The organism is Ruminococcus flavefaciens 007c, assembly GCF_000571935.1.
Classification (GTDB): domain Bacteria; phylum Bacillota; class Clostridia; order Oscillospirales; family Ruminococcaceae; genus Ruminococcus; species Ruminococcus flavefaciens_F.
In genome coordinates this window covers 57,672-114,095 of the sequence record NZ_ATAX01000026.1, presented here as the reverse complement: position 1 = coordinate 114,095, position 56,424 = coordinate 57,672, and the positions used below count along the sequence as shown (strand labels likewise).

Below are 56,424 nucleotides of genomic sequence, written 5' to 3'. Positions count from 1 at the left end.
CTTTCCCGCAGCTCTTTCGATAGCGTGATCGTCCTTTTTGCTCTTGATACCGAATGCCTTGAGGTTATCTGTTACCATCTTCTCATAGTCGATGTCGCAATCGGCAGTTGCAACGGTGTCAAGACCGCTGAATTTGACTTCAAGGTAATCATTGGGATCAATGGAAGCTCTGCCGCAGCCCACAAGGAGCACAGCAGCAGGAAGCAGCGCCAATGGTTTCATAAATGTTTTTTTCATCATACCACCCCTAAAAAATAATTTATATTAACATTATAGCAACTGCGGATACTTTTTTCAAGTACCTGAATGTTATTTTTTCAGAATATTTCAATCCTTGGAAGAATAACTCCGGAACACGGGTTGACAGCCAAACACAGGGCTGTTATAATAAAACAAAAAGGTGCAGAAGCGCGTAAAAAGCGTATAATGCAGGAAAGGAGCCCTGTATGTCCCTCGGTGCGAGAATATTTATAATGATGTGCAGAAAAAGCGACAAAAAGCGTGATAAAGGACTCACCGTACCTCCCGGGGTAGAGACTCAATGCGGTATTTCCTACGGCAGCTTCGGCAAATGGAGCCTGCTGGACGTTTACCGTCCCAAATCAGTTGAGGGAAAGCTCCCCGTGATAGTCAGTTTCCACGGCGGCGGCTGGGTATACGGTGACAAGGAGGTATACAGGTATTACTGCATGGAGCTTGCAAAGCGGGGCTTTGCCGTAGTGAACTACAATTACCGTCTTGCCCCGAAGTACAGGCATCCCGCTCCCCTCGAGGACACCAACGCAGTATTTTCATGGATAATGAAGAATAAGGACAGCTTCGGCTTTGATACAGATAATATATTCGCTGTGGGAGACTCCGCGGGAGCCACAGGCATAGCCCTCTATGCCTGCATACTCACCTCCCCGTCATACGCCGCGAATTACAGCTTCAAGCCTCCCGCCGGACTTAAAATAAAGGGACTTGCCCTCAACTGCGGAATATACGACAATGAGAAACGGTTCGGGGGTGCAAAAAGGCTGGATTTCGTATCAAAAGAAAGCTTTAAGAAGAGCTTGTCGGAAATGACCGTATGTAAGCATATCACAGAGGACTTCCCTCCCTGCTTTGTGATGACAGCCAACGCCGATGACCTCAGCGCGGAATCTCCGCCCTTTGTGAAGATCCTCGGTGAAAAAGGTGTCCGCCATATCTACAGGGAGTACGGCACCGACGACCACAGGCTCTATCATGTGTTCCACTGTGACGCAAGATCCGAAGACGCTGCAAGGGTAAATGACGACGAATGCAGCTTTTTCAGGGAACTTATGGGATAAAATACAGCCCCGGAGCAGCTTTTCCATCTGCTCCGGGGCTTTTTCACATTTAAAGCTCTGTTATTCTTTTTCTCTGCGCAGTATAAGTGTGAACACCGTACACACAGCCACACCTGCAACGCCCAGAACAGCAAAGAACATAGCTGCTCCCGAGCCTTTTCCGCTGCCGAACAGTACCGTCAGCGCACTTCCGTCGTTCCTGCCCGCCATAAAAGGCTCGAACACACTGTCCACCAGTGCTCCTCCCGCAAGGAACCCCACGGGTATGGTAAAGAACTGCATGGTATTGCGGCAGGCGTATACTCTTCCCTGCATTTCAGCAGGAATGGTGCTTCTCAGTATCACATCGAGATTAGCGCCCATCAGCGGAATGAATATCCAGCCGCAGACAGCTCCCGCACACCACCATGGCACTGAGCCGCCGAAGGCAAGTATGAAGTTTTCCGTGCTCATGGAGAAGAAAAGAGCCATACATATAGCCTTGACGCGGCTTTTCGGCGCAGGCAGCGCAGAAGCGATAATACTTCCGATAAGTGAAGCAGCTCCCACACAGCCGTTGACTATGCCCAGTGCAGTCTCGTTGTTTCCCGTCTTTGAAAGCACCATAGCGGGCAGAGCCGCATTATATGCCGAGGCAACAAGGTTGATTCCCGCAAGGAAGATTATGAGCTTCAGTATCAGCGGATTATGCTTCAGCCAGCCCATGCCCTCACGGACGGACTCCATGAGAGAAGCTTCCCTGCCGCCTTTTTTCGGCGGTTCGGGTATGGGTATAAAAAACATCAGCGTTATGAATGCCGCTGAAAAAGTTACAAGGTCAACTGCGATAACGACGCCCATGCCGCCGAAGGCAAAAAGCGACGCCGCCAGAACAGGCGCTATGATGGAATTCAGTGCCTGCGAGAACGAGCGCAGTCCGCTGGTCTGCTGATAGAACCTTTTGGGTATGAGCTGTGTAGCCGCCACTTCTCCCGCAGGCTGCTGAACAGTGTTCATAAGTCCGTTCAGAGCGTTTATTACGTAGAGATGCCACGGCATAAGAGCATCAGCCTTTATAAGCAGAAAGGCTGCAAAGGTAGTTGCCGCCGCGAATAGATCGCATACGAGCATTGTAGCTTTTTTGTTCCATTTATCGCTGAGAGCTCCCGCAAAAATGCTCATGAGCACATAGGGCGCGTAGGAACATACCGAAAGCATAGCTGTTTTAAGCGCCGAACCGCTTCCGAGGTACATCCACAGCACCAGCGCACAGCTTGTCATACTGCTTCCCAGCGTGGAAAGAGACTGAGTGCTCCATAAGAGCAGCCAGCTCCTGCATTCTTTTATATTCTTGAACATAATGACTTTGCTCCTTTAATAAAAAATATATCATCAAAGCAAAGTCCGAGGGTATCATCTATCCTCCGTACAGTTCCCTCAGACTCTGCACGGAGCAGAAACAATGCATCTTCGCATGAAAAATAATTCCTTTCTCAGAGTGACTTTATCCTGTCTGCCGAGTCGCTTATCTCGGCCCATGAATAATCTATCATATACTCGCCGTGGTAGGAATTCAGTGCTGCGGTATCTCCCGCAAAAAGGTCATACAGGTCGCAGTCCACAGCCTCCTTGTTTATCTGGATCTGGCGGTTCTGCTTGATTATGACGTTATTGTAGCCTGCCAATTCGAGATCCTTTATGAGATCCGAGACATACTGTGAGACCTTTTTTGAAGTCGGCCTGTCGAATTCCTCCACCTCGAGAACGTCTGCCGCAATCTCTCTGCTCGTGACGGGATAGCCGCACTGGTCAATGAGATATGCGAATATTTCCTTGGAAATGGTCCTTGAGAACTTCATTGGTATATCCTCGCTGCCGAACACGCGGAAATTCCCGAAGGTACGCACCTTGAGCTTGTTGCCGCCCTTTTTCTCGGGCTGGGGGACGTATCTGAAGTTTTCAAATTCGTTGCGTATATCCTCCTCTGTATAGGGCTTCATGATATAGCCGCTGGGACGCATTTGTATAGCTGCAAAGGCATACTCCGAATAGCTGGTGACAAAGACTATATTACACTGAGGGGAGTGCTTCTTCAGCTCTATGGCCACCTGTATGCCCGACATTTTTCCTATGCGTATATCGAGGAAGGCTGCATCAAAAGAGCTCTTGTCCTCATATTCAAGGAACTGCGAAGCCCGTCTGAAAGCAACGATCTCTGCTTCGGGTTTTATTTTCGATATAGTTTCAACAAGCATCTGAAGCGCAAATCTTTCATCATCAATTGCCAGAATTTTCATCGCCGTACTCCTTTGGTATAAGTATTATACATTCAGTGCCTTTATCGGGGGCACTGTTTATAATAAGCTCTCCGCTGCACTCGTCCTCAAGTCTTTTGCGGACATTGGCTATGCCTACATGACTTTCATCAAGCTTTGCCAGAGATTCCACATCAAAGCCTGCTCCGTCATCCATGATACTTACCTTATGGTAGTTCTCCATCTCCTCGGTGGATATGACCACCTTGCCGCTGCCGTTCTCGGAATCGTTGATACCGTGCTTCACGGCATTTTCCACCATCGGCTGTATGGTAAGGACGGGCAGCATGAACATCTCGTCCTTTATATCGAATTCAATATCAAGGTCCTCGTCGAACCTGAGCTTTTCCAGGGAGAGGTAGACCTTTGTATGCTCCAGTTCCTCCTTGATGCTGACCAGTCCCTGACGGCTGATGGCATCAACATTTTTTCTCAGGTATTTCGAAAAGTCTATGAGAGCGCTCTTTGCTCTTGAGGTATCCTTATCGCAAAGATAAATTATAGAAGTGAGGGAATTATACATGAAATGGGGCTGTATCTGAGACAGGGTAAGAAGCCTCCTGCTTCGTTCCAGCTCCAGCTCACTGGTCCTGAGCTTGATCTTGGTCTCACTCTGGTATATGGCAACAAGATAGAAGTAGAATATGATAACGTCCAGGGCAACTATCTCGTCCATAAGGTCGACTACTATGTACGCCGCTTCCAGATAACATTCCAGCAGCGTAAGGAAAACGATGAATACAACGGCTATTCCCTTGCTCATCTTCTTTGCCCGCAGGAAGCCGATAGAGTACCTCAGCAGCAGCATAAGGTAGATCATACCTACGAAATACGGCAGCAGGAACAATACTCCGTCATGATATTTCAGGTGATTGTCGTATGTGAATATTATCTTCAGGCCGCAAAGGTTCATGACCTCCGAGACTATTACAATAAATTCGGGTATGAAGAGCACGTATTTCTTCTTGACCGGAGCTATGAGCAGCAGCTCTATATAGGCTATCATGGGGAAAAGAATATGCTCCACGGCAGACCGCAGATACATGAAGCCCATAGCCGAGTCGCCCCGGTAATTCACGTTCTCGTCGAATATTACCTTTTCAAACCATTCTTTTATCTCTGTATTTACAACTATTACCGAAAGGAGCAGCACGATTATTGCGATATGTTCAGTTCCGTAGGGACGCTCCTTGCGGTTTTCGATCAGCATGATGACTATGCCGATTATCATAGCAGCCGAGATGAAATTATATTCCAGGAGATAAGAGACCATCCGAACTGCCGCCCCCCTTAAAAAAAAATATACAATGATATTATATCACATTATGCACTGTTTGTAAATAAAAAAAGACGTTTTTTTGTAAAGAATTCAGCAGGAGCTTTTTCAACACCCGTGCAAACCAACGCTGATAAGGCAATTTACAGCCTTTTTTACTTTTTTTCAAAAAAATGTGAAAAATGCTGCTTTTTTGTTGAACCGTGTGGAACAGGTTATGATATAATAATGGCGGGATATGATATGTATATATCGTGATCGTAGATCTGAGAGGAAGTCGATGCCAGGGCACGGCAGGGGGGTTACAGTCGTGGGCGTTATAGGCATACCGCCAGCTTGGCATGGGCCTCCTCTCTGCTACACCAAATGAAGATCCGCACCTTTCTCCGGCCCTTTCAACGGAAAAAGGATTTAATATTGATAATTTCTTTCAAGGGGTTGTATTTATCTTCATTGTTTATAAATTGTCTGACGCAGTCTTATTACTGCGTTCTTTTTTTATCTTACCGCAAAGGACGGAATACCGCTTAAAGAATTGTTCATTTTTGAGTTCTGCAAAATAGTATTCAGATTATATCCGATAATGTCATAACGCTGAAAATCCATTGACAACGGCATTTTCAAAATGCTAAAATGAAGCCGGAGAATAAAAATGTGGACGTTTCCAAAAATACAAACAGAAAGGAAAATCACAAATGAAAGCATTGAAAAAAACTATTGCAGGACTTTGTTCCCTCTGCATAAGCGTCGGCAGCTCATCCGTTTTAGGCACATCGGACAAGATCGTTAACGCTTCCGCAGCATCAAAGGATATATCTTCAACAATGGAATGGGACACACTGAAGATAGGCGGTGCAGGATTCGTTTCGGGCATAGTAACGGGAAAGAAGGAAATGTATCTCCGTACCGACGTAGGCGGAGCATACAGATATGATTACAGTAAAAAGAGATGGGTACAGCTCTTCGGATTCATCGATGAAGACGACAGAGGCCTTCTCAGCTGCAAGGGCATAGCAATTGATCCCAATGACGATATGACAGCTTACTTCCTCTGCGGCTGTGCATACTTCTCGAACGCAAAGACAGTGATATTCAAGACTACAGACGGCGGTAAGACATTTACCTCTGTTGATGTCACAGACCAGATACAGGTACACGGAAACGGCGACGGACGTGAGTGTATCGAGCCTATCGCAATTGACCCCGACAATACCGACACTATCTACGCAGGCGGCGACGTAACCGGCGGCAAATCAGCACTTATCAAGTCAACTGACGGCGGTAAGAGCTGGAAGCCCGTAGAAGGCTATGACGCTCTCGGTCTTTTCTCCGGCGCCCTCAAGTACCCTTCATGGACAGACCATATGGTAAGAGGCACCGAGCCCAGCAAGCTCTATAACGAGCAGAACGGTATCGGCTGTATCCATATCGAAGGCGGCAAGGTCTATGTAGGCACCTCCGTCAAGGGAGAGGCCAATATCCACGTTGCAAGCGTGAAGGACGACAAGTTCGAAGCAGTAAAGGCTCTTCCAAATACTAACTATCCCCTCTCAATAACCAGCGACCACAACGGAAATCTTTTCTTTACATATATCGGCGGTCTTGCCTTCGCAGGCGGCTCAGGCGGCGCGTACAAGTACAATATCGCGTCGGGAAAGGTTGAAAAGCTCACTGTTTCCGACAATGCCGTCGGCATGATCGAGGTTGACAAAAACGATCCCAACAAGATGTTTGCACGTACCTGCGGCGTATGGTCGGATCAGTGGTGCGGCACAGAATGGATACAGGACGATCCCAACACCCCCGAGAATGAAGGCACCATTGCCTGGGGCGATCACTTCTTCCGTTCGGCAGACGGCGGAAAGACCTGGGAGGACATAACTCCCGGTCAGGGCGAGACGGATTATTCCACAGGAACAGGCGTAAAGAAATTCAAGTCACTTCCCCTTGATACAAACGGCTATGACTGGATATACGGAAAGGCCTGCCACTGGGGAAGCGGCATCCTTATAGATCCGAGAGATCCCGAGGGCGACAGACTTCTCCTCACATCGGGCAACGGCGTTTTTGCCTGTGATAACGCATGGGCAGAAAAGGACATACAGTTCTACTTCCAGCCCGACGGCGTTGAAGAATGTGTAAGCCTTGACTTCGTAAGTACAGCAGACGGTCTTGATCTCTCCGCTATCGGCGACTACGACGGCTTCGTTCATCAGTCCGCCGACAGCATCCCACAGCAGTACAAACCCAACATGGGCTCCACCTCCGCTATCACAGTCTGCCCCCAGAATACCGATGTATGGGCAAGAACAGCCGAGGGCGACGCCAATAACAGTGGAAGCGGCTACTATACTCTCGACCGCGGCAAGACATGGAAGAACTTCAAGCCTGCCTGCACAGGCGGAAAGCTCGCCATCACAGAGCTCTCAAAGGGCAAGTACAGAATCATAAATACAAGTGCCAAGGGCGCAGCTTCCTACTCGGACGACTGGGGCGCAACATGGAAGGTCTGCGACGGAATAAAGGCCACAAAGGGCGTTTATGCTCTTGTTGATCCCGAAAATCCAAAGATAGTCTACGCAACGGGCGCTCAGTACAACGAATACTGGTCATCAGATATGTCCAAGAAGGAGCCTACCTACGACGAAGCTCACTATTCATACTTCGTCAGCGAGGACTACGGCGCAACCTTCTCGGAAACACGTATCTGCCCGTATAACTGGGAGCTTACATGGAAGTTTGAATCTACGGGCGACCTGGCATATGTCGGCAAGGGCACTGTTGCCTTTGCAGGCGCAAATCACGGTATATATCTCATCTCCGACAAGGGCAAGACAGTGGAACATCTGGAAAACGTTGATTACGCAAAGTGCATCGGCTACGGCGCTCCGGAAAAGGCAGGCGGTTCAAATACCCTGTTCATGTACGGAAGGCCCGAAAAGGACGATAAGGAAGGCATCTACCGCTCAACTGACGCAGGAAAGACATGGGTATGTATCAATACAGACCATATCTACGGCGGTACAGGCAACGGCAACTACCTTGTAGGCGATATGGACGAGTTCGGAAAGGTATATATGTCCACAGTAGGCTGCGGTATCGTATACGGAAAGCTCTCGGGCAGCGAAAAGCCTCCCGTAACAAATACCACCACAACTGTGACAAGCACCACAACCACTACTACTTCAAAGACAGCATCTTCTGCTGCAAGTACAACCACAACTTCAAATATCATTATAGAGTACAGATATCCCGGCGACGCAAACTGCGACGGCAAGGTCGATCTTGCAGACGCTATACTCATCCTTCAGGCTCTTGCAAATCCCAATAAATACGGCCTCGGCGGAACAGCTCCCGATCACCTTACTGTTCAGGGAAAGGAAAATGCAGACTGCTCCGGCGGCTCTGACGGAATGACCGCCAACGACGCACTTGCCATACAGAAATATCTCATAAAGCTTATCCCCTCTCTTCCTGAAGAATAATATATCCCCAAAAAGCAGCCATAAAGAAGCAATGTACTTCTTTATGGCTCTTTTTTTACGGCAGAGTCTTCGGGAATTTATCCGTGTACACTCCTATCTCGGTGACTATACCGCCGCTTCCGCCTCTTACCGAGACGGAACCTATACGCTCACCGCTCACGCTGCCGAAGGAGACAATATCCGAAAGATCCTCTCCCTCATAGCCGCTGTAGGAGCAGAATATCCTTTTCTGACCGCGGAAATCGTATTTGTCGCGGTATACCAGAGCTTGCTGAGGCGCGTAAAGAAAGCGCATATCCAGGTCAAAGTACTTGTGACGCACGATATTCAGTGCTGCTGCGTCGGTGTCGATAAGGTCGAATTCTCCGTAGCTGCCGCCCATATTCGCCATATGATAGCCGCTGGCAAGATGCTTGTTCACCAACTCGGTGCCCTCTGTCAGTAGACTTTTGCTGCGCAGGTCAAAGCTCTCGGGAGCTGAAGCAGGACTTATCCTGACAGTATTCGTGCCCTTTATAAAAGGGTATGTGCCGAGAAGCTTGTATGACAGATTCGATACTGCGTCCCACATGGAGGTATTCGGACGGACATAGATATAGCTGCTGTTGTCTGAATTGTCCTCATGGGTGACGTATGGCAGAGTGTAATAGCCGTCCATAAGGTCGTTGAAGGATATATTCATCTTAAATCCGGGCTCTATCTGATTCTGGGTGAGCAGGGATGTAAAGCCTCTGGAGCTCACGTTCATGAACTGCTCCCCGGCTGCCTTTTCCCAGCGTATACTGTCGATAAGGCCGTGATGGACGACCCTTCCGTCGAGGATAAGGCTTGCCTCGGCAGCTCCGCTGTATGAGCTCCTTACCGCCCTTACCTTTGCACTGAGCACGGTATAGGGAGTATACATATCCTTTTTAAAGGAGAAGTGCAGTACCTTACCGTCGACAAGAGTCTCCCCTCCTGCTGTCCTTATACTCACTGATGCCGTCATGGCGTCACCTCCCTGATAACGGGCTCGGCTGTCATCACCGTGACAGTAACGTCTGCCCATTCGCCGCCCTTGTCCTCAAGGGTATAGGACAGCATACGGCAGTCCGAAAAGCTGAGCCCCATATAATTGATCCCGAACCCCGAAGCGGAACGCACAAGGGCGTTGTACCCGAGTATGATGTCCTCGGGATCGTCGGTTATGCACACTCTCCCCGTAAAGGCAAGCCTGCTGCTGCGGAAAGCGCTGTTGGTAAGGACAGTGCCGCCGTCCGCAGTGGACTCCTCCTTCATCACTCTTGCGGCAGAGATACGGAAGCTCTCGCAGTATATGACCGTTCCACCGATATTCACGGGAAGAGCGCTGCGCTCCGTCAGAGCTGTATAGGTACTCATGATACGCTCCTTTCCGCCGAGCTGATACCGCCGGCAGAGAACTTCACTTTAAGCACCAGACGCTGTATATTACTGTCAAATCTTACATCCATACTCTTCAGGCGGCAGGTCATGCTATCCATATCCCTTATAACGGGATCTATTTTCTCATCGTAATAACCTAAGAGCTGCACCATCGAGAACTTCTCCGGAGCGGTTACGTTTATCTCTATCTCCGCACGGAATGGCACAAATACAGTGTACTGCGAGTATATGGGCGCAGTGGACTCGAATGAGCTTATCCCCACTACCGTAAAATAGCTGCTTCCCTTGCGGGCGACTGCTCTTGCATCAAAGGCGCTGTATACATGATCCACCTCCTTGTCCGCAAAAGCCGCCATTATATCGCTGATTATATCCCTTAACATCAGATCTCCTCCTCTCTGCCCGAAAAGCTGCTGAAAACAAAGTTCTTTGCAGTGAGCAGGTCGCTGCATATCTGCATATAGTCCCTGAGAAGCTCCTTTGAATACTCATAGGCTGTATTCATGGACTCCTTAAGCACCTTTCCGCCGTAGGTAACGGCTGCACGCTCTCTTGCGGCCAATATCTGCTGGAGCCTGTAATAGGCTATGGCAGCAGCAAGATAACTGAGCCTGAAATCAGTGCGGTCAGCTCCCTGACGGAGCATTATGCCTGTTTCGTACATTGCAAGGTTTATGATGCTGAAGTACTCCTCACCGTTGTGCTCTCCAGTAAAGAGCTCGAAAATATCGGTTATTTCCTGTATATCCATATCCTTCCTCCTATCTCATGGAAAAGACATCGGCGGCCTCTGCTTTTTCCTCCGCGGGAGCAAGCTGCACCTCTGTCCTGCCCTTTCCGCACTGAGCCTCAAAGGACTTGCGGAGAGCAATGAGCTGCTGAGTACCGAGAGTCTGTGCGGACAATGAGGCTATATCAGCAGCAGCCCTGCCTCCTGCAAAATAGGCAAGTCTGCGTATATCGCGGCGCAGCTCCTCATCTGCTGCTTCTGTATCCGCATCCCGCGGCTTTGAGATATCCCCCTCGCTGTATCTCTTTGTAACTCCCGCGTTGACCTGCGCGGGAACTGCCACAAAGCTCCATTCATAGGTGTCCGTGATATCGTCGAGGACGTTGTGGCAGAGCTGACCGCCGTACTTCCTGCCCTTTATGTGGGCGCAGGAAAGGGTGTTCTTATCAGCTCCGCAGACCGAACAGATACGCTTTGCCGCCGAGCAGGATATGCTGACCTCCTTTTTTATGCCGCCGTCTATCTCGGCGATGAGGTTCCTGTTATCCTCTGTGCGGACCATATATGCCATAGCCTTCAGGTACTTATAGGGAGCTCCGTATTTTGTGGTGCGTGAGCTGTCCGTGACCAGCTCGGTATCGAATATACGTGCATTCTGGTTCACAGCGGCGGCATTGTGGTCGAATATGCCGGTTTTGCCCACGAAGCTGTCCTTGAGAGCCTCAAGGGCTTTGTCGGAAAAGCGTTCGCAGTCGCGGTCGATGTCGTTATCACAGAGTATCACCGAAAAGACGTATACCTCGTCCCCGGTGAGTTTTCTTCGCGTGAACCTGTTTATCTTATCAAGAGTTATTTTATCCATGATTTCTCCTTTCGGATTATTTGCAGGGGCGTTGTTCCGCCGCCCCTACAGGATTTTAGGCGTTTTCCGCCGTAATTGTCAGAACCTTGACGGCGTCGGAGGTTATCCTTCTGAAGCCGCAGGTAATGGATACGGTCATCTGATCCAGCTGACGGTCTATGAGCTTGTCCGTCTCCATTACAAGATCTGTGCTGGTGATGAATTCCAGTGCAAAATCACGGTCTATGCCAATGATAGTGTCCTCATCGGCTGCGGAGGTCTTGACAAGCTCTGCACCGAAGGGCAGTATGAGCCTGCCGTCGGGAGTTGCCGCGCAGTCCTTCAGCTGCTCCATGGCAGCTATCTTGGAAGCAAGGGCAGGTGAAGCTATCACCGTTGTCATGTCAAAGCAGTCAAACTGTCCGTAGAGCTCAGCAAGCTCGTCATAGGTAAGAGCTGCGGCGGTTATGGGCTCGATACCATCAGCAAGGACTTCAACAGCCTTCTTTACCACTGACACTGCAAGTCTTACGCCCACGCTCCTGAGCATTACGCTGAATACGTCAAGTCTCTGCTTTCTTACAGCCTCATAGGAAGCGCTGATGAGTCTGCCGAACTTTTCGAGGACGGTAGCAGTCGTGCCCTCCCTTACAGTAGCTTCGGGAAGCTCTTCCGCCTCATCTGTGGCAGCATAGGCTGCCGAATCATCAAGGACGCAGCCAAGATACTGACTGCCGGAGCATACTGTCTTTGCCGCGCATACCGATCTGAGGACAGTCTCGTCAAAGCCCTTTCTGATGCAGCGTGTGACGAATTCGGGGAAGAGCACCGCTGTTTCCGTAGTGGAGAAGAACTTCTCCACGCAGTCGCATTCCTGACCGTTTATCCTGATATTGAAGCGCTTCAGCTGCCTCTCAAAGGCATCGAGCCTTTCAAGGGGAGTTCCCGAATATGCCGAGGAGGGATCAAGCTCCTCGAGGGCTGCTGTGAATGATTTTCCGCTGAGATTATAAAGGTTCTTTTCAAGTCTTATCTCGTTATACATAATATGTACCTCCGTATTATTCATTTTTTTCAAGGCGAAGCTCTATTTCCCTCGCCTGTGCGTTTTTGAGCCTTGCCTCTGCAAGGGCTGTTTCATCCTGTAAATTAATGTTGTCCCACTCTACCGAGCAGGAAGCCTCCGATCCTACGGAAGCAATATAGGCGTTTCCCACGTCGCATATCACAGGCGTGAGAAGTCTGCGGTAATACTCAAGCTCAGAAGTGAGTATATCCGCCTGCTGAGAGGACATTCTCTCTGTTGAGCTCCATGAAAGTCCCAGCAAAAAGGGCGGTATGGAAAGCTTTGCGATGAGCTGCTCAAGTATCTGCCTTACGGGCACATTGGTATCAAAAAGCTTGTTTTCGGCTCCGATGACCTTTATATCAACGTCTCCCACCGCTACAAAGTCCTTTACCTGTCCGTATTTTGCCGAGTTCATGCCGTCTGCCCATTCACGGGCTATCTGCTGTGCTCTCTCACGGGAATACATCATATCCCCTGCTTCTCCCGAAGGTCTGTACGTCACTGCATAGCGGACATTTCCCGCACGGTCGTAGTTCTGACCGATGCACTCGTATATCCTCATCAGTATCCCGCTGAGTGACGGAAGCCCCCGCAGCAGGGAGTTTCCTCCCGTGAGCTCTGCGTAGACTATACGCTCGGGATGCGCTATCCTGCGGCTGCTGCCGTCGGGAGCCGTTACCGTATAGCTCCTGCTGAAGGGATCAGCTCCGCTGACAACGCGCACCCTTGATATATCGCCGTTCCACAGTCCCGCTATACGCTGCTGACTGCTGTCGGCGGCTATCTCACCCACAGCACTGCCGTAGGTGAGAAGGCTGTCCAGGAAGTTATCCGCAAAACAGCCTACAGACCGCCCCGTAAGTCCTACGGGGACATTTTCCAGAAAGCTGTCCAGCTCCTGCTGAAGGCTCTCGTCGGAGCACCTTACCTTAAAGCCGCCTGTAAGTCTTATTATCTTCATTATGGCGGCATCTATGATGGGTACTGCGCTGCGGAGCCTGTCGTAAAGTGCCTTCTCACAAGGCGCTACCGAAGGGGGCAGTCCGAAGCTCATGTCACATTCACGCTGTGCGCCTATGAGCTCCGAAACAGCTTTCCGCGGTTTCTTTTTCTGAAAAAGCTTCATATATCCTCCTTTTCATTTTTTCCGAACGGTGATCGTCGTTCTTTACCTTGACACCGACAGGGCTATTACTCCGCCGGCGTCTCCGGAACAGACCATATCCGCCACAAAATAGCGCATATCGTCCATTGCGTGATCGTTTTCCTTTACGGGAGCATCTCCTCCCGACCTTTCATTCCACACATACATGGAAAACTCGCGTATTATATCCCTGCACGATTCGTGGAAACGGAGCCTGCCCTGCTTCAGAGCAGTGCTCACCCTGCGGATTCCCGATATTACATCGTTATCCGCCCTGACTACGCGGAATTTCCCGTGACGTCTTATACATTCGATAAAGCTTGCCGCCGAAGGATCAGCTATGACCTTTTCTATCCTCCTGCCGCCTGCAAGCCTTTCAAGAGCCTCATAGTGCTCCTCGTCCGTGCGTGAAACGCCCTCCCTCCGTGAATCATAGTAGTACTCGCAGAGCCTGTACCAGACTCCGCCGCTGTATCCCCATAGCCCGAAGGACGAAGGATTTACCGTGCCGTAGTCACAGGAGATGACAAAGCGCTCGCACTGAACATCGCCGCTGTATACGTGTTCCTTTTCGTTGAACATGGGATATACAGCACCCTGTGAGGCTGTCCATTTTCCCAGTATGAAGCGGTCATAAAAGGTGCCTGAATACATACGCTCATAGCGCTCCCTGACCTCCCGTGAGAGCGAGGGATTGTCCTCCATGCTGAAATGAAGATACAGTGCGTTTTTCTGCTTCAGCTTCTTTATCCATTCATTGTAAAACCAATGGGAAGGATTGTCGGGGTTGCAGTTGAACCACATTTTCGAGCCCTTTACCGAGCATCGCGCCAGAGCCTGCTCCACGAAGGAACGGGGCATAAGCGCCACCTCGTCGAACATCACACCCGATAAGGTCATACCCTGTATGAGCGCCGCAGAGCTCTCGTCCCTGCCGCCGAAAAGGTATACCCTGTTGGTGCTGCCGAGAAATGTCATATCAAAATAGTTCCTGCTGACCTTCTCTTCGATGATAAAGCCGTATTCCCTCAGAACGGGCAGCATCGGCGTTATCACGTTCCTGCGCAGGGAGGTTATGGTTTTGCCGCACATGGCAAAGGCTCCTCCCCTGAAGCATTTTCCCGCCCAGAATATAAATCCCAGCGACATAGCCAGTGTCTTTCCGCTTCGTACCGCTCCGTCGCATATTATAGCGTCACGGTCGCCGTAGCTCTGCATATTCCACCATTTCATGGCCAGAAGCTGCTTTGGTGAGAACTCAGTTATCGTCAAGGCTCTCACTCTCCCCGTCAGCTCCCAGTGCTTTTATGAGGCTTTCCGCTTTATCGCGGCCTGCGTATGCGTTTTCCAGCTCAAAGAGCTTCTCCAGCGCCTTCAGCCTGTCAAAAAGCTTTATTTCAACGCCTCCGCCCTTTATTCGTTTTATCTCGGAGACATTGAAGAGATCCAATCCCTCTATCACCTCCGCAGGCGGAAGCTCGTCTGCAAATACCAGATATACCGCATCTGTACAGCTGCCGAACGCCAGCCGCTTCAATCCTGCGGCTACGCTGCCGCTGTCTGACAGAAGCTCCCTGAGCTCCGCTATAAGGCTGCGGCATTCCTCATTCTTCAGAAGCTCTATCCCTCCGGCAAGGGCGGTCTCGCGAGGAAAACCTGCTCTTACGGCAGCCTCCTCCACGCTGCCTGATATAATATAGCTGCAGCAAAAGGAATTGAGCTTTGATCTTGGATATCTTTTCAAAAAAAGAATCCCTCCTTTCAGTCTGAACGTGATCACCGTTCATAAGTGGGCTGAAATGAGGGAAATTTCAACGGAAAACCATTGAATTTCAAAAAATATTATTTTCACTTTGTAGGAATGCACAATTTTGAACATATGTTCTTGTGGATAAAATACAAAGAGGACTGCATATGCAGTCCTCTTTGTATTTTATATAAGGATTATCGGTCAGGCTGTTTCAATATGGCTCTCGAATGTCGCCTCATCGCCTATGGCGGAAAGTGACGCCGAGATCTCAAGTATGAAATCACTGTCTATCTTGCGTACATATATAACATGGATGGGAGTATTCTTATCCTCGCCGTATACCCTTACCTTCTGGAAGATGGTGCCGCCTAAGGTCACACTCTCAGGGGTGGAAAAGGTCTGGCCAAGCAAATCGGCATACGCCATAACGTAGCTGTTTATGTAACTGCTCTCCGACATATCGCCCATTTCGGCAAAACGAAGCTTCGTATTGCAGAACTGGAAGCTTACACAGGTGGCAGTATCTGTGTTTATGAGCTCTCCGTCATCAATGAAGCACATTGCCTGCCATCTGTCCTCGGCCGCCATCATTCTCAATGCCTGTCCCCTCTGTGTGTGGATATCGTCAAATGACTTGAACTTAAGGCTGCCGTATGGTCTGAAGCTTATGCCTGCATAGGGCGATGTGTACACATCGTTCTCGATCCTTGAAGCCTTGAAGGCTGTGCCTGTAACGGGATCTACCTCAGTCTCGGGATCACTCTGAGCTGTTTCATCAGTGTAAGCAGACATATCTGCCTGTAATGAAGCATCGGTCTCAATATATACTGCCGACTCGGGAGCGGGAGCCTTATCATCAGCGACTGCCGAAGTGGTCTTGTCTTTCCCGGCTGCTTTCTTTGTTGTGGTAACAGCGCCGTCTGTGCCATTTTCCTCTGTGGTCTCAGTAACGACCGTCTTCGTAGTTTCCTCAGTTCTGATATTATCTGTATCAACTGTCTTTCCGCAGGCTGCCAGCGAGCACACCGAAGCTCCAAGCGCTATGGCGATAATTGCTTTTTTCATGTTTTCTATACTCCTTTATATATCTTTCTTCCGTTCTGTTTATATATATATGAATCAAAAAGTATTTTCAAACATATAAAAGACTGCAAAAGCAGTCTTTTATATGACTTTAGGGGGTCAGCCGATAGCTGTGAACCTTGCTTCAAAATCATCGGCAGCTGTTCCGCAAGCCTCTATCATAACGATAAAATCACTGTCTATCCTTCTTACGTAAACAGCTGAGGGCACTGAGAAGCACTTCCTTGTTACCCTGAGATACTCCTGTCCGCCCAGGGTGACTGCCTCGGGACCGCATATATCTGTGATGCCGCCGTCGGTATTCTCTTCAAAATAGCTCTGTACAAAGCCTTCTGCCGACATATTCGGAGCATCGGGGTATCTGAGCTTTGTATTATAGAACCATACCCGTACAGAGCCCTCGGCGTTGTCATAGGTCACTGAGGCATCATAAATGCCTGTAAGGTAGTACTTCTTCTCCTCGGGAGTCTTGAATCGGCAGGGCATCATATAATCGGTGTACAGACCGTCCCTGTCAAGGAACTGCGTTCCCTCGGGAGCTGTAAACCTAAAGCCTGCATATTCGGAGGTATAAACATTGCCGCTGACTGTGCCCTGTCTGAAGGCTGTGCCTGATGCTGCGTCGGTATTTTCGCCGTTTGCAGATGTGGAAGCGGGCGCAGGTGTCTCTGCCTTTGCTGTTGTGATCCTGACCTCGGCAGGCTTTGCTGCTGTGGTATTTACCGCCGCTTTTTCTGCGGGAGCTGTATTCGCTGCAGCCTTTACCTTTGAAGCTGATGTCTGATATGAAGTATCCGACAGCTTCTCTGTTTTTACTGTCTCTGCTGATGCTTTCTGTTTTGTTGTTGTAATGGCCGCAGATGTTGTCTCTATGCTCTCTGTGGTCAGAACTGTTCCGTAGGTGATGTTTGCAGCGCTTGCTGCGGGCTTTGCGGTCTGTTCTGTCATGAGTTTTCTGCCGCAGGCTGCCGATGCACAAAGCGTTGCTGAAAGTGCTACTATAAGAGCTGTCGTTTTCATTTCTGTTTTCTCCTTTATCTTATTTTCGGCTTTCGTGCCGTTCTATTAGTATATACGATGGCAGAAAGACATTTCAGACAGCTTTTTCCGGTTTTTTATAAAAATATTAAAGACGGATTTATTGTGCGAGGATTCGGGGCGTAAATATGCCGTCCTCCATGATATTCAGGATTTTTGTAAACAGCAAACTCATATGTTGACTACAGAATATATATGTGTTATAATAAGATAAATAATCTTGACAGGAGGCTTTTTTATGATATGCAACCGCTGTGGAAAAGAATTATCTGACGGTACTAATTTCTGTGATGAATGCGGCAATGATCTGCGCTTTTCACGAGATAATAATCAGAGCTACGGTCAAGATAATAATCAAAATTATTATCAGAATTACAACTATAATTATAATACAAATTACCCCAATATGGTTTCTGCCAAATCAAAGGTTGCGGCAGGTCTGTTTGGTATATTCTTAGGAGGCCTCGGTGTACATAATTTCTACCTTGGCTATACAGGAAGGGCCGTAGCCCAGCTGCTCATATCCGTGCTAAGCTGCGGATTCCTTGCAGTTGTAAGTGGTATATGGGGATTGATCGAAGGAATACTTATCCTTACAGGCAGCATCAATGTTGATGCTGATGGAAATCCTCTTCGAGATTAAAAACGGGACTGCCTCGGCAGTCCCTTGATGCTTATTATCTGTTTTTATACAAAAGCACGGCTACTACTATCAGTATTATACCCGTGACCAGAGAGCTCAATGCCAGATTCCTGCTGTTACGCTTGTATCTGTCTATATCCAGTGAGGGAAGAATGAATATCTCCGGCCTTGACGGATCAATAAGCACCTTCAGCACACTGCCTTCCTTGATATTCAGATCAAAGGCAGGTATGGTCAGATAATGCGTGCCTGAATATGCCATATTGTTATAAGTGTATAATGCTTTCGGTATAACAGCTGCACCCATGCGCCCTTCGCCGAATATCTTCAGCTCAGTTATGGTGGCTTCGCATATCCGGTTCATTCCCGCATATCTCTTATACTTTGAAAAGCAGCTGAAAGCATTAAAAAGCAGATATCCCCCTATCAGCACAAATACTGCTATCGTTACCATTACTCTTCACCCCTTTGATAATTAATACAATAAAGGCGGACTTGTTTAAAGTCCGCCTTCTTCTTTTATAAAGCTCAGCCCATTACGATCTCAACTTCGTGTATACCGCCCTCGCATACAGGGATAACGCATCCCTCTACTGCCTTGCCGTCAACTGTCATAGTCTTTACGCCCTTGCATACGTGCTCGGGATTCTTGACTGTAATGTTGAAGGTCGCGCCTCTGAACTTACGAACTGCTGTGAAGCCGTCCCACTCGTGAGGAATGGAAGGATCAACCTTCAGGCCGTCAAATACAGGCTGTACACCCAGAATGTACTGGGAAATAGCTACCATATTCCATGCAGCTGTACCTGTGAGCCATGAGTTCTTGCCCTGACCGAAGTTCTTTGCGTCCTTACCGCCGATCATCTGGCCGTATACATAAGGCTCTGTCTTGTGTATATCAGATGTCTCCTCAGTGAATGCGGGAGCTATCTTGCTGTAGTACTCAAATGCCTTGTCGCCGCGGCCTGCGTAAGCCTCAGCACAGATGATCCATGCATTGTTGTGTGTGAAGATACCTGCATTCTCCTTGTATCCGCCGGGATATGTGGAGATCTCACCGTACTGGATATAGTACTTTGTGAATGCGGGGTTATTGAGAACAAGACCGAACTCACAGTTGAGGTACTTGTCGATGGAGTTCAGTGTCTTGATGTCTGCGCCCTGATCCTTACCGATCTCGGACATAACTGCGAAGCCCTGGGGCTCGATGAAGATCTTGCCTTCCTCGCACTCCTTGGAGCCCATCTTCTCGCCGTTAGCGTCGTAAGCTCTGATGAACCAGTCTCCGTCGAATGCGGATTCCATAACGTTCTTCTTCATCTTGTCGATCTCAGCCTGAGCCTTAGCAGCTTCGTCAGCCTTGCCAAGGTGCTGTAAGATACCTACATATGCAGGACCTGTGTATGTGAAGAGTGCTGCAACGAATGCAGACTCAGCTATCTTGGAGTAGCCGCCCTCTGCCTTGAACTTGGGGTTGGTGTATGTCTGGAAGGACTCACCGGGTGTGTCTGAGAAGCATGAAAGGTTGATACAGTCGTTCCAGTCAGCTCTCATTGCAAGGGGGAGACCGTGAGGTCCGAGGTTGTTTACGATATGATAGAAGGAAACGTTGAGGTGCTCGAGCATTGTGTGCTTACCGTTCGGATCATCATCGAAAGGAACGTTAGCGTCAAGAATGCCCCAGTCGCCTGTCTCCTTGATATAAGCTGCAACAGAAAGGATCATCCAGAGCGGATCGTCCGAGAAGTCGCCGCCGATGTCTGCGTTGCCCTTCTTTGTAAGAGGCTGGTACTGGTGATAGCAGCCGCCGTCAGAAAGCTGTGTGGAGGCGATGTCGATCAGTCTCTCTCTTGCACGCTCGGGGATCTGGTGTACGAAGCCGAGGATATCCTGGTTGGAATCTCTGAAGCCCATACCACGGCCGATACCGCTCTCGAAATATGAAGCGGAACGTGAAAGGTTGAATGTTACCATACACTGATACTGGTTCCAGATATTTACCATACGGTTTACCTTGTCATCAGGTGTATTGACATTGAATATCGAAAGGAGATTCTCCCATGTTTCGCGGAGCTCTGCAAGACCTGCTGCTACCTTCTCGGGAGTGTTGTACTTCTCGATCATTGCATAAGCCTTCTCCTTGTTGAGCACCCATGTCTCTCTTGTAAGGAGGTTTGCAGGCTTTTCAGCAGCGAACTTCTTGTCCTGAGGATTCTCAGCATAGCCGAGGATATAGATAAGTGTCTTGGACTCGCCGGGAGCCAGTGTTACCTTCTTGTAGTGTGAAGCAACAGGTGACCAGCCGTCTGCAAATGAGTTAGAGGGCTTGTCAGCCTTAACTGTTGCAGGGTTGTCCCAGCCGTTATAGATGCTTCCGAGGAAGGAATCACGGTCTGTATCGTAGCCGTCGATAGTATCGTTTACTGTATAGAAAGCGTAGTGATTACGTCTGTCTCTGTACTCTGTTACGTGGTAGATAGTAGAGTCTTCGATCTCAACACGGCCTGTGGAGAAGTTTCTCTGGAAATTTGTGCAGTCGTCCTGAGCGTCCCAGAGACACCATTCAGCAATAGAGAAGATAGAGAAGCTCTTTGCTTCCTTGCTGTCGTTTGTAAGAACTACCTGCTGTACTTCGCCGTCGTAGTTCTGAGGAACAAAGAATGTTACCTCAGCCTTGAGGCCGTTCTTCTTACCTGTGATAACGGTATAGCCCATACCGTGACGGCACTCGTACTCGTCGAGCTCTGTCTTTACAGGTGACCAGCCGGGATTCCAGACAGTACCGTTGTCGTTGATATAGAAATAACGTCCGCCCATATCGATAGGCACGTTGTTATAGCGGTAACGTGTGATACGTCTGAGGCGAGCGTCCTTGTAGAAACAGTAGCCGCCTGCCGTATTGGAAATAAGTGAGAAAAAGCCCTGATTACCGAGGTAGTTTATCCACGGATAGGGAGTTTTCGGGGAATTGATAACATATTCCTTTTTAGCGTCGTCAAAAAATCCGAACTTCATAATTATACTCCTTTATTTTTGGTGACAAAGCGGGGAAAAACCCACATTTGTATTATTATATCACATATTTGATTATAATACAATAGATTATCCCAAAATTGCGGTGTATTTTTTTCTGACCATTTTTTGTGCACTTTGCCTTACGCTCATTCCTCAAATGAGAAAAGTTCCTCAACTGTGGTGTGGAACACTGCCGCTATATCCATTGCAAGCTTCAGCGAAGGATTATAAAGTCCCTTTTCAAGGCGTATTATGGTCTCGCGGCGGACTCCCACCAGCTCAGCCAGCTCCCCCTGCTTCATATCATGCTTTGCGCGGTATTCTTTCAGTTTTGTTTTCAGCTCGGGCATTATTCTTCCTCCGTATCCTTGGCGGTCGGAGCATCAAATAACATGAACAGCAGGCTCCTCAGTGCTATTGCTCCCATGACCGTTATCCAGCAGAAGTCAGAACATATGAGACCTTTGAACAGATAGTCGTTTACAAAAACTGCTCCGAAAAGCACAGTCAGCACGATAAACAGGGTTATTCTGTTGGCTTTTGCAAGATTGTACTGCACCATTTCGTCCTTTTTCTCCAGTCTGAAGAAGCGTGCCTGAAAGAAAAGCTGCAGCACAGCAAATATCGCCATGCCTATGAGAATTGAAAGCTTGTCGCCGTATGCCTTGCCCTGTATTGCGCGGAACACATATATTATTACAGGTACAGAGGCTGTGACGAATATCAGCGTATGAAAATTGCTGTATGAAAACTTTTTCTTTGTCTTTTCCATTATTCTTCCTCCCCAGCATCGGTGCGGTCAAGCAGCACGAAGAAAAGGCTCCTCAGACCTGCTGCCAGCAGGCATACTCCGAAGAACAGGACTGCTGCATTCGAGCTGTCAATGATGAAGCTTCCATTAGTACAGGCAAATACCAACTCTATCACACCGCCGATGACAATAAGTGCGCCTGCCGCCATTCTGCCTGCCTTATACAGTATCTGATGTGCAAGCTCGTCCGCCTGCTGTATCGAACTTCCCTTTATCCTGCCGAAAAACCTGACCATAAGTATTACCTCGATAACAGCGGCTGCAATTAAAAACACCAAAAGAGGCACAAAATTCTTTTTGTTTATCATAGCCATGCCCAGAAAGGTGAATGCCGCCATCAGATAGCCTGCGGCTGCAAATTTATGATAGCTGTGGAGCTCCATATCGTGCTTTTTATCTTTGTTGTCTGCCATAAAAAAACTTCTTATACTCATTATTGTTCCTTTCCGTCATTCACTGACGCTTTTTATTGTGTGATGTATTCATCACTTTCTGTGACAATTATATCACCTATGCAAGCTGCTGTCAACAGAAAAAGTGACAAATCTATCACTTTTGTAACAGTGCACAAATCTCAGATCCTGTATCTGTGTACTGTGATGCATTTGTCACATACCTGGACATAAAAAAGGGCGGATATTATCCGCCCTGTGAATCCGTTATTACTCAGTCTCCGTGGGTATAGGTGCCGAGGATATGGCCGTAGGATATGATATTCCCACCGTCGCCGTCAAGCTCTTTCATGAAATCGTACATCTTTTCATTTGAAGCGTCAAAACCTCCCTTTATCCTTTCGGGAGCCTGCTTCATAGCAAACACATATACCTCATAGTTGTGAGTACCGCTTGGCGGATAAGGTCCCTTGTATTCATTTTCGGGAGCCCAGCCTGCGGGAAGCTCCGTTTCGCCTTCACTCACGGATTTCCAGTGGAGCCAGTTGCCTGCGGTGGTATCCACCATGAATATGGCATAACAGCCTGCCCCCTCAACGGGTGCCCATGAGAGCTGAGGAGAGCGATTCGAGCCGTTGGCAGTCTTTGTGATGACTGTATCCCATACTCCGTCGTGCAGATCGGAAGAACTGAGTTCAAATTCCTTGAAATCGCTGAAATCGAATACATAGCTGAATGTGTCGCTGACTGCTGATGAGATACTTTCCTGCTTATCCGCCTGCTGCGAACAGGCTGTCCCAATGTATAGCATAAATGCCGAGCATAACAATGCGGCTGGTCTCTTAATATCCATAGTTCATCTCCTGCCGTAAAAAACGGAGTATCGGTTTTCTTATCAGAGCTTTGTGAAGAATCTTTCGTGTGTCTCGAATACGTCCCCGGGCTTTACCTCGCGGTAGCCTGTAACATCTGCGGGAAGGCTGAGATTTGGTGCATCTATCATAGCCGTCATTGGCTCGGGACAGAAGTAGTGATTGAAGCCGCGGTCGTTCCAGATTATCCAGAAGCCGTACTCCTCTGATACCTCGTAGCAGAGCTTCTTGCCGCTGGCGATATCCTCGGCGATGACGCCGTGGAACTTCTCGCCGTCAAGATCGGCATACTCGGCAAAGTACATCTCGTTGTCCACCACCTGCAATACAGGCTTCTTTACACCGTTCTTATACTCCAGATCGTGCATGGTGGGAACTTTGAGATTCTCGGTAGGCAGACAACGCTCGTTGAGCTCGCAGCGCTTGCCTATTGGTACTGTAAGACGTATATCCTCTTCCTTTGCGCCGTCTACGAAAGGCGAATTAATTGTAGTATGTGAAGCCAGCGACATGGGAAGCACCTTCATGCCGTCGGTATTTATAAAGCGTATATTCTGCTCCATGCCCTGCTCAGACAGAGTGAATGTGTACTCTGCCGTGAATCTTACGGGAAGATACTTGAAGAATTCGTCCTTCTCGTCATATACGTAGCGTGTCTTTACCCATGCGCAGTTGTCGTCTGCCTTGTATTCCACTACTTCATGGGCTCTTTTATGGAGAAAACCGTGAATGTGATTGTTATAGGGAGCCTTTTCATTTACGGGAAGCTGATATACCGCGTCAGAGGTCTTCAATATGCCGTCTGCAAAGCGGTTGGGCAGGTAAAGTGTGGGAAGTCCCCATACCTCTGCGGACTGCTTTATTGTATCGGCTGTGTTGTCCTCGCTGAAGCGGAAGAACTCCAGACCGTTGACATTATCGCGGAGACGGATAACGTTGGAGCCTATCTCGTTAGCTACCCATGCCTCATAGCCTCCTGCGCAGAGCTTTACGCAGGTAGTTCCCTTCCATTCAAATAATTCTGCTGTGTTTGCCATTTTGATCACATTCCTTTTTTATGTTTTATCGAAAAGCCGTCAGTACCGGCGGCATATCCACTTTTATCAGTTCTTTTTCCCGCGCAGGGCACGTACTGTCGCCGCTGCCAGACGGAACACCACCGCCCAGACAAAGCCTGCTGTCAATATCATCAGCATGAACGCAAATCCTATGCCGCCCAGGTATACGTCTCTGCTGAAGAATACAGAGGTATCCCCCATATACAGTAAGAAATACAGCAGTACCGTTATCAGGGCATAGGCGGTAAGATATACGGGAGCCGTCCACAGAGGAGGCTTTCCGTCGGAGAACTTCTTTTCTGCTCTGAACATGAATATCGGAAGCAGGAACAGAGCAACTGCCTCTGCCGCCATTACTGCCAGTGCTGCTTTGCTCTCCTGAAAGGCTACGTCCAGAAAGGCACAGACAAGGTATATGGCCAGCGGCCAGAGCGTTCCCATGATAAGCGCATTTTTCAGTATCTTCTTTTTCATGGCAGCATCAGTCCATTCTGTTCTCCATGTCGGTATACTCACGCATGGGCGATATTGCCTTATATGCGGGACGGATTATCTTGTTGGAGTTTATGAGCTCCTCTATCCTGTGTGCCGACCAGCCCGATATTCTCGAGGTGGCGAAAAGCGGAGTGAAAAGCTCGTCGGGTATGCCCAGCATACGGTATACGAAACCGCTGTAAAAGTCAACGTTGGCACATACGCCCTTGTATATACGGCGCTCCTCGGCTATTACCTCGGGGGCAAGGCGCTCTACCAGCGAATACAGTGCAAATTCCTCATGTCTGCCTTTTTCAGAGCTGAGAGACTCAACAAAGCCCTTGAACACCTTTGCTCTGGGATCGGACTGCGAATATACGGCGTGTCCCATACCATAGATGAGGCCTGCCTTGTCAAAGGCCTCCTTGTGAAGGAGCCTGCGGAGGTAGTTCTTTACCTCCTCCTCGTCTGTCCAGTCCTTAACGTTCTGCTTCATATCATCGAACATCATGGCTACCTTGATATTGGCGCCGCCGTGCTTTGGTCCCTTCAGTGAACCTAAAGCGGCCGCTATGGCAGAATAGGTGTCGGTGCCCGAAGAGGATACTACATGGACCGTAAAGGTTGAGTTGTTTCCGCCGCCGTGCTCTGCATGGAGCACCAGTGCAAGATCAAGTATACGCGCCTCAAGCTCGGTATACCTTCCGTCCTCACGAAGCATATAAAGTATATTTTCGGCAATGGACAGATCCGGCTTGGGACTGTGTATGAACAGATCACCACCCAGTCTCGCATAACGGTACGCATGATAAGCGTATACCGACAGAACGGGAAACATGGTTATAAGCTCCACGCTCTGACGAAGTACGTTGGGTATGGATATATCGTTTGCCTTGTCGTCGTATGAATATAACGCAAGAACGCTCTTTGCAAGAGTGTTCATCATATTGTCCGTGGGAGCCTTCATTATAACGTCCCTCATGAAATTCGAGGGTATCTCGCGAAAATCAGCGAGAAGTTTCCTGAAGCTCGTCAGTTCGTGTTCGGAAGGCATTTTTCCGAAAAGAAGAAGGTATACGGTCTCTTCAAAGCCGAATCGCTTTTCCTTTATGAAACCTGCAACGATATCTTCGACATCAATTCCTCTGTAATAAAGCTTCCCGTCGCCGTGATTTGGCATACCGTCGCCTGTTTCCAGCACTTTGATGGTACTTATATTGGTAAGGCCTGCCACTACGCCGTTTCCGTTAATGTCTCTGAGTCCGCGTTTTACGTCATACTGAGTGTACAGTTCGGGATCTATCCTGTATCCTTCAAGAGACATTTCAGCAAGATGTGATATTTCAGGTGTTATTTCAGAAAATTTGTATCTCATATCGTCATCCCTTTCTTTTTACAGTTTGTAGTAATAATTGTGCATATTACAATTATATTGGATTTTACTCATTTTGTCAAGACTTCACAAATAGTTTAGCCTGTGTACTGTTTTTCATTTTAAATTTTTCCCATTTCTCTTGAAAAAAAACATACGATATGGTAATATATATTTATCGGAGAACGGCCTCCGTACATGATATGGAAATTATTCGCCGCGCTATACTGCCCTCACGTTTGCAAGGCACTGCGCAGCGCAAAGGAGTTGATCGTTTGGAATCAGTAGAATACAAATGTCCGAACTGTAACGCAGACCTGAAATTCAGCCCGTCCACACAAAGACTGGACTGCGAATACTGCCTCAGTTCATTTTCAATAGACGAGATAAAGCGCGTCTGCGCTTCCACGGAAAACAGCATCCCTCAGGAGGCTGTGCAGCTCAAGGAGGACTTCGCCAATCACACCCACCTCTATCGCTGCAAAAGCTGCGGCGCAGAGATAATGGCTGACGACCAGCAGACCGCTACATTCTGTTATTACTGCCATAATCCCGTTATCCTTGCGGGAAAGATGGGCGGCGAATTCAAGCCCGACAAGGTCATCGGCTTCAAGCTCACCAGAGAAAACGCCGTTGACTGCTTCAAAAAATGGGTAGGCAAGCGCTGGTTCGTGCCCAAGGACTTCAAGTCACAGCAGCAGATAGAAAAGCTCACGGGACTCTATGTCCCCTTCTGGCTGGCTGACTGCCATCTCGACGTGGATGTCCGCGCCATAGGCAAGAATACCCGCCACTGGACCTCGGGAAATTACAGCTATACCGAGACAAAGGAATACCGCGTCATCAGAAGGGCAAATATGGTCACAAGAGGTATCCCCGCAGACGGCGAGACCAAAATAGAGGATCTGCTCATGGAGTCGATAGAGCCCTATGACTACCGCGAGCTCCAGGACTTCTCCATGTCCTACCTCAGCGGCTTCTTCGCAGACAAGTACGATGTGGACAAATCCGCTGTATTCCCGCGTATCCGCGTCCGCTCCAGTCAGGCCTGCAACGCTCTTGTAAGGTCTACCATAAGCGGATACAGCAGCCTTATACCTTCAAGCGAGACTTATACCGTCACAAATACAGACTGGTGCTATACTCTCCTGCCTGTATGGTTCATGTCCTATAAGTATAAGGACAGGATATACGAATTCGCTATAAACGGTCAGACAGGAAAGCTGGCAGGAACACCGCCTCTCTCCAAGGGAAGGCTCGCTGCCGTATGCGGCTGTATAGGCGCTGCGGTATCGGCTCTGATAATTCTTTTCGGAGGTGTGCTGTTCTGATGAAAAAGTCAAATAACGGACTGAAAATATTTTTCGGTATTATCGTAGGCATATTCCTTCTGGGATTCCTTGATTATTTCATGTCCTTCCACACCTCTGCGCCCAACCGCTATGTTCCCTACGGAGAATCCTCCTCGCAATCGGGCATAATCGACGAAAACGGCCTCTTCGACAACGATCCCCAGGCTCTTTCCGAGCTGGTGAAAAGAGTAAAGCAGTGCTCTGCGAATACTCATATGAATATCCTCATATATCTGCCGTCTTCAAGCAGGAAAAACTATTCCGATGACGATACCAGAGACTTCACCGCCAACAAATACAATGAGATCTTTGGTGAAAATACCGACGGCCTGCTCTACTATATAGATATATCGGGAAAAAGCCCAGCTTATGACGATATCGCCAAGAGCGCAGGTGCAAACCTTATCTATACCGAGGACGTATGCCAGTCCATATTCTACAGCCTCGATCAGTTCCTTCCTCCTTCATACGGACCTGTTTCCACAGAGCATATCATAAATACAGTCAATAATTTCTGCCCGCTGGTCGAGTCCTACTACGATCCCGACAATATGAGCGGCTCATACTACGACAGCACGGCAGATACTCCCGTATATGTGTATTCCAAGGGTGGTAAGACCTATGTCACTACCAGCAAGCCACCTGCCACAAAGCTCTTTATATGTATCATAGCAGAGCTTATTGGCGGACTTATAACCCTTATAATGTACCTTATATCGAAGCACAACTATAAGTTCAAGAGCAAGACAAATCCGGGCATATACCTCTCCGACAGAGATGTAAGATTTATTGAAAAATCCGATACTTTCCTCCGTTCCTACGTTACCAAGCACAGGATACAATCCTCCAGCGGCGGAGGTGGAGGCTACCGCGGAGGCGGCGGAGGCCACTCCCACGGCGGAAGCATCGGACACAGCGGACATCACAGATAACTGTAAAGAGCAGCCTCGGCTGCTCTTTTTGTATAACCGAATATAGACTTGTTCTATACGTTATCTGTCCTATTTTTCGATGTTTCGGGTTCGCGCTTTTTGTGGAAAAAAACTCTTGAATTATTTCCGCAACAATGCTATAATAATAAAAATTTCCAATACATATCTGTTTGGTATATTTTAAAGGAGGATAATTATGACAAGGACAAATAATTCGGCAAAAGTGAAAAAAATAGTACTGACCGGCCTTTTTTCTGCGCTTATATTCGTTTTTACCGCTTATATCCACGTTCCCACGGGAGCAGGCTACACCCACGCAGGCGATGGTCTCATATACCTCTCCGCAAGTCTGCTGCCGATGCCATATGCGATAGCTTCAGCTGTTATCGGCGGAGCCCTTGCAGACGGACTTTCGGGTTTCCCCATATGGATACCCGCCACCGTGGTGATAAAAGCTCTTACGGCAATGTTCTTTTCAAATAAGTCCGACAGGATAGTCACCAAGAGAAATCTTGCCGCTATAATACCTTCAATGGTATTATGTATAGCAGGCTATTCCATGTATGAGGCTTTTGCCATTACAAAGAGCTTCTCCGCAGCAGCTCTCACAGCAGCTCTTGCGCAGACTCCCGCCTATCTGGTACAGATAGCCGCAAGCTCGGCACTCTACATCGCCGCAGGTCTTGCACTGGATAAAACAGGCTTCAAAAAACTCATATAAGATACGCCCGTACATCAGGTACGGGCTTTTTATACTTGTTACAGACCGGACTATTGACTGTATATGCCGTGATATGATATAATAGTAAGGTTATTGGACATAAAAACCCCCTGTACCGGGGGGCTCCTTCGGAGGTATTGATTTGAAACGCGATTTCTTGCGCGGTATGTCCCACGGCATACCCATATGTCTCGGTTACCTTTCAGTCTCCTTCGGCTTCGGCATACTTGCCGTCAGCAAGGCAGGACTGTCTGTTTTCCAGGCTTCGGTCATATCCGCTTCCAACCTGACTTCGGCAGGCCAGAAGGCAGGCATAGACGTTATCGCCGCAGCAGGTACGATCATCGAGATGATACTGCTCCAGCTTACTATAAATATAAGGTATTCCCTCATGGCGCTGTCACTTTCACAGAAGCTGGACAAGCGCTTTACCACTCCACACAGGCTCATGGCTTCCTACGGCATAACCGACGAGATATTCGCAGTATGCTCGGCTCAGAAGAACCCGCTGACGCCTGCTTATATGTACGGAATGATATTAATTGCCGCTGTCGGATGGATCACGGGTACTGCTCTGGGAGCAGCAGCAGGAGAGCTACTCCCCGCTGCGGTCAGCAAGGCAATGGAGATAGTGCTGTACGGTATGTTCATAGCTATAATAATACCGCCTGCAAAGAAGCAGCACAGCGTTCTTTTCGTAATTATCATGGCAGCAGCCTTGAGTGTAATATTCAGATACGCTCTGCCAATGGTAAGCGACGGCTTTGCCATAATCATCTCCGCCATCGCAGCCTCAGCAGCAGCCGCGCTGATATTCCCCGTCAGGGATGAGGAGGCAGAGACATGAGCTTAGCTGTATATATCATCGTTATGGCGGGAGTCACCTATCTTATTCGTATGATACCCTTCACCTTCTTCCGCAAAAAGATAAAGTCCAGGTTTTTCAGGAGCTTCCTGTACTATATCCCTTATGCGGTACTGAGTGCCATGACCATACCTGCCATATTCTACACGACGCATAATATCTGGACAGCCGTCGCGGGAACTGCGGTGGCGGTAGTTCTTGCTTTCCTTGAAATGCCGCTGATAGTGGTAGCTCTGGCAGCTTCGGGCACGGCGTTTCTGGTAGGAATATTCATGTAAAAGCTTTCATACAAAAGAAGATCCCGAAGGCAGTCTGTTCTGCTTCCGGGATCTGTTTTTTATTCTATGCCGCCGACGAAGTCCTCAATGACCTTTTCGACCTCATCAGGCTTCTGCTGGTAGATAAAGTGGCTTCCTGCAATGTTTATCTCCTTGCAGTTGCCCACCTTATTTATGTATTCTGTCCTGTTCCTGTAGTAATCCTGATATTCTGCGGTCTTCTCGTCCTCAAGCCATTGCTGTGCCTTGGCTTCGTCCACCACTCCGTCCATAAACATCAGATAATCCCTAATATCGTCGATGGTCTGATAGTTTGTGGAAATATATATCTTAGGGATATCGTTGGACTTTATGGAAGCCCATGCCGTTCTCATATTACTGTTGTAGTTCAGCATCTCACTGCGCACCGAATTTGAAAACGATGAGGGATTGACGTTGTACATTGCGTCTGCGTACTTCTTGTATTCGTCGCCGTCGCCGCCTGTTATGTCGTAATATGCTCTTAAAACTCCGGCTCTGTCCAGAAATTTGCCAACATTATAATAGATACCTGCTGTACGGTACTTTACTTCTCCATCGGATAACTCCTCCGTAGCTTCATTGACAGAATCAAGGAAGATAACTCCCTTTACCTCCTCGGGATAGGTGCTCTCCCAGTAGGTGCCGTAAATACCGCTGAGTGAATGGGGCATGAGTATGTAAGGAGCTTCCACGCCTGCGTTTTTCAGTGCGGTACGTGTGCTTTCCACGATATATTCTGTTGTTATCTCATGGTCTGTCTCCTCGCAGAGCCCGTATCCGGGACGGGTAACGACTACAAGGCTGATATCATCACTGAGATGCTCCGAAAACTTCTTCATATCAACGGTGAACTCTGCGTGTCCGCTGCCGGGCATTACTACTATCTTGTTACTGCCCTCGCCGTATATATTTATGTTCATATTGTAGTCCCCTGCGGAATAAAGATGACTGTAGCCGCCGCTTTCAAGGAGCTCCCTGTCCTTTTTCTGTGCCGACTTCTGATAAAAGAAGCATACGATAAATGCGATAACTATAAGTATCAGCAGTACAAGCAGTATCCTGCCCAATACCTTGAATATTTTTTTGACAACTCCCATAAATAATCCTCCGTTTTTCTCATATCCTTGCCGTGCCGTTCCGACGGCACAGTGTTCATTATTATAACATATTCCATGGGCAGTGTCAAGAAAAGGGCGGATAATATCCGCCCTTTTTCTTTATCTTCACTTTTCGTCTTTTTCCGGCTTGAACTTCGTTTCAGCACAGTCAAACACCGCAAATGACATTCCGAAGCCTGCCGCTAAAACACCAGCCTTGTCGGAATCAAAGTATATCTGTATCAGTGATATGATGATAAGGGCGACATAGAACACTGCCTTTATCATATTAAAGTATATCTGTATCGTTAGCGAATCCGCAAATACCTTCTTTGAAAGAAGTATATTCAGCGGGATAAAAAGGCATAACAATAAGATCATGACAGGAACCGCCTGCTCGGCATAAAACATATACAAGCAGAAATCAACGATCAGAGCAAGTGCCGCGCCAATGATCCACATTGCAACACAGATATTACGCCATAGATTGAACTTCTCTTTTTCCTTGAATATCAGTAATACTGCTGAAATTGATAATACCACGTTTAATAATGAACAGTATACAGAGACAAATTTTTCCATTATCTTTAATGCCTTCCTAAATAAATATGGCGGCAAAATAATTGCCGCCATAAGGTTTTATGCGTTCATACCGAGCTCGATAGCCTTGAAGTTATTGGGGATAAGTGCTGCCTTCTTAGGCGGTACGACTTTCTCGATAGCCTTCTGCATAGTCTCCAGTGAGCAGATACCTGTCTCCTTGAGGAGCTTGCCAAGAAGTATGATGTTTGAACCGCCCTTGAGGTCGTTGTCGTCAGCCATCTGCTGTGAGGGAATACCGAACAGCTCTATGTCTGTCCTGTCTGTATCAGCCTCTATCATTGAGCTGTCGAAGAATACCTTTCCTCCGGGACGTACACAGCTTACGAACTTGTCGAATGAAGGCTGGTTCATAGCAATGAGGAGGTGGGGTGTGAGTACGAGGGGTGAACCGATAGGATCATCGGAGATAGTAACTGAACAGTTACAGGTACCGCCTCTCATCTCGGGACCGTATGAAGGGAGCCATGAGAGCTCCTTATTGTCCATAAGTCCGCAGTATGCAAGTATCTTTCCTGCGAAAAGGATACCCTGTCCGCCGAAGCCTGCAAGAAGGATCTCTGTAGTTGCCATTACTCATTACCTCCTTCTGTCTTGGGGAATACTCCCTCTTCAACGTCCTTGTATACGCCGAGAGGATAATAAGGGATCATTTCGTCCTGAAGTCTCTTGATAGCGTCAAGAGGAGCAAGGCCCCAGTTTGTGGGACAAGTGGAAAGAACCTCTACGATAGAGAAGCCCTTGCCTGCCTTCTGGTTCTCGAATGCCTTGCGGATAGCCTTCTTGGCAGCCTTGATGTGAGGAACGCTGTCAACTGCAACACGCTCTGCATAAGCAGTACCTGTAAGTGTTGAAAGCATCTCGCATACCTTTACGGGGTAGCCTGCCAGCTCGGGGCTTCGTCCGAAAGGTGTGGTCTGTGTTACCTGACCGGGAAGAGTTGTAGGAGCCATCTGACCGCCTGTCATTCCGTAGATAGTGTTGTTTATGAAGATAACAACGATATTCTCGCCTCTTGTTGCAACGTGAACTGTCTCGGCAGTACCGATAGCAGCGAGGTCGCCGTCGCCCTGATATGTAAATACGAACTTATCGGGGTTTGTGCGCTTAACGCCTGTTGCAACAGCCGGAGCACGGCCGTGTGCAGCCTCGATCATATCACAGTTGAAGTAATCATATGCCATAACAGAGCAGCCAACAGGACATACTCCGATAGTATCGCCCTCGATACCCATTTCGTCGATGACCTCACAGAGTATTCTGTGAACTATACCGTGTGTACAGCCGGGGCAGTAATGTGTAGGAACGTCGATAAGCGACTTTGGTCTTTCAAATACTACAGCCATCAGAGGGCACCTCCCATTCTCTTGATCTCGCCCAGTACCTCTGCAGGTGTGGGGATTACGCCGCCTGTTCTTCCGAAGAACTCAACAGGCTTTGAGCAGTTGATAGCAAGCTTGATATCCTCTATCATCTGTCCCATTGACATTTCTACGCTGAGGAGCTTCTTGGCGCTCTTTGCAGCCTCGTTGATCTCCTTTACAGGGAAAGGCCACAGTGTCTTAGGACGGAAGAGACCAGCCTTGATGCCCTGTGCTCTTGCGTCGTTTACAGCAGACTTTGCAACTCTTGCTGTTGCGCCGAATGCGCATACCAGTACGTCGCAATCCTCTGTGAGGTAGAGCTCAGCTTCTGTCTCTGTTTCCTTGATGATCTCGTATCTCTTGTAACGGTCGAGGATGGAGTTCTCCAGCTCGTCGGGCTTGAGATAGAGGGAGTTGATGATATGGTGCTCTCTCTGCATCTTGTGTCCGTTTGCAGCCCAACCGCTCTTATCGTAAGCATCGGGATTGATCTCGGGGAATGTAACAGGCTCCATCATCTGGCCAAGAAGTCCGTCAGCAAGGATCATTGCGGGCATACGGTACTTGTCAGCGCGGTCAAAAGCCTTTACAACGTAGTCTACCATTTCCTGTACTGAAGCAGGAGCGTATACCAGAAGCTGGAAGTCGCCGTGGCCGAGAGCCTTTGTAGCCTGCCAGTAGTCAGCCTGTGAAGGCTGGATGCCGCCGAGACCGGGGCCGCCTCTCTCTACGTTGATTATTACAGCAGGAAGGTCTGAACCTGCTATGTAGGAAACGCCCTCACTCTTGAGTGAGATTCCGGGAGATGATGAAGATGTCATTGCACGGACGCCTGTTGAAGCAGCGCCCAGTACCATATTGATAGCAGCGATCTCGGACTCTGCCTGTAAGAATACGCCGCCTGCCTTATGCATACGCTTTGCCATATAAGCGGCAAGCTCAGTCTGAGGAGTGATCGGATAACCGAAGAAACATTTACAGCCTGCTCTGATAGCAGCCTCTGCCAGCGCTTCGTTACCCTTCATAAGATTTCTTTCCAAAGCTAAACAGCTCCTTTCGATCAAAATTAATTATTTTTGAATAACGATAGCACAGTCAGGACACATAGTTGCGCACATTGCACAGCTTATGCAGGCCGACTGATCGGTACACTCTGCGTAAAAATATCCCTTCTTGTTACGATGCTCCTTCTGAAGAACAACGATCTTCTTGGGACAGGCAGCTGTACAGAGCCCGCAGCCCTTGCATCGCTCGGTAATAACTGTCATCTTTTCCATACACCTTTCGCTCCTTTCAGATTGTTAATTCTATGGTCTAATCAGGAATTCAGGGTTCGGAATCCGGGATCACGCCATTCCAGACTTGATTCCGCATTCCGCATTCCACATTCCGAATTATCTTATCCCCAGACGGGTTTTACATATATCTTTGCGGGGAATACATCAGGCTTGCCGCTGAGCTTTGCTATCTCCTCCGGGTATACGGTATACACCACGGGAAGCCCGGTTATACGGGAGGTCTCCTCGGCAAAGGGGCGTGACTCCTCGATTATCTCAAGGCTGGTCTCACAGCCGAGGTTGGTATTATTGACTATAGCGGTATGCTTCATGCGGGCAGCCGCCTCTATCTCATACATCAGCTTTGTTACCTCCTCAGCGGTATTCGTGAGATAACGGCGCTGGTTTATGACGTAGTACATTTCTATACTGTCCCTGAACTGCTCCAGCTCTTCAGCATAGCGTCCGAGAGCCACGGCTCCCGCGTCGTCGCCGCCCACGTCGATAATGAGACAGTCCTCATCCATAGCCAGCTCAACCACGTCGAACTGTATGGAAGGTATATCCAGGTTGCTCCTTGCAAAATCGGGAGCAATGAGCCTTATGCCCTTTTCCTCGAAAAGGTCCCTGAAATCGGCTGTCCTGAAATAGGGATTTACTATATCAAGGTCTACGATGGCTGCGGATTTGCCCTCCTCTGCGGCTTTTACCGCCAGATTTACGGAAAAATTCGTCTTACCGCTGCCGTAGTGACCTGTAATTATCTTGATATTTTTCATAATTATCCTCTTGACTCTATTGTGAAAAATCCTACAACTTATATTATATCACGGTAAAGCACTAATTGCAAGTGGAATTTTTTATATCCGTATTTATGTTTTTTGTGAAAGCAGGCAAAAGCCCCGACTAAAAGCCGGGGCCTGGTATTATTTCAGCCGCGTTCATTCTTCGGCTGCTCTGTTGTATAATTCTCCGAAAACACCGGAATCATGCGGTATCCTTGAATCGATACGCCAGTCATTACATTCGGGATCGAGTACAAATTTCACCTCTTCACAGTACATATCGTCGATCTCGACCATTGGTTCATCTGACGAAACGTCATTGTAGTCAAAAACATTAGGAGTTACATGGGGCAAAAATGCTGTAAATGATGTATCTGTTTCATTAGCTATGATAAGCGGGGAATCGCCGAGACCTGACGAAACCGCACATGATTTGACATATGAATTTACATACAGTTTACCTCTGTATTCCAAAAAGATATATGTCTTGTCCGTCATATCGCCTTCATTAAGGTCATCAAATCCTGATCCTGCCCAATCGGTATAATACCTGTTATTGTTGTAGAAATCCTTCAGATTATCCAAATAATTATCGGTATATGAATCTTTCATTTTTGTTCTGAGATCTGCTATACTTTCAGCAGCTTCATCTTTTACGCGGATATAATATATTTTGTCTTTCTCTGATTCACGCATATCGCTGGGAAGAGGACCGTTCCAGTCAAGTGACGGATCTGCAGCAAACTCTATAAAATCGTTATAATCCATAGAAATGAAGCCTTGCTGCATAGTTACCAGATCATCAGCCGCTCTGATCTTTTCATCGACCGTATCTCTCCACCTGGTGCTGATCGTTATATTTTCAACTTCACTGCCGTCTATTACAGTTTTTTCCTCCTCTGTTGCAGCAGCAGTCTCAGGCTCCTCTGTCGTTTCGGAAATCTCTTCTGTGGTGTCTTCTGTTTCAGCCTCGGGAACTGAAGTTCCCGCCCCCGTCATCCATTTATCCTTCCTCAGCATGGCTGTACTTCCTATGACAACGCCTGCGATCAGTACAAAAGAAGCTGCCATCATAACAGGTCTCAGCCATTCGGGTCTTCTTATGCGTTCAACTCCGCGGACAGAGTTATCGCCTTCTGTATTATATCTCTCTTCTGCTCTTTTTATCTCTGCTTTTCTTGTCTTGTAATCCTCCTCGCTCTTAGCGAACAGCTTTTCAAATTTCTCATCGTCGATCTCAGGACAAAGACCTGTAAAATCTTCCATGAGCTCGTCATCTGTGTTTTCGAGCATATCGAATATGTTTTTGTCTTCCACTTCTATTCCTCCCTTAAACTGTTATCCCTGCTTCGGCAAGCTTTCCGCGAAGCTTCTCCATAGCCCTCGTACACCTTGAACGGACAGATGATGCGGTCATGGATACTGTTTTTGCTATCTCCGCCGACTTACGGTTGTAATAGAATTTCTGTATAAGTATGGTGGAATCGGGCTCGCCGAGTTCTTTTATATTCTGAATGAGTATCCTGCGAAGTTCAGAACTTTCAAAGTGATCGTCAACGCGGAAGTCGGAAACCAGTCCGGCCATTTCCTCCTCATCTATATATACACTGTGACTGTTCGCGGCAGAAAGGCTTCTGAAACGGTCGATAGCCTTGTGCTTGGCAACTGTCCCGATATAGGCCTTTATATTGTTTATCATGCTGTCGTCGTACTCGAATTTCAAAAATATCTCCGTAAACACATCGCAGAAGCACTCTTCCACATCTTCCTGTGTACCGCAGCTGCGCAGTTTATTGAAAACGATAGCATAGACATATTTACCGTACTCACGCATCAGCTCTCTGTGACATTCCTCGGGCGATTCATGAAAAAGCTCTTTCAGTTCCGTTCCTGTCATGTTCATCCCTCCTCTTTATGTTCAAGATCGACCTTTCATAAATAACAGTCGGGGCAGTATTGAAAAACGCTGCAAATTTCCAAAAAATTTTCAAAGTATAAAAAATCCCCTGACGTTATGTCAGGGGAGTACACGCATTGAATTATTCAGCGTCTGTATTCTTCTCAATGTAATTAACGATGTCGCCTACTGTCTTGATCTCCTCAACAGCCTCGTCGGGGATAGATATATCAAATTCGTCCTCGATGGTTGTAATGAGGTCAACAACGTCAAGTGAATCAGCACCGAGATCATCCTGAATATTAGAATCCATATTTACTTCGTCTGCCTCCACACTGAGCTGTTCTGCAATAATATCTTTGAGTTTTTCAAAAATCATTATTTGGTCCTCCATTTTTCTTTATTTTTTGTCAAAACCGGATCATTCACTGAAGGCTCCGATTTTTCTAAATTTAGTATAGCGTTCTTTAAGCAAAACGTCAATATCTTTTTTGCATTTTTCAGGAATTTTTTGTGACAAATATTCGTGTATATTTTCTGAAATTTTGTCTAAATCGTTATGTGCTCCGCCGAGAGGCTCTTCGATTATGGCTTCTGCCACACCGAGACGCACCATATCCTCGGCAGTAATCTTCATAAGCTCGCTGGCTTCCTGCTCTCTTGAAGCGTCCTTCCAGAGTATGCTCGCAAAGCCTCTGGGTGAAAGTACGGAATACTCTGCATTTTCGAGCATGGCAAGCTCATCGCACACGCCCAGAGCAAGAGCTCCGCCGCTTCCGCCCTCTCCAAGGACGATGGATATTATAGGTGTGCGCAGAGTCATGAACTCGGCTATATTCTTTGCGATAGCCTCGCCCTGACCGCGCTCCTCCGCAGCAACTCCGCAGAATGCTCCGGGAGTATCTATAAAGCATATGATCGGTCTGTGGAATTTTTCGGCCTGACGTGCGATCCTGAGGGCTTTTCTGTATCCCTCGGGGTGAGGCATGGCAAAATTGCAGGTTTTGTTCTCATTGATGTCCCTGCCCTTTACCTCTGCGATTATGGTCACGGGCTCGCCGTCAAGACGGGCGATACCTCCTATTATAGCTCTGTCGTCGCCGAAAAGACGGTCTCCGTGCATTTCATACCAGTCGGTGAATATCTGTGGGATATAGTCCTTGATAGTAGGCCTGCCCTTGGTGTGTATGAGCTGAAGGCGTTCCCACGCTGTTTTCTTCTCGTCCATGCTCACGCCTCCTTAGAGTCAAATCCGTGGAGCTTCAGAAGGTGCGAGATCACGCTTCTCAGCTTCCTGCGTTCCACTATCATATCCACAAAGCCCTTGTCGTACATGAACTCTGCCAGCTGGAAGTCCTCGGGAAGTCTCTGCTTGATAGTTCCCTCGATGACTCTTCTGCCCGCAAAGCCTATAAGCACCTTGGGCTCGGCGATGATTATATCGCCCAGCGATGCAAAACTGGCCGTAACACCGCCTGTTGTGGGATCGGTCATTACTGCTATATATAGTCCGCCTGCATCGCTGTGGAGCTTTACCGCACCAGAGGTCTTGGCCATCTGCATAAGGGATACTATGCCCTCCTGCATACGCGCTCCGCCCGAAGCCGTGAACATGACCACAGGGAGCTTGTGCTCCGTTGCGTACTCAAACGCTCTTGTTATCTTCTCGCCTACGACGCTTCCCATGGAGCCCATCATAAAACGGGAATCCATAACGCCGATAACCACGGGAGAACCCTTGATGGTAGCCGTTCCCGTGATGACAGCCTCGCTGAGTCCCGTACTTCCGCGGAGCTCTGCCTGCTTTTCCTTGTACTCGGGGAAATCCAGAGGATCTGCTCCCCTCATATTGCCGTTGAACTCCCTGAAGCTCTCCTTGTCAACAGTTATGGCTATACGCTCTGTGGAGGAAAGCCTGCCGTGATAATTGCACTTGGGACATACCCTGTGAAGCTCCTCATACTTGGAAAGAGGACTCGTGCCCTGACAACGGGGACATTTGAACATGGGCGGCTTGTATTCCTCCTCGCCGTCATTGAAACGCTTCTTTACAACGTTAAAAAAATCTTCAAACAATTATGTTCACCACATTCCGCATTATTTCTGTTTTTCTTCCATGAACCTGCCAAGGAAGCCAATGTCATACTTTCCTGCCTTGAAATCGGAATTCCTGATTATCTCAAGCTGGAAATCGATGTTGGTATCAACGCCCTCAACGATGAACTCGGAAAGTGCCCATCTCATCTTATTTATGGCGTCCTCTCTGTCAGAGCCATGGGCGATGAGCTTGCTTATCATTGAATCATAGTAGGGAGTTATGGTGTAGCCCTGATATACTGCGCCGTCTATTCTTATTCCGGGGCCGCCGGGCATATAAAGGGCTGTTATGGTACCCGGTGAGGGACGGAAGCCCTTTTCGGGATTTTCTGCATTGATTCTGCACTCGATAGCGTGGCCGCGCATTATAACATCCTCCTGCTTTACGTCAAGAGTCTTGCCGGAGGCTATCTCTATCTGTGCCTTTACCAGGTCAAATCCCGTTACCTCCTCGGTAATGGGGTGCTCTACCTGTATTCTTGTATTCATCTCCATGAAGTAGAAGTCGCGGTTCTCATCAACGAGAAACTCGATAGTTCCCGCATTGTAATAGCCGCACTCCTTTGCGGCGGTAACTGCTGCCCTGCCCATCTTTGCACGGAGCTTCTCGTCCACGATAGGGCTGGGACATTCCTCCAGCATTTTCTGATTGCGGCGCTGCATGGAGCAGTCGCGCTCACAGAGATGTATATAATTGCCGTGCTTGTCGGCGATTATCTGTATCTCCACATGGTGGGGATTTATAAGGAACTTCTCTATATATACGGCATCGTCACCGAAGAAATTCTTTGCCTCCTGCTGTGCGGCAGTCATCTGCGCCTCCAGCTCCTCGGGACTGTCAACACGGCGTATACCGCGTCCTCCGCCGCCTGCCGAAGCCTTTACAAGCACGGGGTAGCCTGCATTTTCTGCTATTTCGCGGGCTTCCTCAAGCGACTTTACAGCGCCCTTGGAGCCCGGGATAACGGGTACTCCCGCAGCAGCCATGGTCTCCTTTGCAGCAGCCTTATCGCCCAGCATCTCTATGGATTTATATGAGGGACCGATAAAAACTATGCCGTTGGCCTCACAGAGCTTTGCAAACTCGGCATTCTCCGATAAAAAACCGAAGCCCGGATGTATAGCGTCCGCTCCCGTATTCAGTGCCGCCTGTATTATAGCGTTCATATTGAGGTAGCTGTCCTTGGTTGCCGCAGGTCCTATGCATACTGCCTCATCGGCTATCTGTGCATGGAGGGACGTGCGGTCAGCGGTGGAATATACCGCTACACAGCGTATACTGAGCTCTCTGCACGCTCTTATGATACGTACAGCTATCTCGCCTCTGTTGGCGATAAGAACTTTTCTGAACATCTGTATTTTCTCCCGTGTGGATTATTTATTGTCTGCAACAACGAAGGTTATCTCGCAGGATACAGCCTTTTCGCCGCCTACCGAGGCAAGTGCCTGACCTGTTCCAACAGGTCCGCGCTGACGGATTATCTCGACCTCCAGGTCAAGAACGTCGCCGGGAACGACCTGTCTGCGGAACTTAGCCTTGTCGATACCGCCGAAAAGTCCTATCTTGCCCTTGAATTCGGGCTTAGAGAGCATACAAACGGCTCCTGCCTGTGCCAGCATCTCTACCATGAGAACCCCGGGAGTAACGGGATAGCCGGGAAAATGTCCCTTGAACCAGAAATCGTCCTCTCTGATGTACTTTCTTGCGTGTACCTTTACGCCTACTTCCATATCCACGATCTCATCTATGAGAAGGAAGGGATCACGGTGAGGTATGATCTCCATGATCTGCTCTTTATTCATAAGTATATCCGACATATCAAAGTCCTCCGTTAAAATCAGCTCCTTCAGGGCGGAAGGGGCTTTAACTATATATTATATCACGTATCATCAGCGGCGGCTCTTCTTATTTAAGAAAGGTGCCGTCGTGTCTGTGTGTCTTTACAGCTCTTTCCCTTATGCTGTCGAAGGTTACCTCCTCAACGGTATTCGCATCGCTGTCTATGGTAGTCACGGCAAGCTGCGAAAATCCCGGGTAGCCCGGCTCTTTGGAAAGCCGTTTCTCCCAGCTGTTGTACCAGTGCCCGATGAAAAAGTTCATAACAGGGATAAATGCCAGCAAGGGAGCGGCAAGCAGCAGCGGAAGCGTTGCCAGGAACATGAACAGAGCTGTGCGCTGTCTTCTCAGCACTACAAAATAGCCGTATATCACCAGACAGGCAACAAGTCCCGCAACTCCCACAAGTATCCTTGCATTGGAAGTCGTTGTCCCCGAATTGGTCTGGGAAAGCTGAAGAAAGCCTGCCATAAAAAACAGGAAAAGAAATATTATCAGAGGCTGCACTGCGAACCATATGACTATGAAGATATGGTTCCTTCTGCGCCTTACATAGTTTCTTGTAGCGTTTATATTGTATTCACGGGCTTCATCATAGACAGCGGGATCGGTCACATTCACACTTCCCGCATCGATAATATCCTGCGTGATATACCTGTATTCCATTATCTTATTACCATTATAGGCTGATCGAATTCTACTGCCTGTCCGTCAGATACCAGTATCTGCTCTACCGTACCGTCATACTCGGACTGTATCTCGTTCATGAGCTTCATAGATTCGATTATCATAATGACGTCGCCCCTCTTCACCTCGTCACCTGTCTTTACAAAGGGCGGCTTATCGGGTGAAGGTGCGGAATAGAATGTGCCGACGATAGGCGACTTGACTATCTTGCCGCTTACCTCTTCCGCCATGGAAGCCTCGCTCTCCGAAAGAGTGCTCTCCGCAGGTGCGGAGGTATGTGCAGGAACTGCCGCAGCGGGTACGGGCATTGGAGGTATGCACTTCTTGCCCTTGAGGGTTATGGTATTCTCACCGCTTGCGATAGTAAGCTCCGAGAGCTCCTTCTTATTGATTATGTCAGCAAGCTTCTCTATTGTTTCGAGGTCGATCTGACCGTAGATTTTCTCCATTTAATATCCTCCTTAATCTGTTACCCTTCTGAAGCAGAGGGTAGCATTATGTCCGCCGAAGCCCAGAGAATTTGACAGGACGGCATTTACCTCCTGTTCGATATTGCCGTTTCCGCAGTAATCGAGGTCACATTCCTCGTCGGGGACCTTATATCCCACAGTTGCGTGAATAAAGCCCTCCTGCACTGACTTGGCACATACTACAGCTTCAACTGCTCCCGCAGCGCCGAGAAGATGTCCTATCATTGACTTTGTTGAGCTTATCTTCACGCGTCTTGCATCCTTTTCGCCCAGAGCGAGCTTTATGGCAGCTGTCTCGTACTTATCGTTGAGGCCTGTTGATGTACCGTGTGCATTGATGTAATCTATATCGGCAGGCGAAAGACCTGCTTCTTCCATAGCAAGCTGCATTCCCTTTGCCGCAGCCTCTCCGCTGGGCATGGGAGATGTCATATGATAACCGTCGCAGGTAGCGCCGTAGCCGGCGATCTCCGCATATATCCTTGCGCCTCTTGCCTTTGCGTGCTCGTATTCCTCAAGGACCAGTACCGCGCTTCCCTCACCCAGTACAAAGCCGCTGCGTTCCTTATCAAAGGGAATGGACGCCCTTGTCAGGTCGTCGGACTTTGTAAGAGCCTTCATATTTGCAAATCCGCCGAAGGTGAACTCCACTCTTGTGGACTCTGTACCTCCTGCAAGACAGGCATCAAGATAGCCGTCCTTGATCTTGCGGAACGCCTCACCTATAGAGTGAGTTGCCGAAGCACAGGCTGTGGTAACGTCGAAATTAGCTCCCCTGAAGCCTGTCTTCATGGAGATTGTTCCCGCAGCCATATTGCTTATCATCATAGGAATATAGAAGGCAGACATTCTGCCGGGTCCCTTTTCAAGGTACTTGTTATGCTCAACAAGGGTAAGATCAACGCCGCCGATACCCGAGCCGACCAGCACTCCCACTCTGTAGGGATCGAGATCCGAGAAATCCGTACCTGCGTCGGTAACAGCCTCATGTGCCGCAACTACGGCATATTTCGTGAAGGTATCCATACGTTTTGCTTCCTTCTTGTCGAAGCAGCCCTTGACATCGTAATAATCCTCTTCATTGAAGTCACGGACTATACCTGCGATCTTCACGCCGGTGCGTTCCGTATCATACATATCTATAAAGGATATACCCAGTTTATTTGCCTTTATTCCTGCCCAGAACTTTTCTACTCCTGTTCCGAGGGGAGTAACTGCTCCCATTCCTGTGATAACAACTCTTCTGCTCATATTTTTTCCTTTCGTTTCCTTTTAGTGATCTTTTGTAGTGCGTGTGGAGAATGGCCTCCGTAGTGTATATGCTGCGCTGTCACATAGAAAGTCCGCCCGAGATCTCTATAACCTGTCCTGTAACGTATGATGCGTTGTCGGACACGAGGAAAGATACGACCGAAGCTATCTCCTCGGGCTCACCGTAACGTCTGAGAGCTACGGCCTCGATCATTTTTGCCTTTAATTCGTCTGATAAAACGTCTGTCATCGGTGTCCTGATAAGTCCTGGAGCAACGGCATTGCAGGTGATATTACGCGAACCGAACTCCTTTGCCACAGTCTTCGTCATTCCGATAACGGCAGCCTTTGAAGCCGAGTAGTTCATCTGTCCCGGATTTCCATAGAGTCCCGCAACAGAAGCCACATTGACTATTCTTCCATATCTCTGCTTCATCATTACAGCTGTAACGTGCTTTGTCATATTGTAAACGCTCTTCTGGTTTACAGCGATGACTGCGTCATATTCATCCTCGCTCATTCTTGCAAGGAGCTTATCCTTTGTTATGCCCGCATTGTTTACCAGGGCATCAATAGTGCCGAAGTCAGCCTTTACCTGCTTGACCATAGCCTCGCACTGCTCGAATTTTGATACATCTGCCGCATAGCACTCGGCCTTTACGCCGAAAGCTCGGCATTCCTCTGCGACTGCGAGCGCCTTTTCCTTATCGCTGTCGCTGGGATAATGATTTATAACTACGTCGAAGCCGTCCTGTGCAAGTCTTTTTGCGATGCAGGCGCCAATACCCTGAGAAGCGCCCGTGATTATTGCTGTTGCCATATATTTTACCTCCGTTTTGGTATCAAATAATTATGATACCTTGATTTTACCACACTCTGAAAAACGTGTAAATGTGCCGAATGTCATTTCCGCAGTTACAAATGTAACTATTTAGTCTGCGATCTTTTCAAATATCATGTCGTATTCGGTCAGAGAGCCGTAATAGCCTGTCTTTACGGGTACATTCCCGACGTACCTGTAGCCCTGCGCTGCCATTTCATTTATTGCTTCGCGGGGAGCCTTTTTTACGCCGTCGTTTTTATAGTAATAGATCCCGCCGAGACCCTTTACAAATCTCAGATATCTGTATTTCATATCTTCAGGAGCTTCTCTGCGCCGTCGTTGATCTCCTTTACAATGTCAGCACAGGTCTTTATCTCGTTTACCATGCCCGAGATAGCTCCGCAGAGGAAGGAACCGCTTTCCACATCGCCCTCAACAACGGCTCTGCGGAGAGCTCCCACTGTGAGCTGCTCGAACTCCTCGGGAGAGAGAGTACCGTCCTTTTCACCTGTAGCAAGCTTCTTTGCAAACTTGGTCTTGATATTTCTGCACGGATGTCCCGTGTATCTTCCGGTAACTATATTATCTGTGTCCTTTGCTTTTATGACAAGCTCCTTGAAGGTGGGGTGTATCTGACACTCCTCGGAAGCAAGGAAGCGTGTACCGATCTGAACGCCCTCAGCGCCCAGCATGAATGCAGCGGCCATACCTCTGCCGTCGGCGATACCGCCTGCGGCGATAACGGGTATCTCAACTGCGTCAACTACCTGAGGCACGAGACACATTGTTGTATTCTCGCCTATATGTCCGCCCGACTCGGTGCCCTCTGCGATGACAGCGTCGGCACCTGACTTCTCCATTCTCTTTGCCAGAGCTACGGAAGGCACAACGGGCATTACCTTTATGCCTGCTTCCTTCCATGCAGCCATATACTTACCGGGATTTCCGGCACCTGTTGTTATTACCTTAACGCCCTCGTCGATGCAGAGCTGTGCCAGATCATCGGCATTGGTACTCATAAGCATTATATTCACGCCGAAGGGCTTATTTGTCTTTTCCTTGCAGAGGCGTATCTGCTCGCGGAGATAGTCTATGGGAGCGTTTCCGCCTGCAATGAGACCTATACCGCCTGCATTTGATACTGCGGAAGCCAGTGTATGCTCGGCTACCCATGCCATACCGCCCTGTATGATAGGATATTCACAGCCGAGAAGCTCAGTAATGCGTGTTTTCATAATAGTTCTCCTTTTTTCATCTTTGTAGGGGACGGCGTCCCGACGTCCCGCAAATATAATCATCTGACGGGCTGCCGAGGACGTCAGCCCCTACAAATGGTAAGATCAGTATTCAAGTATTATTCCGCCGTAGGTAAGGCCTGCTCCGAAGCCTATGAGAGCAAGCTTCTGTCCGCGCTTGATGACGCCGCTTTCAATAGCCTCGGAAAGCGCAAGAGGTATGGAAGCACTGGAAGTATTTCCGTAATGGTCGAGGGTAACGATGAACTTCTCCATGGGAACTCCCAGCTTCTTGGCGGCAGTCTCTATTATCCTGATATTGGCCTGATGCGGTATGAACCAGTCAATATCATCCTTGGTTATATTTATCTTTTCCGCAGCCAGCTCAAAGGATCTGGGCAGAGCAGAGACTGCAAATTTGTATACCTCCTTGCCGTTCTGGTACAGCTTGTGCAGAGGCATATCAGGGAATTTATCCTCGAAGCCGCTCTCCTGAGCCACCTCGGGAGCTACCTGCAAAGCTCTTGCACAAAGAAGTCCCGCGCCGCTTCCGTCGGAACGGAGGGCTGACGAGAAGAGCTTGTCGCTCTTTTCGATAACGGCAGCGGCGGCGCCGTCGCCGAAAAGTATGCAGGAGGATCTGTCGGTAAAATCAAGGAAGCGCGAAAGAGCTTCATTTGCGACAACGATAACGTATTTCAGCGAATCGTCGGTCTCGAGGAAACGTCTTGCCACATCGACGGCATAAACGAATCCCGAACAGGCGGCGTTGAGATCGAATGCAGCAGCATTTACTGCGCCTATCTCGTTCTGTATCACGCTCGCCATGCTTGGAGTATGGAAATCAGAGGTAGCGGTACAGGATATGACTAGTCCTATGTCCGCCGTATCAATACCCGCGGCCTTTACGGCTCTCAGAGCAGCCTGACTGCCCATATACCATGTGGGCTCCCAGCCTGCCATAGGGCGCTTCTTTATGCCCGTTCTTGTGCTGATCCACTCGTCATTGGTCTCGACGAAACGGGTGAAGTCATCGTTAGTCAATATCTGTTCGGGCACATATCTGCCCATTCCCAAAATGCTGATACCCATTAAAAACTCCTTAGCTACAATAAAATTTATGAAAACATGGTTGTAAAAACCATAAAATTATGTTATAGTAATATTATCGGTATCTTGTCTGTATACGTCTATTTCGACAAACGGACAGAATACCATACATTTAATATTGTAAATCATTTTGAGGTTTTTTGCAACGATATTTTGTGACTTTGACAATTCTACGACAAAATATCGTCATTTCTCACAAATTTGCAACACGACATTAAGACATTTTCACCAGAACATTGAATATAACGCACAGAAAGGAAGTTTATCATTATGACAATTTCACTATTTTCAGGACAGGGCTCTCAGTACGAGGGAATGGGCAGGGATATAGCAGAGGCTATGCCCGAGCTTCTCTCCGTATACGAGACAGGCTCGGATATTCTCGGCACTGACCTGAAAAAGATATGCTTTAAAGCTCCTCTTGACGAGCTTTCAAGGACTATCAATTCCCAGCCCGCTATAATGGCAACATCCATCGTATGCCTGAAGGCCGCTCAGTCGAAGGGCTTCGTCTTTGACGGCGTAGCAGGCCATTCTCTCGGAGAATACGCCGCAATGTACGCTTCCGGCATGATAACCCTGGAGGACGCATTCCGCCTTATCAAGGCAAGAGCTGCCGCTATGGAGGAGGCTACCGCTTCCGCAAAGGGCGCTATGGCAGCTATAATGAAGATAGCTCCCGAGGAGGTCGAAAGAGTATGCGGAGAAGCTGAAAACTACGTAACAGCCGTAAACTACAATTCTCCCGTACAGACAGTTATCGCGGGAACTCCCGAGGGAATAGCCGAAGTCAGCGATATATTCGCCGAAATGAAGGCAAGAGTCATCCCTCTCAATGTTGCAGGCGCTTTCCATTCACAGCTGATGCAGCCTGCCGCGGATAAGTTCTACGAAACAGCAAAGACAATCAGCTTCAAGGCTCCCGAGGTGAAGTATTACTCAAACCTCACAGGCGGCGAGCTCACAGACTTCTCGGATATGGCATCAATGCTTGCAAAGCACATAGTATCACCTGTACGCTTCACCTCAGAGCTCACAGCCATGCAGGAAGCAGGTGCTGACAGATTCGTTGAATTCGGTCCCGGAAGAACTCTCACAGGACTCGTAAAGAAAACTCTCAAGGACGTAACGGCTGTGAACGTTGAGAATCTTGAAACACTTGAAGGAGTACTCTCATGAATAAATTCGCACTTATAGGACATCCCCTTGGTCATTCCATGTCCCCCCTCATACACGAAAAGCTCTTCGCACTCAGCGGACTGAAGGACACCTCCTACGAGCTTATAGATATTGCTCCCGAGGATATATCAGACAGTCGGAAGCTTCTGGAAGGCCTTCGCGGTCTCAATGTTACTATTCCCCATAAACAGGCTGTCATACGCCTTGTGGACGAGCTTGCGGACAGCGCTCAGCGCTACAACTCCGTAAACTGCATCAGCAACGAGGGCGGCAGGCTCACAGGCTACAATACCGACTGCGACGGTTTCCTGCGCTCTGCGGAGCTTCTCCCCATAGGCGGAAATGTGGCTATACTTGGCTGCGGCGGCGTAGGCAGGATGATAGCTATCGAGGTTGCACGCCACGGAGGAAATATAACCCTTGCCGTTATCCCGCAGGACATAAAGAACGCTCAGCTGCTCATGGCTGAGATACTGGCAAAATGCAGCGGAGCTTCCGTGAGGATCGCCGATATAGCTTCTCTTGACGGCAGCTATGATCTGCTTATAAATGCTACGCCCGTAGGTATGTACCCCAAGGTGGAGGCCTGTGCAGTCAGCGATAAGGTCATCGAGAATTCTCTCAGCGTATTCGACGTTATCTACAATCCCAAGGAGACTCTCCTCATGAAGAAGGCAAGAGCTATGGGAAAGACAGCTGTGGGCGGCGCTTCAATGCTGGTATATCAGGCTGTAAAGGCTCACGAGATATGGTACGGCGGAAGCTTTGCTGCCGAGGATATATCAAAGATAATCACAGCCGTCGAGGACGCCGTTGACAGCATGAACAAATGATATGATAAGACCTGCAAGACCACAGGACGCTTCCCGCATCGCCGAGATAATCATAACCAACTACCGCGTGAATTTCTACCCCTTTTTCCTCAACGACGAGTTCTATTTCTCAGAGCTCAACGTCGTGGATATGGCGGCGGAATATGCCGAAGGCTCGGAGGAACTGCTCAGCACCTTTGTTTACGACGATAACGGCGTCATCAAGGGAATTATCCGCGTAAACGGCACGGAGGTGGTAAAGCTCTACGTTGAGCCTCAGTTCCAGGGCTGCGGCATCGGAGCGGAGCTTCTGGAATTTGCGGTAAACAGATTCGGCGCGGACAATCTCTGGGCTCTGGAATACAATACCCGAGGCATAGCCTTCTATAAGCGCCACGGCTTTAAGCTCACAGGCGAGAAAATGACCGAGGACGAATGGGTGCCGCTGGTGAAAATGGTACGGGAATAAATTCATTATCCATTCCGGAATATCACACCGGCCTTTCGAAGACCGGTCAACTATCTAAGGAGAAACTTATGACTGTTTTTTTATGCGGCTTTATGGGCTGCGGAAAATCAACAATAGGCAAGCTTGCCGCCAAAAAACTGGGCTGCGGCTTCTGCGACACGGACGACCTCATCGTCCGCACTCTTGAAATGACAATACCTGAGATATTCGAGAAAAAGGGCGAGCCCTTCTTCCGTCAGACCGAGGCAGAGATAGTAAAGTCCCTCTGCGGAAAAACTACCGTGGCTGCCTGCGGCGGCGGAGCTATGCTCAATCCCGACACCGCAAGGGCCGCAAAAGATGCAGGCGCTGCCGTCATATTCCTGGACGTGCCCTTCGAGACCTGCTACGAGCGCATAAAGGACGATACCAACCGTCCTATCGTGGTGAAGTCCACAAAGGAGGAGCTTGAAGCCCTCTATAATTCGCGCAGGAGCGTATACCTTGAACACTCCACCATAAGACTTGACTGCGACGGAAGTCCCGTTGAGAATGCGGAACGTATTGCCGACGCTTTAAGAAAGTGAGTATATCATGCTTATCTATAACGCTGAGATACATACCATGGACTCCCGGGGAGTCATCGAAAACGGCTGGATAGACACCGAAAACGGCAAGATAAAGGCTCTGGGAGAGGGAGCTCCCGACAATATCCCCGAGGACAGCATAAATGCACAGGGAGGTATGCTCCTTCCCGGATTTATCGACGCTCATACCCATCTGGGCATAATCGAGGACAGTCTCGACTTCGAGGGCGACGACTGCAATGAGTCAACAGATCCCTTCACTCCCCAGATGAGAGCTATCGACGGCATCAACCCCTTTGACCGCTGCTTCGAGGAAGCACGTATGCGCGGAATAACCGCCGCTGCCTCCAGTCCCGGAAGCGCCAACGCCTGCGGAGGAGAGATAGCCGCTATAAAAACATATGGCAGACGTATCGACGATATGCTGATAAAGAGCTGCGGCATAAAATTCGCTCTGGGCGAAAATCCCAAGAACGTATATAACGGACGTGAGGAAACTCCCATAACCCGTATGGCCATAACCGCCCTTATACGCGAGGGGCTCTACAAGGCACGCAGATATGTTCATGATATGGACAGCTACTACTCCGACAGCGAGAACTACGATCCCCCGGAATACGACATAAAGTGCGAGGCTCTCATGCCCCTGCTCGACCGCAAGATAAAGGCTTTCTTCCACTGCCACCGTGCGGACGACATATGCACCGCCATGCGCATATCAAGGGAATTCGGACTGGATCCGGTTATAATACACGGCACGGAGGGCTATAAGATAGCAGATATAATCGCCGCCGAAAAGCTCCCGGTGATATGCGGTCCCGTCATATGCGACCGATGCAAGCCCGAAATGCGCGGACTTGAACTGAAAAATGCAGCCGTTCTCCACGAAAACGGCGTAAAGATAGCTATATGCACAGATCATACAGTCACTCCCATACAGTACCTTCCTCTTTCCGCACAGGCTGCGGTGAAGGGCGGTCTGAGCTTCGATGACGCCATAAGGACTCTTACCGTATCCTCTGCGGAGATACTCGGCATAGACGAGATCACAGGCTCACTTGCTCCCGAAAAGGACGCTGATCTTCAGCTCTACGCAAAGGACTGCAATCCTCTGGATATGATGTCGGAGCCTCTGCTGGTAATGGTAGGCGGCGAGATATGCCGCAGGGAGATATGACCATGAAAGGGCTGTTATCAGCGGCTGCGGCTTCCCTGTTGCTGTCGGCCATGCCTGCCGCAGTATCGGGAGCCGCGGACAGCACACCGCAGAACACCGTTATAGTCTACACCATAGAGAACGGCGAGGCAAGCGTGCAGAACTGCCGTGAAACTCCGGGGGTTCTGGTGATACCCGACAGCATAGAGGGATGTCCCGTGACATCAATTGCAGATGACGCATTTTCTGGCAATACAGAGATAAGCTCCTGTGTGATACCCGACAGCGTAAAGACCATAGGCGAAAGAGCCTTCAGCGCCTGTCCTGCTCTCAGCAGCGTAACTATCGGCAGCGGAGCTTCAAAGATAGGCGATTATTCCTTTACCGCCTGCCCGAAGCTTTCAAAAATTGAAGTCAGCAAGAAGAACTCCTCCTATAGCAGCATAGACGGCTCACTCTACAAAAACGGCAGCACCCTGACAGTGTATGCAGGCGGCTCAGCAGCCGCAGTAAGCAGCACTGCCAAGACCATAGACACTGCCGCTTTCTTCGGCAGATCCGATATAACGTCGCTATCCCTGCCCGACAGCGTCACCACTATAGGTGATTACGCTTTTTCGGGCTGTCTTTCACTCAAAAGTGTCCATATTCCCGACAGCGTAACAAAGCTGGGAAAGGGCAGCTTTATGAGCTGCAGCGCCCTTGTGAGCGTATCTCTCGGCATCTCCCTGAAGGCTGTCCCCGACAGCTGCTTCCACTCCTGCACCTCGCTGAAGAACGTATCCTTCCCCGATAATCTCATATCCTTGGGAAATGAAGCCTTTTACAGCTGTGCAGGCATCAGCAGGACATATATCCCTAAGTCGGTGAGTTCCATTGGCACCGAGGCTATCGGAAGAAGATATGACGCAAGAAACGGTTCCTCAGAAAATATCTCGGGCTTTGTCATAAAGGGTGAAAATGGTTCCGCCGCCCAGAAGTACGCGGAGATGTACGGTATAGCCTTTGAGACGGGAAAAGAACTCCTGGGCGATGTGAACGGTGACGGCATGATAGACGCCGTTGATGCCTCGGGCGTGCTGGCAGAATATGCGCTCCTTTCGTCAAAGGGTAAGGGAACCTTCACGGAGGCTCAGAAAAAGGCTGCCGACTGGAACAGCGACGGCATGGTAGACTCGGTGGACGCTTCCTGTATACTGGCAAAATATGCAGAGCTTTCTCTGTAACCGCTCTGCTTCGCTTTAGCACTGAATTACTTTAGTATAACAAATTGCTTTTTTCGCCAAAACCCGACCTTTATTTTGCAAAAAATTTCTATACCGCCCGTTCCGCCCAAACTATTGACATAAGCCATGAAAAATAGTATCATTAAAGTTAATATCAATGCAAGGAGGAATTTATTATGCTGACCGACATGAACAGCAAATTTCAGAAGGAAGGTCTCACCTTCGACGATGTGCTGCTTATACCCGCTGAATCAAACGTTACTCCCAACATGATCCAGATCGGTACTCAGCTCACAAAGACTGTCCGACTCAATACTCCCATAATGACCGCTGCTATGGATACCGTAACAGATTCACGTATGGCTATCGCTATCGCCCGTGAAGGCGGTATCGGTATCATACACAAGAACATGACCATCGAGCAGCAGGCCGAGGAGGTCGATAAGGTCAAGAGAAGCGAGAACGGCGTTATCGTGAACCCCTTCTCCCTTACAGAGGATCATATCGTTGCCGATGCGGACGAGCTTATGGGCAAGTACAAGATCTCAGGCGTGCCTATTGTTGACTCAAAGGGCAAGCTCATGGGAATCATCACCAACAGAGATATGCGCTTCCTCACCGACTTCAATGCAAAGATCTCAGAGGTAATGACAAAGGACAACCTTATCACTGCTCCTGTCGGAACTACTCTCGAACAGGCTCAGGACATCCTCCGTGCACACAAGATCGAAAAGCTCCCTATCGTTGACGAAGCAGGCTATCTCAAGGGACTCATCACCATCAAGGATATCGAAAAGTCCGTCCAGTACCCCAATTCTGCCCGTGACAGCAAGGGCAGACTCCTCTGCGGCGCTGCTATCGGCGTTACCGCTAACGTTCTCGACAGAGCAAAGGCTCTCATCGAGGCTCAGGCCGACGTACTGGTTCTTGACTCGGCACACGGCCACAGCGCTAACATCATCAAGTGCCTGAAGATGGTAAAGGAAGCATTCCCCGATATTCCCGTTATCGCAGGAAATATCGCAACAGCAGAGGCTGCTGAGGATCTTATCGCAGCAGGTGCTGACTGCTTGAAGGTAGGTATCGGCCCCGGATCTATCTGTACTACCCGTGTAGTTGCAGGTATCGGCGTTCCTCAGATCACAGCAGTATATGACGTTGCCTGCGTTGCTCAGAAGTACGGTATCCCCGTTATCGCAGACGGCGGTATCAAGTATTCCGGAGACATCGTCAAGGCTCTTGCAGCAGGCGCTAATGTAGTTATGCTCGGCTCGCTCCTTGCAGGCTGTGCAGAAGCTCCCGGTGAGACAGAGATCTATCAGGGACGTCAGTTCAAGGTATACAGAGGCATGGGAAGCCTCGGTGCTATGGCCTGCGGCTCAAAGGACAGATATTTCCAGGAGGGCGCCAAGAAGCTGGTTCCCGAGGGAGTTGAGGGACGTGTTCCCTTCAAGGGTCCCGTTGCGGACACTATCTTCCAGCTTGTGGGCGGTATCCGTTCGGGTATGGGATACTGCGGCTGTGTGGACATCCCCACACTCCACGAGAAGGCAAAGTTCATACGCATCACAGGCGCAGGACTCAAGGAGAGCCATCCTCACGATATTTACATCACAAAGGAAGCTCCCAACTACTCAACTCAGATATAAGCAGCACGGCGCTGTACAATATAAAGGCGGACATAATGTCCGCCTTTTTTATTTCTTATAATAGTCCTGTGTATAGTCTGTAAGCTGCTTCTTTTCTTCCTTCCTGTGCCTGATAAAAGACGCGATCCACTTTATAACAATGGCTAAGAGTATGGAAGGAAGCAATATATAGATCACAAAAAGTATCAACAGCAGCAGACCTATCTTAGGTTCCGCCCTCAGCTCGTAGCTCAGTGATGTACCGTCGGCAGATATATGATATTCGGAATTGCTGCTGTTCTTTTCTGCCTTTACGGCATCGGTGACCTGAAGCACATTGCCCTTCTCGTCGCAGTAAGCGATCCTGAATTCACCGTAATAGTTGAACAGGTCTTTGTTCTGTACCATGTCACTGATCATCATGTAGCCGTAGCCCCGGCTATAGTGGACACTTGTGGCAGGCTTCTTGCAGAAAAGAAGGCTGGAATAGCCGTCGTTATACCTGGCTATGCCGCAGTCTTTTCCAAGCTCAAGCTCTTTAAAATTATTCTCATTATCAGCACGGAAGGAGATCTCACAGTGAGGCTCCTCTCCGTCATCCAGACCATATTTGTCTTTTTCCCTGTTCCTGAAAAGCACATCAACAAAAGCTGTGCCCTCCGGCTCATTACGGCAGTTTATAATGATAGAATCCGTCTCCACAGGTGTCATGGCACAGGCGTCAATACCGCCGAAGGTGCAGACGATCACGGTAAACAGCGCAGCTATGAATACGCTTATGCGGGTTCTCACGGATAATCCCCCCTGTACTCGCTGGAATTCTTTTTCTTCTTATGCTTCCTGATCAGCAGTACTACTATCAGAACAGCAGCCACTATCAAGACAATTCCCACAACGAAAAGCAAAGCCATAAAAACGGCAGCACCAATAAACAGTGCACCAAAACCCTTGCTTATATCTACACCATGATCAAGAGTACATTTAAGAGACTGACCGTCAGCCTTTACATAATAGTTGGTGGGCTTGTCGGTTATCTCAGGCTCATACGCTTCCGTGACCATAAGCACATTTCCCTTTTCATCACAGTAGGCAACCTTCAAACTGCCGTAATAATTGCTTATCTCGGTGTTCTTAGCCTCCTTAGCATCAAGCGCTATGGTCTCAAATATGTATTCTCCGTCGGAAATACTGTATGCCGTTGCCAGATCTCTTCTGAACATAAGGCTGGTATAGCCATCGTCATACTTTGCAAGTCCGCAGTTCTTATCAAGCTTTATAGTACGCTCCTGTACGGTGTAATCATGATGGTTGTATCCGTCATATCCTTCCTTTGTCTCTTCCTCATAATGCTTCAGATCTACACTTGAACACGGGCTTTCATCGTCCTTGCCGATGCCATACTTGTCATCCTCGTTTTTTTTGAACAGTATATCAGCGAAAACCGTTCCCTCCGGAGCGTTTTTGTACTCTAAAATAAACACATCGTCCCTTGAATTCCATGCATAGGCGTTCATACTTCCGAATACACATATTGTTAAAGTAAAAAGTACAGCTATCCATGATTTTACAAATGCTTTCATTAATATTACAACCTTTCAGCCTATAATGGCTATTATCTTAATATGACATTATTATAGCACTATAAATACAGTAATTCAACACAGATATGCGCATTTTAAATATATTGTAAAAAAGCCGTAATAAAAAAGGACGGCTGTTGACCGTCCTGTAATTTTCCGATATTTTTGGTAATATCTGTCCCCTTAGTAAAAAAGACGATCGCCGTAAAAATTACTGCGACCGCCGTTTTTATATATTTCAGTGTCTTTCGTTCCTGCTCCGTCCGATCTCCTTGACCATAGCGGAGATATGCTTTCTGTAATCGGCATTTTTTGCTGCTGCGAAAACTATTATATATACCGTCAGTCTTAAAAGCATCAGGCTCAGCAATATGATGATCTCAGCCTTGTCATAGCCCTTGAACAGCATATATACAGCAGCAGGAACATGAAGCAGCTCAATGAGCACATAAAGCCTTCTGCTGAAGCAGCAGGCTGCCACCAATAATATGGCTGCCACACATAACAGCAGCAGCGCTACCTGTCTGCCTATGGGGATGAGCTCAAAATGGATCCTTTCGGTGCTGAAGTACCTGTCCATATTCAGGAATATGAGTATACACAGCTCCAGAGCAAGGAATACGCACATGACCTGTCTTAAAATAAACTCTTTGCGTTTGTATCCCTTCATATCTCTCACCGCACTTCCTTTACAGGACACAGGCCTGCCATTCTTACCAGCTGCTGTCCCCTGTCGCTGAGTATATATCTCCTGAGATCCTGCGATATACTGTCATCGCCCCTTACTGTAATAACATAGTAGGTATCAACTATGGGATATGCGCCGCTGCGGAAGGTATCCTCCGAGGGCTCTGTTCCGTCAATCTTCAGCTTTTTTATATCCTCTGACGCATAAAGCCTCTGAAAGCAGGCTCCGCTGGTATAGCCGAGGCTGTTCACCTTATTGACATACTCGCCCACAAAACGGGTACTGCCCTCCATATAGCTCTCCTCGGGCTCTGTCATTTTCACGAATCCCATGACCTTGGTATCCATGGTCCAC

At 48.5% G+C, this 56,424-nt stretch carries 64 protein-coding genes (2 of these 64 running past the window's edge); 15 read left to right on the top strand and 49 right to left on the bottom strand.

Annotated elements, in window-relative coordinates; genetic code table 11:
• A protein-coding gene (locus RF007C_RS10370; RefSeq protein ID WP_037299635.1) for a hypothetical protein crosses the window boundary here: on the bottom strand, positions 1–237 show its beginning. It extends 1,086 nt beyond the left edge of the window; 237 of the gene's 1,323 nt are visible here — the first part of the coding sequence; its start codon is at positions 235–237; the stop codon falls past the left edge of the window.
• Positions 238–446: 209 nt separating this feature from the next.
• Here RF007C_RS10370 and RF007C_RS10365 point away from each other — a divergent pair, with 209 nt between their 5' ends.
• A complete protein-coding gene (locus RF007C_RS10365; RefSeq protein WP_037299633.1) occupies positions 447–1,316 on the top strand; it encodes an alpha/beta hydrolase in 870 nt (289 codons plus the stop codon).
• Positions 1,317–1,376: 60 nt separating this feature from the next.
• Here the strand turns inward: RF007C_RS10365 and RF007C_RS10360 are convergent, their stop codons facing one another.
• From RF007C_RS10360 to RF007C_RS16555, 3 genes are all read right to left on the bottom strand, one after another.
• Positions 1,377–2,654 (bottom strand): MFS transporter, encoded by a 1,278-nt coding sequence (locus tag RF007C_RS10360; protein ID WP_037299630.1) that lies wholly within the window; start codon positions 2,652–2,654, stop codon positions 1,377–1,379.
• Positions 2,655–2,788: 134 nt separating this feature from the next.
• The gene (locus RF007C_RS10355; protein WP_037299628.1) at positions 2,789–3,592 is read right to left on the bottom strand and encodes a LytR/AlgR family response regulator transcription factor; all 804 of its coding nucleotides are present in this window, start codon (positions 3,590–3,592) and stop codon (positions 2,789–2,791) included.
• Positions 3,573–4,883 (bottom strand): sensor histidine kinase, encoded by a 1,311-nt coding sequence (locus RF007C_RS16555; protein ID WP_051456624.1) that lies wholly within the window; start codon positions 4,881–4,883, stop codon positions 3,573–3,575. The genes RF007C_RS10355 and RF007C_RS16555 overlap by 20 nt, the downstream gene beginning before the upstream one ends.
• Positions 4,884–5,581: 698 nt before the next feature.
• Between RF007C_RS16555 and RF007C_RS10345 the strand changes: the two genes are divergently transcribed.
• On the top strand, positions 5,582–8,371 hold the full coding sequence (locus RF007C_RS10345; protein WP_037299625.1) for a 1,4-beta-glucanase: 2,790 nt from the start codon (positions 5,582–5,584) through the stop codon (positions 8,369–8,371).
• Positions 8,372–8,426: 55 nt separating this feature from the next.
• Here the strand turns inward: RF007C_RS10345 and RF007C_RS10340 are convergent, their stop codons facing one another.
• The 11 genes from RF007C_RS10340 to RF007C_RS10290 all read right to left on the bottom strand — a co-directional run bounded on the left by RF007C_RS10340 (position 8,427) and on the right by RF007C_RS10290 (position 17,412).
• Positions 8,427–9,359, bottom strand: a complete 933-nt coding sequence (locus RF007C_RS10340) for a hypothetical protein (protein WP_037299622.1) — start codon at positions 9,357–9,359, stop codon at positions 8,427–8,429.
• Complete coding sequence (locus RF007C_RS10335) at positions 9,356–9,751, bottom strand: hypothetical protein (protein ID WP_037299620.1); 396 nt, start codon at positions 9,749–9,751, stop codon at positions 9,356–9,358. The genes RF007C_RS10340 and RF007C_RS10335 overlap by 4 nt, the downstream gene beginning before the upstream one ends.
• The gene (locus RF007C_RS10330) at positions 9,748–10,158 is read right to left on the bottom strand and encodes a hypothetical protein (protein ID WP_037299617.1); all 411 of its coding nucleotides are present in this window, start codon (positions 10,156–10,158) and stop codon (positions 9,748–9,750) included. The genes RF007C_RS10335 and RF007C_RS10330 overlap by 4 nt, the downstream gene beginning before the upstream one ends.
• The gene (locus RF007C_RS10325; RefSeq protein ID WP_037299615.1) at positions 10,158–10,526 is read right to left on the bottom strand and encodes a hypothetical protein; all 369 of its coding nucleotides are present in this window, start codon (positions 10,524–10,526) and stop codon (positions 10,158–10,160) included. Before RF007C_RS10325 ends, RF007C_RS10330 begins: the two co-directional genes overlap by 1 nt.
• Before the next feature lie 10 nt (positions 10,527–10,536).
• The gene (locus RF007C_RS10320) at positions 10,537–11,367 is read right to left on the bottom strand and encodes a hypothetical protein (RefSeq protein ID WP_037299612.1); all 831 of its coding nucleotides are present in this window, start codon (positions 11,365–11,367) and stop codon (positions 10,537–10,539) included.
• Between the two features lie 55 nt (positions 11,368–11,422).
• Positions 11,423–12,391: a hypothetical protein gene (locus tag RF007C_RS10315; RefSeq protein ID WP_037299610.1), complete on the bottom strand. Its 969-nt coding sequence runs from the start codon at positions 12,389–12,391 to the stop codon at positions 11,423–11,425.
• 16 nt (positions 12,392–12,407) lie between these two features.
• Complete coding sequence (locus RF007C_RS10310; RefSeq protein ID WP_037299608.1) at positions 12,408–13,541, bottom strand: hypothetical protein; 1,134 nt, start codon at positions 13,539–13,541, stop codon at positions 12,408–12,410.
• A gap of 42 nt (positions 13,542–13,583) precedes the next feature.
• Entirely contained in the window at positions 13,584–14,831 is a 1,248-nt protein-coding gene (locus RF007C_RS10305) for a PBSX family phage terminase large subunit (RefSeq protein WP_037299606.1), read from the bottom strand.
• A complete protein-coding gene (locus RF007C_RS10300; protein ID WP_019680266.1) occupies positions 14,818–15,303 on the bottom strand; it encodes a terminase small subunit in 486 nt (161 codons plus the stop codon). Before RF007C_RS10300 ends, RF007C_RS10305 begins: the two co-directional genes overlap by 14 nt.
• Before the next feature lie 207 nt (positions 15,304–15,510).
• Positions 15,511–16,374, bottom strand: a complete 864-nt coding sequence (locus tag RF007C_RS10295; protein WP_037299603.1) for a hypothetical protein — start codon at positions 16,372–16,374, stop codon at positions 15,511–15,513.
• A gap of 117 nt (positions 16,375–16,491) precedes the next feature.
• Complete coding sequence (locus RF007C_RS10290) at positions 16,492–17,412, bottom strand: hypothetical protein (RefSeq protein WP_037299601.1); 921 nt, start codon at positions 17,410–17,412, stop codon at positions 16,492–16,494.
• A gap of 256 nt (positions 17,413–17,668) precedes the next feature.
• Here RF007C_RS10290 and RF007C_RS16995 point away from each other — a divergent pair, with 256 nt between their 5' ends.
• Positions 17,669–18,073 carry a zinc-ribbon domain and TM2 domain-containing protein gene (locus RF007C_RS16995; RefSeq protein WP_019680262.1) on the top strand — a complete coding sequence of 135 codons (405 nt, stop codon included), beginning with the start codon at positions 17,669–17,671 and terminating at the stop codon, positions 18,071–18,073.
• Positions 18,074–18,107: 34 nt separating this feature from the next.
• On the opposite strand, the gene RF007C_RS10280 is transcribed toward RF007C_RS16995, so the two are convergent.
• The 9 genes from RF007C_RS10280 to RF007C_RS10240 form a co-directional block, all read right to left on the bottom strand.
• Positions 18,108–18,527, bottom strand: a complete 420-nt coding sequence (locus RF007C_RS10280; RefSeq protein WP_037299598.1) for a hypothetical protein — start codon at positions 18,525–18,527, stop codon at positions 18,108–18,110.
• A gap of 74 nt (positions 18,528–18,601) precedes the next feature.
• On the bottom strand, positions 18,602–21,088 hold the full coding sequence (locus RF007C_RS10275; RefSeq protein WP_037299595.1) for a GH36-type glycosyl hydrolase domain-containing protein: 2,487 nt from the start codon (positions 21,086–21,088) through the stop codon (positions 18,602–18,604).
• A gap of 146 nt (positions 21,089–21,234) precedes the next feature.
• The gene (locus RF007C_RS10270) at positions 21,235–21,438 is read right to left on the bottom strand and encodes a helix-turn-helix transcriptional regulator (protein WP_019680258.1); all 204 of its coding nucleotides are present in this window, start codon (positions 21,436–21,438) and stop codon (positions 21,235–21,237) included.
• Positions 21,438–21,860, bottom strand: a complete 423-nt coding sequence (locus RF007C_RS10265) for a hypothetical protein (protein WP_037299593.1) — start codon at positions 21,858–21,860, stop codon at positions 21,438–21,440. Before RF007C_RS10265 ends, RF007C_RS10270 begins: the two co-directional genes overlap by 1 nt.
• On the bottom strand, positions 21,860–22,312 hold the full coding sequence (locus RF007C_RS10260; RefSeq protein ID WP_242836298.1) for a hypothetical protein: 453 nt from the start codon (positions 22,310–22,312) through the stop codon (positions 21,860–21,862). Before RF007C_RS10260 ends, RF007C_RS10265 begins: the two co-directional genes overlap by 1 nt.
• Before the next feature lie 253 nt (positions 22,313–22,565).
• Positions 22,566–23,144, bottom strand: a complete 579-nt coding sequence (locus RF007C_RS10255) for a hypothetical protein (RefSeq protein WP_051456623.1) — start codon at positions 23,142–23,144, stop codon at positions 22,566–22,568.
• Between the two features lie 42 nt (positions 23,145–23,186).
• Complete coding sequence (locus RF007C_RS10250) at positions 23,187–24,200, bottom strand: aldose 1-epimerase (protein ID WP_037299587.1); 1,014 nt, start codon at positions 24,198–24,200, stop codon at positions 23,187–23,189.
• Between the two features lie 66 nt (positions 24,201–24,266).
• Entirely contained in the window at positions 24,267–24,695 is a 429-nt protein-coding gene (locus RF007C_RS10245; RefSeq protein ID WP_019680253.1) for a hypothetical protein, read from the bottom strand.
• A 7-nt stretch (positions 24,696–24,702) separates the two neighbouring features.
• A complete protein-coding gene (locus RF007C_RS10240; protein WP_037299584.1) occupies positions 24,703–26,070 on the bottom strand; it encodes a citrate/2-methylcitrate synthase in 1,368 nt (455 codons plus the stop codon).
• A gap of 272 nt (positions 26,071–26,342) precedes the next feature.
• On the opposite strand from RF007C_RS10240, the gene RF007C_RS10235 reads away from it, so the two are divergent.
• The 5 genes from RF007C_RS10235 to RF007C_RS10215 all read left to right on the top strand — a co-directional run bounded on the left by RF007C_RS10235 (position 26,343) and on the right by RF007C_RS10215 (position 30,215).
• Positions 26,343–27,398 carry a hypothetical protein gene (locus RF007C_RS10235; RefSeq protein ID WP_019680251.1) on the top strand — a complete coding sequence of 352 codons (1,056 nt, stop codon included), beginning with the start codon at positions 26,343–26,345 and terminating at the stop codon, positions 27,396–27,398.
• Positions 27,398–28,351: a hypothetical protein gene (locus tag RF007C_RS10230; RefSeq protein ID WP_037299581.1), complete on the top strand. Its 954-nt coding sequence runs from the start codon at positions 27,398–27,400 to the stop codon at positions 28,349–28,351. Before RF007C_RS10235 ends, RF007C_RS10230 begins: the two co-directional genes overlap by 1 nt.
• A 196-nt stretch (positions 28,352–28,547) precedes the next feature.
• Positions 28,548–29,072, top strand: a complete 525-nt coding sequence (locus RF007C_RS10225; protein WP_019680249.1) for a TIGR04002 family protein — start codon at positions 28,548–28,550, stop codon at positions 29,070–29,072.
• Positions 29,073–29,214: 142 nt separating this feature from the next.
• Positions 29,215–29,919, top strand: a complete 705-nt coding sequence (locus tag RF007C_RS10220; RefSeq protein WP_037299578.1) for an AzlC family ABC transporter permease — start codon at positions 29,215–29,217, stop codon at positions 29,917–29,919.
• Positions 29,916–30,215: an AzlD domain-containing protein gene (locus RF007C_RS10215; protein ID WP_026052992.1), complete on the top strand. Its 300-nt coding sequence runs from the start codon at positions 29,916–29,918 to the stop codon at positions 30,213–30,215. Before RF007C_RS10220 ends, RF007C_RS10215 begins: the two co-directional genes overlap by 4 nt.
• Before the next feature lie 59 nt (positions 30,216–30,274).
• On the opposite strand, the gene RF007C_RS10210 is transcribed toward RF007C_RS10215, so the two are convergent.
• From RF007C_RS10210 to RF007C_RS10110, 21 genes are all read right to left on the bottom strand, one after another.
• Entirely contained in the window at positions 30,275–31,333 is a 1,059-nt protein-coding gene (locus RF007C_RS10210; protein WP_037299575.1) for an alpha/beta fold hydrolase, read from the bottom strand.
• 126 nt (positions 31,334–31,459) lie between these two features.
• Complete coding sequence (locus RF007C_RS10205; RefSeq protein WP_019680245.1) at positions 31,460–31,915, bottom strand: hypothetical protein; 456 nt, start codon at positions 31,913–31,915, stop codon at positions 31,460–31,462.
• A gap of 57 nt (positions 31,916–31,972) precedes the next feature.
• Entirely contained in the window at positions 31,973–32,506 is a 534-nt protein-coding gene (locus RF007C_RS10200) for a 2-oxoacid:acceptor oxidoreductase family protein (RefSeq protein ID WP_019680244.1), read from the bottom strand.
• Positions 32,506–33,279: a thiamine pyrophosphate-dependent enzyme gene (locus RF007C_RS10195; RefSeq protein WP_019680243.1), complete on the bottom strand. Its 774-nt coding sequence runs from the start codon at positions 33,277–33,279 to the stop codon at positions 32,506–32,508. Before RF007C_RS10195 ends, RF007C_RS10200 begins: the two co-directional genes overlap by 1 nt.
• On the bottom strand, positions 33,279–34,322 hold the full coding sequence (locus tag RF007C_RS10190; RefSeq protein WP_037293672.1) for a 3-methyl-2-oxobutanoate dehydrogenase subunit VorB: 1,044 nt from the start codon (positions 34,320–34,322) through the stop codon (positions 33,279–33,281). Before RF007C_RS10190 ends, RF007C_RS10195 begins: the two co-directional genes overlap by 1 nt.
• A gap of 45 nt (positions 34,323–34,367) precedes the next feature.
• Positions 34,368–34,574 carry a 4Fe-4S dicluster domain-containing protein gene (locus tag RF007C_RS10185; RefSeq protein WP_019680241.1) on the bottom strand — a complete coding sequence of 69 codons (207 nt, stop codon included), beginning with the start codon at positions 34,572–34,574 and terminating at the stop codon, positions 34,368–34,370.
• A 122-nt stretch (positions 34,575–34,696) separates the two neighbouring features.
• A complete protein-coding gene (locus RF007C_RS10180) occupies positions 34,697–35,353 on the bottom strand; it encodes a hypothetical protein (protein ID WP_019680240.1) in 657 nt (218 codons plus the stop codon).
• A 162-nt stretch (positions 35,354–35,515) separates the two neighbouring features.
• Complete coding sequence (locus RF007C_RS10175; protein WP_037299573.1) at positions 35,516–36,676, bottom strand: hypothetical protein; 1,161 nt, start codon at positions 36,674–36,676, stop codon at positions 35,516–35,518.
• Between the two features lie 13 nt (positions 36,677–36,689).
• Entirely contained in the window at positions 36,690–37,256 is a 567-nt protein-coding gene (locus RF007C_RS10170) for an RNA polymerase sigma factor (protein WP_019680238.1), read from the bottom strand.
• A 142-nt stretch (positions 37,257–37,398) separates the two neighbouring features.
• Positions 37,399–37,635, bottom strand: coding sequence for an acyl carrier protein (gene acpP, locus RF007C_RS10165; protein WP_019680237.1), 237 nt, complete (start codon positions 37,633–37,635; stop codon positions 37,399–37,401).
• Between the two features lie 42 nt (positions 37,636–37,677).
• The gene (locus RF007C_RS10160) at positions 37,678–38,484 is read right to left on the bottom strand and encodes an acetyl-CoA carboxylase carboxyltransferase subunit alpha (protein WP_019680236.1); all 807 of its coding nucleotides are present in this window, start codon (positions 38,482–38,484) and stop codon (positions 37,678–37,680) included.
• A 2-nt stretch (positions 38,485–38,486) separates the two neighbouring features.
• Positions 38,487–39,332, bottom strand: a complete 846-nt coding sequence (gene accD / locus RF007C_RS10155) for an acetyl-CoA carboxylase, carboxyltransferase subunit beta (RefSeq protein WP_037299570.1) — start codon at positions 39,330–39,332, stop codon at positions 38,487–38,489.
• A gap of 21 nt (positions 39,333–39,353) precedes the next feature.
• Entirely contained in the window at positions 39,354–40,706 is a 1,353-nt protein-coding gene (accC, locus tag RF007C_RS10150) for an acetyl-CoA carboxylase biotin carboxylase subunit (protein ID WP_037299567.1), read from the bottom strand.
• A gap of 21 nt (positions 40,707–40,727) precedes the next feature.
• The gene (fabZ, locus tag RF007C_RS10145; RefSeq protein ID WP_019680233.1) at positions 40,728–41,171 is read right to left on the bottom strand and encodes a 3-hydroxyacyl-ACP dehydratase FabZ; all 444 of its coding nucleotides are present in this window, start codon (positions 41,169–41,171) and stop codon (positions 40,728–40,730) included.
• Between the two features lie 88 nt (positions 41,172–41,259).
• Positions 41,260–41,856: a hypothetical protein gene (locus RF007C_RS10140; protein ID WP_019680232.1), complete on the bottom strand. Its 597-nt coding sequence runs from the start codon at positions 41,854–41,856 to the stop codon at positions 41,260–41,262.
• Complete coding sequence (accB, locus tag RF007C_RS10135; RefSeq protein ID WP_019680231.1) at positions 41,856–42,326, bottom strand: acetyl-CoA carboxylase biotin carboxyl carrier protein; 471 nt, start codon at positions 42,324–42,326, stop codon at positions 41,856–41,858. Before accB ends, RF007C_RS10140 begins: the two co-directional genes overlap by 1 nt.
• 12 nt (positions 42,327–42,338) lie before the next feature.
• Entirely contained in the window at positions 42,339–43,598 is a 1,260-nt protein-coding gene (gene fabF / locus RF007C_RS10130) for a beta-ketoacyl-ACP synthase II (protein ID WP_037299566.1), read from the bottom strand.
• A gap of 79 nt (positions 43,599–43,677) precedes the next feature.
• Positions 43,678–44,418 carry a 3-oxoacyl-[acyl-carrier-protein] reductase gene (fabG, locus tag RF007C_RS10125; RefSeq protein ID WP_037299565.1) on the bottom strand — a complete coding sequence of 247 codons (741 nt, stop codon included), beginning with the start codon at positions 44,416–44,418 and terminating at the stop codon, positions 43,678–43,680.
• A gap of 111 nt (positions 44,419–44,529) precedes the next feature.
• Positions 44,530–44,733, bottom strand: coding sequence for a DUF4177 domain-containing protein (locus tag RF007C_RS10120; RefSeq protein ID WP_037299563.1), 204 nt, complete (start codon positions 44,731–44,733; stop codon positions 44,530–44,532).
• Positions 44,730–45,656, bottom strand: a complete 927-nt coding sequence (gene fabK / locus RF007C_RS10115; RefSeq protein WP_019680227.1) for an enoyl-[acyl-carrier-protein] reductase FabK — start codon at positions 45,654–45,656, stop codon at positions 44,730–44,732. The genes RF007C_RS10120 and fabK overlap by 4 nt, the downstream gene beginning before the upstream one ends.
• A 105-nt stretch (positions 45,657–45,761) precedes the next feature.
• On the bottom strand, positions 45,762–46,748 hold the full coding sequence (locus RF007C_RS10110) for a beta-ketoacyl-ACP synthase III (RefSeq protein WP_037299561.1): 987 nt from the start codon (positions 46,746–46,748) through the stop codon (positions 45,762–45,764).
• Positions 46,749–47,036: 288 nt separating this feature from the next.
• Between RF007C_RS10110 and RF007C_RS10105 the strand changes: the two genes are divergently transcribed.
• From RF007C_RS10105 to guaB, 7 genes are all read left to right on the top strand, one after another.
• Positions 47,037–47,945: an ACP S-malonyltransferase gene (locus RF007C_RS10105; protein WP_037299559.1), complete on the top strand. Its 909-nt coding sequence runs from the start codon at positions 47,037–47,039 to the stop codon at positions 47,943–47,945.
• Positions 47,942–48,778 (top strand): shikimate dehydrogenase family protein, encoded by an 837-nt coding sequence (locus tag RF007C_RS10100; RefSeq protein ID WP_019680224.1) that lies wholly within the window; start codon positions 47,942–47,944, stop codon positions 48,776–48,778. The genes RF007C_RS10105 and RF007C_RS10100 overlap by 4 nt, the downstream gene beginning before the upstream one ends.
• A gap of 1 nt (position 48,779) precedes the next feature.
• Positions 48,780–49,226 carry a GNAT family N-acetyltransferase gene (locus tag RF007C_RS10095; protein ID WP_037299558.1) on the top strand — a complete coding sequence of 149 codons (447 nt, stop codon included), beginning with the start codon at positions 48,780–48,782 and terminating at the stop codon, positions 49,224–49,226.
• Between the two features lie 68 nt (positions 49,227–49,294).
• Entirely contained in the window at positions 49,295–49,792 is a 498-nt protein-coding gene (locus RF007C_RS10090; RefSeq protein WP_051456622.1) for a shikimate kinase, read from the top strand.
• A 7-nt stretch (positions 49,793–49,799) separates the two neighbouring features.
• A complete protein-coding gene (locus tag RF007C_RS10085) occupies positions 49,800–50,969 on the top strand; it encodes an amidohydrolase (protein WP_037299554.1) in 1,170 nt (389 codons plus the stop codon).
• 2 nt (positions 50,970–50,971) lie between these two features.
• Positions 50,972–52,174: a leucine-rich repeat protein gene (locus RF007C_RS16545; protein WP_161634886.1), complete on the top strand. Its 1,203-nt coding sequence runs from the start codon at positions 50,972–50,974 to the stop codon at positions 52,172–52,174.
• A 176-nt stretch (positions 52,175–52,350) separates the two neighbouring features.
• On the top strand, positions 52,351–53,823 hold the full coding sequence (gene guaB / locus RF007C_RS10075) for an IMP dehydrogenase (protein WP_019680219.1): 1,473 nt from the start codon (positions 52,351–52,353) through the stop codon (positions 53,821–53,823).
• Positions 53,824–53,871: 48 nt separating this feature from the next.
• Here the strand turns inward: guaB and RF007C_RS10070 are convergent, their stop codons facing one another.
• From RF007C_RS10070 to RF007C_RS16540, 4 genes are all read right to left on the bottom strand, one after another.
• Positions 53,872–54,594, bottom strand: coding sequence for a hypothetical protein (locus tag RF007C_RS10070; protein WP_037299550.1), 723 nt, complete (start codon positions 54,592–54,594; stop codon positions 53,872–53,874).
• Positions 54,591–55,382 (bottom strand): DUF2970 domain-containing protein, encoded by a 792-nt coding sequence (locus tag RF007C_RS10065; RefSeq protein WP_037299548.1) that lies wholly within the window; start codon positions 55,380–55,382, stop codon positions 54,591–54,593. The genes RF007C_RS10070 and RF007C_RS10065 overlap by 4 nt, the downstream gene beginning before the upstream one ends.
• Positions 55,383–55,620: 238 nt before the next feature.
• Positions 55,621–56,052 (bottom strand): hypothetical protein, encoded by a 432-nt coding sequence (locus RF007C_RS10060; RefSeq protein ID WP_152537165.1) that lies wholly within the window; start codon positions 56,050–56,052, stop codon positions 55,621–55,623.
• 5 nt (positions 56,053–56,057) lie between these two features.
• On the bottom strand, positions 56,058–56,424 hold the 3' portion of the coding sequence (locus RF007C_RS16540; RefSeq protein WP_051456620.1) for a PstS family phosphate ABC transporter substrate-binding protein. Its footprint extends 662 nt past the window's final position; only the last 367 of its 1,029 coding nucleotides appear in the window; the start codon falls outside the window, past its right edge — the gene reads right to left on this strand; its stop codon occupies positions 56,058–56,060.

Excerpts from the sequence above, each read along its gene's own strand:
- RF007C_RS10200 (WP_019680244.1), bottom strand. The coding sequence starts at position 32,506 with ATGGCAACTACAGAGATCCTTCTTGCAGGCTTCGGCGGACAGGGTATC.
- RF007C_RS10160 (WP_019680236.1), bottom strand. The coding sequence starts at position 38,484 with ATGGACGAGAAGAAAACAGCGTGGGAACGCCTTCAGCTCATACACACC.
- RF007C_RS10340 (WP_037299622.1), bottom strand. The coding sequence starts at position 9,359 with ATGACGGCATCAGTGAGTATAAGGACAGCAGGAGGGGAGACTCTTGTC.
- RF007C_RS10060 (WP_152537165.1), bottom strand. The coding sequence starts at position 56,052 with ATGAAGGGATACAAACGCAAAGAGTTTATTTTAAGACAGGTCATGTGC.
- RF007C_RS10215 (WP_026052992.1), top strand. The coding sequence starts at position 29,916 with ATGAGCTTAGCTGTATATATCATCGTTATGGCGGGAGTCACCTATCTT.
- RF007C_RS16545 (WP_161634886.1), top strand. The coding sequence starts at position 50,972 with ATGAAAGGGCTGTTATCAGCGGCTGCGGCTTCCCTGTTGCTGTCGGCC.
- RF007C_RS10065 (WP_037299548.1), bottom strand. The coding sequence starts at position 55,382 with ATGAAAGCATTTGTAAAATCATGGATAGCTGTACTTTTTACTTTAACA.
- RF007C_RS10280 (WP_037299598.1), bottom strand. The coding sequence starts at position 18,527 with ATGGTAACGATAGCAGTATTTGTGCTGATAGGGGGATATCTGCTTTTT.
- RF007C_RS10310 (WP_037299608.1), bottom strand. The coding sequence starts at position 13,541 with ATGAAGCTTTTTCAGAAAAAGAAACCGCGGAAAGCTGTTTCGGAGCTC.
- fabK (WP_019680227.1), bottom strand. The coding sequence starts at position 45,656 with ATGAAAACACGCATTACTGAGCTTCTCGGCTGTGAATATCCTATCATA.
- RF007C_RS10290 (WP_037299601.1), bottom strand. The coding sequence starts at position 17,412 with ATGAAAACGACAGCTCTTATAGTAGCACTTTCAGCAACGCTTTGTGCA.
- RF007C_RS10105 (WP_037299559.1), top strand. The coding sequence starts at position 47,037 with ATGACAATTTCACTATTTTCAGGACAGGGCTCTCAGTACGAGGGAATG.
- RF007C_RS10325 (WP_037299615.1), bottom strand. The coding sequence starts at position 10,526 with ATGGATATACAGGAAATAACCGATATTTTCGAGCTCTTTACTGGAGAG.
- RF007C_RS16995 (WP_019680262.1), top strand. The coding sequence starts at position 17,669 with ATGATATGCAACCGCTGTGGAAAAGAATTATCTGACGGTACTAATTTC.
- RF007C_RS10210 (WP_037299575.1), bottom strand. The coding sequence starts at position 31,333 with ATGGGAGTTGTCAAAAAAATATTCAAGGTATTGGGCAGGATACTGCTT.
- guaB (WP_019680219.1), top strand. The coding sequence starts at position 52,351 with ATGCTGACCGACATGAACAGCAAATTTCAGAAGGAAGGTCTCACCTTC.
- RF007C_RS10255 (WP_051456623.1), bottom strand. The coding sequence starts at position 23,144 with ATGGATATTAAGAGACCAGCCGCATTGTTATGCTCGGCATTTATGCTA.
- RF007C_RS10195 (WP_019680243.1), bottom strand. The coding sequence starts at position 33,279 with ATGGCTGTAGTATTTGAAAGACCAAAGTCGCTTATCGACGTTCCTACA.
- RF007C_RS10090 (WP_051456622.1), top strand. The coding sequence starts at position 49,295 with ATGACTGTTTTTTTATGCGGCTTTATGGGCTGCGGAAAATCAACAATA.
- RF007C_RS10270 (WP_019680258.1), bottom strand. The coding sequence starts at position 21,438 with ATGCCCGAGCTGAAAACAAAACTGAAAGAATACCGCGCAAAGCATGAT.
- RF007C_RS10245 (WP_019680253.1), bottom strand. The coding sequence starts at position 24,695 with ATGAAAAAGAAGATACTGAAAAATGCGCTTATCATGGGAACGCTCTGG.
- RF007C_RS10140 (WP_019680232.1), bottom strand. The coding sequence starts at position 41,856 with ATGGAATACAGGTATATCACGCAGGATATTATCGATGCGGGAAGTGTG.
- fabZ (WP_019680233.1), bottom strand. The coding sequence starts at position 41,171 with ATGTCGGATATACTTATGAATAAAGAGCAGATCATGGAGATCATACCT.
- RF007C_RS10355 (WP_037299628.1), bottom strand. The coding sequence starts at position 3,592 with ATGAAAATTCTGGCAATTGATGATGAAAGATTTGCGCTTCAGATGCTT.
- RF007C_RS10110 (WP_037299561.1), bottom strand. The coding sequence starts at position 46,748 with ATGGGTATCAGCATTTTGGGAATGGGCAGATATGTGCCCGAACAGATA.
- RF007C_RS10320 (WP_037299612.1), bottom strand. The coding sequence starts at position 11,367 with ATGGATAAAATAACTCTTGATAAGATAAACAGGTTCACGCGAAGAAAA.
- RF007C_RS10205 (WP_019680245.1), bottom strand. The coding sequence starts at position 31,915 with ATGGAAAAATTTGTCTCTGTATACTGTTCATTATTAAACGTGGTATTA.
- accC (WP_037299567.1), bottom strand. The coding sequence starts at position 40,706 with ATGTTCAGAAAAGTTCTTATCGCCAACAGAGGCGAGATAGCTGTACGT.
- RF007C_RS10225 (WP_019680249.1), top strand. The coding sequence starts at position 28,548 with ATGACAAGGACAAATAATTCGGCAAAAGTGAAAAAAATAGTACTGACC.
- RF007C_RS10095 (WP_037299558.1), top strand. The coding sequence starts at position 48,780 with ATGATAAGACCTGCAAGACCACAGGACGCTTCCCGCATCGCCGAGATA.
- RF007C_RS10360 (WP_037299630.1), bottom strand. The coding sequence starts at position 2,654 with ATGTTCAAGAATATAAAAGAATGCAGGAGCTGGCTGCTCTTATGGAGC.
- RF007C_RS10190 (WP_037293672.1), bottom strand. The coding sequence starts at position 34,322 with ATGAAGGGTAACGAAGCGCTGGCAGAGGCTGCTATCAGAGCAGGCTGT.
- RF007C_RS10120 (WP_037299563.1), bottom strand. The coding sequence starts at position 44,733 with ATGAAATACAGATATCTGAGATTTGTAAAGGGTCTCGGCGGGATCTAT.
- RF007C_RS10275 (WP_037299595.1), bottom strand. The coding sequence starts at position 21,088 with ATGAAGTTCGGATTTTTTGACGACGCTAAAAAGGAATATGTTATCAAT.
- RF007C_RS10345 (WP_037299625.1), top strand. The coding sequence starts at position 5,582 with ATGAAAGCATTGAAAAAAACTATTGCAGGACTTTGTTCCCTCTGCATA.
- RF007C_RS10250 (WP_037299587.1), bottom strand. The coding sequence starts at position 24,200 with ATGGCAAACACAGCAGAATTATTTGAATGGAAGGGAACTACCTGCGTA.
- fabF (WP_037299566.1), bottom strand. The coding sequence starts at position 43,598 with ATGAGCAGAAGAGTTGTTATCACAGGAATGGGAGCAGTTACTCCCCTC.
- RF007C_RS10230 (WP_037299581.1), top strand. The coding sequence starts at position 27,398 with ATGAAAAAGTCAAATAACGGACTGAAAATATTTTTCGGTATTATCGTA.
- RF007C_RS16555 (WP_051456624.1), bottom strand. The coding sequence starts at position 4,883 with ATGGTCTCTTATCTCCTGGAATATAATTTCATCTCGGCTGCTATGATA.
- RF007C_RS10185 (WP_019680241.1), bottom strand. The coding sequence starts at position 34,574 with ATGGAAAAGATGACAGTTATTACCGAGCGATGCAAGGGCTGCGGGCTC.
- RF007C_RS10180 (WP_019680240.1), bottom strand. The coding sequence starts at position 35,353 with ATGAAAAATATCAAGATAATTACAGGTCACTACGGCAGCGGTAAGACG.
- fabG (WP_037299565.1), bottom strand. The coding sequence starts at position 44,418 with ATGGCAACAGCAATAATCACGGGCGCTTCTCAGGGTATTGGCGCCTGC.
- RF007C_RS10170 (WP_019680238.1), bottom strand. The coding sequence starts at position 37,256 with ATGACAGGAACGGAACTGAAAGAGCTTTTTCATGAATCGCCCGAGGAA.
- RF007C_RS10085 (WP_037299554.1), top strand. The coding sequence starts at position 49,800 with ATGCTTATCTATAACGCTGAGATACATACCATGGACTCCCGGGGAGTC.
- RF007C_RS10295 (WP_037299603.1), bottom strand. The coding sequence starts at position 16,374 with ATGAAAAAAGCAATTATCGCCATAGCGCTTGGAGCTTCGGTGTGCTCG.
- RF007C_RS10335 (WP_037299620.1), bottom strand. The coding sequence starts at position 9,751 with ATGAGTACCTATACAGCTCTGACGGAGCGCAGCGCTCTTCCCGTGAAT.
- acpP (WP_019680237.1), bottom strand. The coding sequence starts at position 37,635 with ATGATTTTTGAAAAACTCAAAGATATTATTGCAGAACAGCTCAGTGTG.
- RF007C_RS10100 (WP_019680224.1), top strand. The coding sequence starts at position 47,942 with ATGAATAAATTCGCACTTATAGGACATCCCCTTGGTCATTCCATGTCC.
- RF007C_RS10265 (WP_037299593.1), bottom strand. The coding sequence starts at position 21,860 with ATGGAAAAGACAAAGAAAAAGTTTTCATACAGCAATTTTCATACGCTG.
- RF007C_RS10315 (WP_037299610.1), bottom strand. The coding sequence starts at position 12,391 with ATGTATAACGAGATAAGACTTGAAAAGAACCTTTATAATCTCAGCGGA.
- accB (WP_019680231.1), bottom strand. The coding sequence starts at position 42,326 with ATGGAGAAAATCTACGGTCAGATCGACCTCGAAACAATAGAGAAGCTT.
- RF007C_RS10240 (WP_037299584.1), bottom strand. The coding sequence starts at position 26,070 with ATGAGATACAAATTTTCTGAAATAACACCTGAAATATCACATCTTGCT.
- RF007C_RS10365 (WP_037299633.1), top strand. The coding sequence starts at position 447 with ATGTCCCTCGGTGCGAGAATATTTATAATGATGTGCAGAAAAAGCGAC.
- RF007C_RS10260 (WP_242836298.1), bottom strand. The coding sequence starts at position 22,312 with ATGGCAGACAACAAAGATAAAAAGCACGATATGGAGCTCCACAGCTAT.
- RF007C_RS10330 (WP_037299617.1), bottom strand. The coding sequence starts at position 10,158 with ATGTTAAGGGATATAATCAGCGATATAATGGCGGCTTTTGCGGACAAG.